50 protein-coding genes and 4 pseudogenes are annotated in these 55,101 nt (G+C 61.4%); 17 read left to right on the top strand and 37 right to left on the bottom strand.

Annotation, left to right across the window (positions count from 1 at the left end; all coding sequences use genetic code 11):
* Nucleotides 1-704 (top strand): IS66 family transposase (gene tnpC / locus NKJ81_RS25800; RefSeq protein ID WP_352542112.1); only part of this gene is annotated, 704 nt, incomplete at its 5' end.
* Between the two features lie 123 nt (nucleotides 705-827).
* On the opposite strand, the gene NKJ81_RS25795 is transcribed toward tnpC, so the two are convergent.
* From NKJ81_RS25795 to NKJ81_RS25645, 31 genes and pseudogenes are all read right to left on the bottom strand, one after another.
* Nucleotides 828-1,670 (bottom strand): 2OG-Fe(II)-dependent halogenase WelO5 family protein, encoded by an 843-nt coding sequence (locus NKJ81_RS25795; RefSeq protein ID WP_352542111.1) that lies wholly within the window; start codon nucleotides 1,668-1,670, stop codon nucleotides 828-830.
* Nucleotides 1,660-2,919: a diaminobutyrate--2-oxoglutarate transaminase gene (gene ectB / locus NKJ81_RS25790; RefSeq protein WP_352542110.1), complete on the bottom strand. Its 1,260-nt coding sequence runs from the start codon at nucleotides 2,917-2,919 to the stop codon at nucleotides 1,660-1,662. Before ectB ends, NKJ81_RS25795 begins: the two co-directional genes overlap by 11 nt.
* An 884-nt stretch (nucleotides 2,920-3,803) precedes the next feature.
* The gene (locus NKJ81_RS25785) at nucleotides 3,804-3,971 is read right to left on the bottom strand and encodes a hypothetical protein (RefSeq protein WP_352542118.1); all 168 of its coding nucleotides are present in this window, start codon (nucleotides 3,969-3,971) and stop codon (nucleotides 3,804-3,806) included.
* Between the two features lie 1,012 nt (nucleotides 3,972-4,983).
* Nucleotides 4,984-5,982, bottom strand: a pseudogene (locus tag NKJ81_RS25780) (1-aminocyclopropane-1-carboxylate deaminase).
* A 316-nt stretch (nucleotides 5,983-6,298) separates the two neighbouring features.
* Entirely contained in the window at nucleotides 6,299-6,607 is a 309-nt protein-coding gene (locus tag NKJ81_RS25775; protein ID WP_352542109.1) for an exopolysaccharide production repressor protein, read from the bottom strand.
* 27 nt (nucleotides 6,608-6,634) lie between these two features.
* Nucleotides 6,635-6,952, bottom strand: coding sequence for a ferredoxin III, nif-specific (gene fdxB / locus NKJ81_RS25770; protein WP_352542108.1), 318 nt, complete (start codon nucleotides 6,950-6,952; stop codon nucleotides 6,635-6,637).
* Nucleotides 6,949-7,152 carry a CCE_0567 family metalloprotein gene (locus NKJ81_RS25765; protein ID WP_352542107.1) on the bottom strand — a complete coding sequence of 68 codons (204 nt, stop codon included), beginning with the start codon at nucleotides 7,150-7,152 and terminating at the stop codon, nucleotides 6,949-6,951. The genes fdxB and NKJ81_RS25765 overlap by 4 nt, the downstream gene beginning before the upstream one ends.
* A gap of 25 nt (nucleotides 7,153-7,177) precedes the next feature.
* Nucleotides 7,178-7,647, bottom strand: a pseudogene (locus tag NKJ81_RS25760) (NifX-associated nitrogen fixation protein).
* A 327-nt stretch (nucleotides 7,648-7,974) separates the two neighbouring features.
* Nucleotides 7,975-9,144: a TlpA disulfide reductase family protein gene (locus tag NKJ81_RS25755; RefSeq protein ID WP_352542106.1), complete on the bottom strand. Its 1,170-nt coding sequence runs from the start codon at nucleotides 9,142-9,144 to the stop codon at nucleotides 7,975-7,977.
* Nucleotides 9,145-10,467: 1,323 nt separating this feature from the next.
* Nucleotides 10,468-11,355 (bottom strand): universal stress protein, encoded by an 888-nt coding sequence (locus NKJ81_RS25750; protein ID WP_352542105.1) that lies wholly within the window; start codon nucleotides 11,353-11,355, stop codon nucleotides 10,468-10,470.
* Between the two features lie 107 nt (nucleotides 11,356-11,462).
* A complete protein-coding gene (locus tag NKJ81_RS25745; protein WP_502904326.1) occupies nucleotides 11,463-12,209 on the bottom strand; it encodes a response regulator transcription factor in 747 nt (248 codons plus the stop codon).
* A 66-nt stretch (nucleotides 12,210-12,275) separates the two neighbouring features.
* Nucleotides 12,276-12,755, bottom strand: coding sequence for a NifX-associated nitrogen fixation protein (locus NKJ81_RS25740; RefSeq protein ID WP_352542103.1), 480 nt, complete (start codon nucleotides 12,753-12,755; stop codon nucleotides 12,276-12,278).
* Between the two features lie 17 nt (nucleotides 12,756-12,772).
* Nucleotides 12,773-13,270, bottom strand: coding sequence for a nitrogen fixation protein NifX (gene nifX / locus NKJ81_RS25735; protein WP_352542102.1), 498 nt, complete (start codon nucleotides 13,268-13,270; stop codon nucleotides 12,773-12,775).
* Nucleotides 13,236-14,618 carry a nitrogenase iron-molybdenum cofactor biosynthesis protein NifN gene (gene nifN, locus NKJ81_RS25730; protein WP_352542101.1) on the bottom strand — a complete coding sequence of 461 codons (1,383 nt, stop codon included), beginning with the start codon at nucleotides 14,616-14,618 and terminating at the stop codon, nucleotides 13,236-13,238. The genes nifX and nifN overlap by 35 nt, the downstream gene beginning before the upstream one ends.
* A 7-nt stretch (nucleotides 14,619-14,625) precedes the next feature.
* On the bottom strand, nucleotides 14,626-16,116 hold the full coding sequence (gene nifE / locus NKJ81_RS25725) for a nitrogenase iron-molybdenum cofactor biosynthesis protein NifE (protein WP_352542100.1): 1,491 nt from the start codon (nucleotides 16,114-16,116) through the stop codon (nucleotides 14,626-14,628).
* Between the two features lie 56 nt (nucleotides 16,117-16,172).
* A complete protein-coding gene (gene nifK, locus NKJ81_RS25720; RefSeq protein WP_352542099.1) occupies nucleotides 16,173-17,714 on the bottom strand; it encodes a nitrogenase molybdenum-iron protein subunit beta in 1,542 nt (513 codons plus the stop codon).
* Nucleotides 17,715-17,842: 128 nt separating this feature from the next.
* A complete protein-coding gene (gene nifD, locus NKJ81_RS25715) occupies nucleotides 17,843-19,345 on the bottom strand; it encodes a nitrogenase molybdenum-iron protein alpha chain (RefSeq protein WP_352542098.1) in 1,503 nt (500 codons plus the stop codon).
* A 98-nt stretch (nucleotides 19,346-19,443) separates the two neighbouring features.
* Nucleotides 19,444-20,337, bottom strand: a complete 894-nt coding sequence (nifH, locus tag NKJ81_RS25710; protein WP_023801970.1) for a nitrogenase iron protein — start codon at nucleotides 20,335-20,337, stop codon at nucleotides 19,444-19,446.
* A gap of 487 nt (nucleotides 20,338-20,824) precedes the next feature.
* The gene (locus tag NKJ81_RS25705; RefSeq protein ID WP_352542097.1) at nucleotides 20,825-22,081 is read right to left on the bottom strand and encodes a type II toxin-antitoxin system HipA family toxin; all 1,257 of its coding nucleotides are present in this window, start codon (nucleotides 22,079-22,081) and stop codon (nucleotides 20,825-20,827) included.
* Nucleotides 22,056-22,385, bottom strand: a complete 330-nt coding sequence (locus tag NKJ81_RS25700; RefSeq protein WP_352542096.1) for a helix-turn-helix domain-containing protein — start codon at nucleotides 22,383-22,385, stop codon at nucleotides 22,056-22,058. The genes NKJ81_RS25705 and NKJ81_RS25700 overlap by 26 nt, the downstream gene beginning before the upstream one ends.
* A gap of 121 nt (nucleotides 22,386-22,506) precedes the next feature.
* Nucleotides 22,507-22,824: a hypothetical protein gene (locus NKJ81_RS32710; RefSeq protein WP_502904324.1), complete on the bottom strand. Its 318-nt coding sequence runs from the start codon at nucleotides 22,822-22,824 to the stop codon at nucleotides 22,507-22,509.
* Nucleotides 22,825-23,232: 408 nt separating this feature from the next.
* Nucleotides 23,233-24,398, bottom strand: a pseudogene (locus NKJ81_RS25690) (NAD(P)/FAD-dependent oxidoreductase).
* Between the two features lie 53 nt (nucleotides 24,399-24,451).
* Nucleotides 24,452-25,498: a type 2 isopentenyl-diphosphate Delta-isomerase gene (fni, locus tag NKJ81_RS25685; protein WP_352542095.1), complete on the bottom strand. Its 1,047-nt coding sequence runs from the start codon at nucleotides 25,496-25,498 to the stop codon at nucleotides 24,452-24,454.
* Nucleotides 25,499-25,583: 85 nt separating this feature from the next.
* The gene (locus NKJ81_RS25680; RefSeq protein WP_352542094.1) at nucleotides 25,584-26,486 is read right to left on the bottom strand and encodes a terpene synthase family protein; all 903 of its coding nucleotides are present in this window, start codon (nucleotides 26,484-26,486) and stop codon (nucleotides 25,584-25,586) included.
* Nucleotides 26,483-28,033 (bottom strand): hypothetical protein, encoded by a 1,551-nt coding sequence (locus NKJ81_RS25675; protein ID WP_352542093.1) that lies wholly within the window; start codon nucleotides 28,031-28,033, stop codon nucleotides 26,483-26,485. The genes NKJ81_RS25680 and NKJ81_RS25675 overlap by 4 nt, the downstream gene beginning before the upstream one ends.
* A gap of 147 nt (nucleotides 28,034-28,180) precedes the next feature.
* Nucleotides 28,181-29,173 carry a polyprenyl synthetase family protein gene (locus NKJ81_RS25670; protein ID WP_352542117.1) on the bottom strand — a complete coding sequence of 331 codons (993 nt, stop codon included), beginning with the start codon at nucleotides 29,171-29,173 and terminating at the stop codon, nucleotides 28,181-28,183.
* Nucleotides 29,174-29,327: 154 nt separating this feature from the next.
* The gene (locus tag NKJ81_RS25665) at nucleotides 29,328-30,671 is read right to left on the bottom strand and encodes a cytochrome P450 (RefSeq protein WP_352542092.1); all 1,344 of its coding nucleotides are present in this window, start codon (nucleotides 30,669-30,671) and stop codon (nucleotides 29,328-29,330) included.
* The gene (locus NKJ81_RS25660; protein ID WP_352542116.1) at nucleotides 30,671-31,513 is read right to left on the bottom strand and encodes an SDR family oxidoreductase; all 843 of its coding nucleotides are present in this window, start codon (nucleotides 31,511-31,513) and stop codon (nucleotides 30,671-30,673) included. Before NKJ81_RS25660 ends, NKJ81_RS25665 begins: the two co-directional genes overlap by 1 nt.
* 168 nt (nucleotides 31,514-31,681) lie before the next feature.
* Nucleotides 31,682-31,807 (bottom strand): annotated as a pseudogene (locus tag NKJ81_RS25655) (ferredoxin); the annotation flags it as partial.
* 1 nt (nucleotide 31,808) lies between these two features.
* Nucleotides 31,809-33,098: a cytochrome P450 gene (locus tag NKJ81_RS25650; protein ID WP_352542091.1), complete on the bottom strand. Its 1,290-nt coding sequence runs from the start codon at nucleotides 33,096-33,098 to the stop codon at nucleotides 31,809-31,811.
* A gap of 90 nt (nucleotides 33,099-33,188) precedes the next feature.
* A complete protein-coding gene (locus NKJ81_RS25645) occupies nucleotides 33,189-34,391 on the bottom strand; it encodes a cytochrome P450 (protein ID WP_352542090.1) in 1,203 nt (400 codons plus the stop codon).
* Nucleotides 34,392-36,038: 1,647 nt separating this feature from the next.
* Between NKJ81_RS25645 and NKJ81_RS25640 the strand changes: the two genes are divergently transcribed.
* The 6 genes from NKJ81_RS25640 to NKJ81_RS25615 all read left to right on the top strand — a co-directional run bounded on the left by NKJ81_RS25640 (nucleotide 36,039) and on the right by NKJ81_RS25615 (nucleotide 41,471).
* Nucleotides 36,039-36,572 (top strand): peroxiredoxin, encoded by a 534-nt coding sequence (locus NKJ81_RS25640; RefSeq protein ID WP_352466644.1) that lies wholly within the window; start codon nucleotides 36,039-36,041, stop codon nucleotides 36,570-36,572.
* A 70-nt stretch (nucleotides 36,573-36,642) separates the two neighbouring features.
* Nucleotides 36,643-38,079 (top strand): RNA polymerase factor sigma-54, encoded by a 1,437-nt coding sequence (gene rpoN, locus NKJ81_RS25635; protein ID WP_352542089.1) that lies wholly within the window; start codon nucleotides 36,643-36,645, stop codon nucleotides 38,077-38,079.
* A 57-nt stretch (nucleotides 38,080-38,136) separates the two neighbouring features.
* Nucleotides 38,137-39,354, top strand: a complete 1,218-nt coding sequence (locus NKJ81_RS25630; protein ID WP_352542088.1) for an MFS transporter — start codon at nucleotides 38,137-38,139, stop codon at nucleotides 39,352-39,354.
* 692 nt (nucleotides 39,355-40,046) lie between these two features.
* Nucleotides 40,047-40,232, top strand: a complete 186-nt coding sequence (locus tag NKJ81_RS25625) for a sunset domain-containing protein (RefSeq protein WP_352542087.1) — start codon at nucleotides 40,047-40,049, stop codon at nucleotides 40,230-40,232.
* Between the two features lie 409 nt (nucleotides 40,233-40,641).
* Nucleotides 40,642-40,953, top strand: coding sequence for a hypothetical protein (locus NKJ81_RS25620; RefSeq protein ID WP_352542086.1), 312 nt, complete (start codon nucleotides 40,642-40,644; stop codon nucleotides 40,951-40,953).
* 371 nt (nucleotides 40,954-41,324) lie between these two features.
* Entirely contained in the window at nucleotides 41,325-41,471 is a 147-nt protein-coding gene (locus NKJ81_RS25615; protein WP_352542085.1) for a hypothetical protein, read from the top strand.
* Nucleotides 41,472-41,674: 203 nt separating this feature from the next.
* Here NKJ81_RS25615 and NKJ81_RS25610 read toward each other — a convergent pair whose 3' ends face one another.
* The 4 genes from NKJ81_RS25610 to NKJ81_RS25595 all read right to left on the bottom strand — a co-directional run bounded on the left by NKJ81_RS25610 (nucleotide 41,675) and on the right by NKJ81_RS25595 (nucleotide 45,062).
* A complete protein-coding gene (locus tag NKJ81_RS25610; protein WP_352542084.1) occupies nucleotides 41,675-42,307 on the bottom strand; it encodes a hypothetical protein in 633 nt (210 codons plus the stop codon).
* A gap of 353 nt (nucleotides 42,308-42,660) precedes the next feature.
* Nucleotides 42,661-43,281 (bottom strand): nitrogen fixation protein NifQ, encoded by a 621-nt coding sequence (locus tag NKJ81_RS25605; RefSeq protein WP_352542115.1) that lies wholly within the window; start codon nucleotides 43,279-43,281, stop codon nucleotides 42,661-42,663.
* A gap of 322 nt (nucleotides 43,282-43,603) precedes the next feature.
* Complete coding sequence (locus NKJ81_RS25600) at nucleotides 43,604-43,804, bottom strand: ferredoxin (RefSeq protein ID WP_352491466.1); 201 nt, start codon at nucleotides 43,802-43,804, stop codon at nucleotides 43,604-43,606.
* Nucleotides 43,805-43,844: 40 nt separating this feature from the next.
* On the bottom strand, nucleotides 43,845-45,062 hold the full coding sequence (locus NKJ81_RS25595; RefSeq protein ID WP_352542083.1) for a cytochrome P450: 1,218 nt from the start codon (nucleotides 45,060-45,062) through the stop codon (nucleotides 43,845-43,847).
* Between the two features lie 369 nt (nucleotides 45,063-45,431).
* Here NKJ81_RS25595 and NKJ81_RS25590 point away from each other — a divergent pair, with 369 nt between their 5' ends.
* Nucleotides 45,432-45,776: a hypothetical protein gene (locus tag NKJ81_RS25590; protein ID WP_352542082.1), complete on the top strand. Its 345-nt coding sequence runs from the start codon at nucleotides 45,432-45,434 to the stop codon at nucleotides 45,774-45,776.
* Nucleotides 45,777-45,903: 127 nt separating this feature from the next.
* Here the strand turns inward: NKJ81_RS25590 and NKJ81_RS25585 are convergent, their stop codons facing one another.
* Both NKJ81_RS25585 and hemP read right to left on the bottom strand, forming a co-directional pair.
* Nucleotides 45,904-46,971 (bottom strand): hemin-degrading factor, encoded by a 1,068-nt coding sequence (locus tag NKJ81_RS25585; RefSeq protein ID WP_352542081.1) that lies wholly within the window; start codon nucleotides 46,969-46,971, stop codon nucleotides 45,904-45,906.
* Nucleotides 46,972-47,003: 32 nt separating this feature from the next.
* Entirely contained in the window at nucleotides 47,004-47,108 is a 105-nt protein-coding gene (hemP, locus tag NKJ81_RS25580) for a hemin uptake protein HemP (protein WP_023678236.1), read from the bottom strand.
* 592 nt (nucleotides 47,109-47,700) lie between these two features.
* Here hemP and NKJ81_RS25575 point away from each other — a divergent pair.
* The 9 genes from NKJ81_RS25575 to NKJ81_RS25535 all read left to right on the top strand — a co-directional run bounded on the left by NKJ81_RS25575 (nucleotide 47,701) and on the right by NKJ81_RS25535 (nucleotide 55,076).
* Nucleotides 47,701-48,021 carry an iron-sulfur cluster assembly accessory protein gene (locus NKJ81_RS25575; RefSeq protein ID WP_352542080.1) on the top strand — a complete coding sequence of 107 codons (321 nt, stop codon included), beginning with the start codon at nucleotides 47,701-47,703 and terminating at the stop codon, nucleotides 48,019-48,021.
* Nucleotides 48,022-48,285: 264 nt separating this feature from the next.
* Complete coding sequence (locus NKJ81_RS25570; protein ID WP_352542079.1) at nucleotides 48,286-48,531, top strand: NifU family protein; 246 nt, start codon at nucleotides 48,286-48,288, stop codon at nucleotides 48,529-48,531.
* Nucleotides 48,482-49,699 (top strand): cysteine desulfurase NifS, encoded by a 1,218-nt coding sequence (gene nifS / locus NKJ81_RS25565; RefSeq protein WP_352542078.1) that lies wholly within the window; start codon nucleotides 48,482-48,484, stop codon nucleotides 49,697-49,699. Before NKJ81_RS25570 ends, nifS begins: the two co-directional genes overlap by 50 nt.
* The gene (nifV, locus tag NKJ81_RS25560; RefSeq protein ID WP_352542077.1) at nucleotides 49,696-50,904 is read left to right on the top strand and encodes a homocitrate synthase; all 1,209 of its coding nucleotides are present in this window, start codon (nucleotides 49,696-49,698) and stop codon (nucleotides 50,902-50,904) included. The genes nifS and nifV overlap by 4 nt, the downstream gene beginning before the upstream one ends.
* A complete protein-coding gene (gene nifW, locus NKJ81_RS25555) occupies nucleotides 50,901-51,281 on the top strand; it encodes a nitrogenase stabilizing/protective protein NifW (protein ID WP_352542076.1) in 381 nt (126 codons plus the stop codon). Before nifV ends, nifW begins: the two co-directional genes overlap by 4 nt.
* A gap of 188 nt (nucleotides 51,282-51,469) precedes the next feature.
* Nucleotides 51,470-52,321, top strand: a complete 852-nt coding sequence (locus NKJ81_RS25550; protein ID WP_352466656.1) for an electron transfer flavoprotein subunit beta/FixA family protein — start codon at nucleotides 51,470-51,472, stop codon at nucleotides 52,319-52,321.
* Between the two features lie 18 nt (nucleotides 52,322-52,339).
* On the top strand, nucleotides 52,340-53,449 hold the full coding sequence (locus NKJ81_RS25545) for an electron transfer flavoprotein subunit alpha/FixB family protein (RefSeq protein ID WP_352542075.1): 1,110 nt from the start codon (nucleotides 52,340-52,342) through the stop codon (nucleotides 53,447-53,449).
* A gap of 8 nt (nucleotides 53,450-53,457) precedes the next feature.
* Nucleotides 53,458-54,765, top strand: a complete 1,308-nt coding sequence (locus NKJ81_RS25540; protein ID WP_352542114.1) for an FAD-binding protein — start codon at nucleotides 53,458-53,460, stop codon at nucleotides 54,763-54,765.
* 11 nt (nucleotides 54,766-54,776) lie between these two features.
* Complete coding sequence (locus NKJ81_RS25535) at nucleotides 54,777-55,076, top strand: ferredoxin family protein (RefSeq protein WP_023678245.1); 300 nt, start codon at nucleotides 54,777-54,779, stop codon at nucleotides 55,074-55,076.
* Nucleotides 55,077-55,101: the final 25 nt, after the last annotated feature.

The raw sequence follows: 55,101 nt of genomic DNA, 5'->3' as shown, positions 1-55,101 counted from the left end.
ATTATCAGCCGGGTCGCGGCCAGATACACCCGCAGACCTTCTTGGGCGATTACCGCGGCATCGTGATGAGTGACGGTTATTCCGCCTGGCGCACGCTGGAAGGAGCAACGCATCTTGGCTGCATGGCCCATTCCAGGCGGCGCTTCGTCGATGCCCTAAAGGCGAGGAAGAAAGGCGGCGGCCCGCCGGAACAGGCACTCCGGTTCTTCGAACAGCTCTATCGGGTTGAAAGGCAGGCGCGGAACGAAATCCCCGATGACGGCGAAACGCGAGATGACTGCATTCGCCGCTTCCGCCAGCAACATAGTGTCCCGATCCTCCAGGCTCTCAAGGCATGGCTCGACGACATCGCCCCAAAAGTCTTGCCGGACAGCAAGCTCGGCGACGCCGTCTCCTACACCCTGAACCAATGGGGATATCTGACTCGTTACACCGAGGACGGCAGCATGCCGATCGACAACAATCTTCTCGAGCGTGACATTAGAATCTTTGCCACTGGCCGGAAAAGTTGGCTGTTCAGCGATACCGTCGACGGAGCCAGGGCCAGCGCCGTCATCTACAGCCTGATGTTGACCTGCCGCGCTTGTGGCGTCGAGCCGTTAGCCTGGCTGCGCCACGTCCTCACCGAATTGCCTCAACGCAACGAGGACGCTGATATCTACGATCTGCTGCCCTTCAACTTCGCCAAAGCAACAGCAGTCTGATCAGACCAGATACCGTTCCCAATTCGAAGGCCATCCGTCGAAAGCGCCCGCGTCAAGGTGCAGCGAAAATAGCGCTTACCCTTCACTGTCAGCGGGGGCCGGTCGGTCGCCTGACATCCAACTTCAAGTCCACCAGAGAACTAGATCCGGCCGCGCAAACCCGAAAAAGCTGTTCAATACCAGGCGACGCTTTCCGCTGCCAGATTGACCTGTGACTCCGTGAACGAAACCGCCATCGATCAGGCCGATATCCCCCGCCCTGAGCTGGAAGTCGCGACAAGGAACGCCCTCGAGATAGGCTGCCGAATAGGGATAGCCCGTAGTCTCTACACCTTGAGACTTTCGGTCGGTGACTGTCGGCTTGTGGCTCCAGAGCCGCAGATTGCCACCTTCCTCGGGCATGCTGGGATAGAAGTTGAGTGCTGCGACGGTGTTGTGCGCCACCGCAGAAAGCTCGTAATCGTTCCCAGCACATAACACTTGAGCGACGTCGTCGTGGGGGTCCAAGGAGAATGTGCCGCTGCCAGACCAACTGAGAGCGCGGCAAACATTAGCCTGACCGTGCTCCGAACGGGCCAGCCGCAATTCAATGCCCTGTTTGCGAAGCTCGCGCTTCAACGCGTCGAACAGTGCTCGGACGGGATCAACCAGATTCTCAAAAAGGGCGTCGACGTACGGTCGCGCAGTTTCCGCCTCTGCGAAATAGGTGGCCGCATCCTTCCTGTAGTGCGATGCGCCGACATATTGTCCGGGGACGCCATCCTTACGCTCCTTGAGACCGGGACTGCCACTGAAGTTCGCGGTAATCTCCTCGGCTATTTCGGTGCTGAAAGCTTGCCTGATGTGCAGAGCGGTGATCTCACCTTTCAGGACTGAGATGATGTCCGCAGTGCTGATCGAGCCGGTTCGTTCTCTGATCGCAACAGGCGAGGTGGCTGGGGCTTGGGATACTTGATTAGTCTCCATTGGCTTGCTCCTTTAGTGCGTGATCAAGGATGGCGATGCCATGATCGAGTTCGTCATCGGTGATGGTTATCGGTGGGAGGACTTTGATGACGTCGCGATTTGGTCCTGAAGATTCGATCAGCAGGCCATTTTCGAATGCGACATCGTGCACACGGCCGGCAACGGCCTGCGAACGGCACTTGAGGCCGGCCATCAGACCGCGGCCGCGCTTTTGTTCGATGCACTTGGGAAATTTGGCAACGAGGCGATCAAGGTGTCTTTGCAGTTTGGCGGCTGTCCGCTCAACGCCTGCAGTGAACTGCGTGTCGGTCCACAGTTTGCACATCGCCCCGGCACTCACGAAGGCGAAATTGTTGCCTCTGAATGTCCCGCTATGTTCTCCGGGATTCCAAATGTCCAGGTCGGGGCGAATCAGAACGATCGAGAACGGACTGCCTGATCCGCTTAGGGACTTCGAAAGGCAGACGATGTCGGGGTCAATATCCGCGAACTCGAATGAGAAGAACTCGCCCGTTCGTCCCGCACCCGCCTGGATGTCGTCGACGATCATAACAACACCGTGCTTGCGGCAAATGCGCTGAATTTCTGTGAGCCAAGCAGCAGATGCAGTGTTCAAGCCGCCTTCTGCCTGAATGGTCTCCAGAATGATTGCGGCCGGCTTTTCTATGCCGCTCCCTGGGTCGCCCAAAACGAAGTCGATGTAGCTAGCGGAATCGAAAGCTTTGCTCGGATATCCATCGTAAGGGACACGGATCACATCGTGGCGAGCAACGCCGCCCAGTTCCCTGGTTGACGCCGACCCCGACACCGCCAGAGAGCCAAGCGACATGCCGTGGAACGCATTCGTGAAGGCCATGACGCTCGAGCGGCCGGTATGTTTTCGCGCCAGCGCCAGCGCTGCTTCGTTAGCGTTTGTGCCGGTCGGCCCAGGAAATTGTATTTTGTAGGAAAGGCCTCTAGGCTTCAGGATCGAATCCACAAACACTTCAATGAATTCACGCTTTGCCACCGTATACATGTCGAGCGATAGAAGAATGTTCTCGCCAACCAGGTATTCGATTGCTGGTGCAATAATATTCGGGTTGTTGTGTCCGTAATTGAGGGCACCGGACCCTACGAGGAAATCGATATACGGGTTGCCGGCCTCGTCCCAGATTGTCGCCCCAAGGGCCTTCGTGAAGACTGTGGGAAATGACCGCCCATAGCGACGAACGTTAGACTCATGAGCCGTGAAAGCCTCGGTGTTCATTTCAGGATCCCTCTGCATGTAGCGTCGCGTTGGAGAGAGTGGTTTATGCGTTTTGTCGGTCGCGGTTGTTCTTCAATTTCACCTAGAAGATCAGCACAGTCCGGACGGGCCTTTGGAGGTCGGTGACTTCCGACGAATTTGTTTGTTACATACTCCTCAAAAGTTCCGCGATAAATGGAGACCGGGACTTGCGCGGCATCTCAACTGCTGCACAGACGCACTTGGAAACCTCACCGTCGTCATGTTGCTCTGCATGCCGATATCTGTCGGTCAATGCGTTGGAACGAATTCAGTTGTAGAGTTTTCGGGCAGGCGTCGATACTACGGCATCTGGTAGTTGACGCACCTGCTTGTACCCGGCGAAACGCCCTGCCGATCCTATCCAGCTCAGCGCTAGCACCGCCTCATGTGTGACAGGCGCTTCTGCCATGCAGCAGCATGCTAAGGTGTTGCAGGCCGCTCCGGCAGCAACACGAACCATCGTGCCCCGGCTGGTGGTGTAGCTCGGCTGTGCGAAGCCGCTCGCGAGCGCGCGCTCAACAGCGCTGTAGCGAGCGAGCGAGCGGCGTAGCGGCGATGATCGGCGTTTTCGATGTCGGAGCCGCTTTCGGACCCCTGCCCTGAACTAGGATTAGGGTCTGGAAAAGCCGACAGTGGAGGATATATGTGAGACCAGACTAAGCCGGTTCTCCCCCTCTTAGGCCAATAAAAGTTTACCGACAGCTTGAGGCTGGGAGATGCGACCACAGGATCTGTCGAATCCGTGTAAAAATAGGGGACTAGACTCCATCGAGCGGATTCACGCGAGGCGGATGGAGGCGGCCCCCCTTATGCATTCTCAAGTTCGCTCCGGCCCCGCTTTCAGGCGGTTCGCCGGCCCCCAATCAGCATGGGGACGCCTTTGCATGGGCGTATTCGCACATCCTGCAAAGCAGAAAACCATCCGTCCCATTCATGCGATCCACGATTTCGCTAAAAACTGGCCCTTCAAAAAGATCTTCGTATTGGTCGCGCAGAAGATTGCCCAATACGTGGCGCCGTTCAAAATCCATGCAGCAGAGCGTAACGTCACCGTTTGGGAGAAGAACATTCCGATACTGCCGTCCGTCAACGCATGTCAGCGCTCCGACGACTGGCTGCCGTGGTTCGACGATCTTCGGATCGACGCTTCCACCCCTGCTGCTCAGAGGCCGCGCGCGAACTAGCGCGTCGGCGGGGATTATGTCGACGATATCGGGATGGACCTCGCCCAGGACTACAAACCGAATTGAGGCAATGTCTGTGTCGACCACTTGACGAATCAAAGCGAGATAATTGTCTCCGACGAGACGGCTATTCATGTATGCGCCATCATCGAGAACATGGACCACGAATACCCTTGAGCGCAGCGCTTGCAAGCGGTGTAGATCTCGCCCCTTCATTCCTACAAGCGTCGTGAAAATCCGGATGCCATGGCCTCTGGCGTAAGCGTGCTCGACCATTTTGGTGCAATCCGGATTGAGCCAAGGCTCGGAGTACCCGGCGAAACTAATGTCGACGGAAGTTGGAACGCGCGCCAGACATCGCTTGAAATCTCCAATATGAAGATGCTTCACATGAGAGACCGCTCTTTGCCGACGGGCGAACTTGTCCTGTGGACAATAAGAACATCCGACGATGCAGCCGGTGGTCGTCGTTATTTCTAAAACCCTGCCACCCGGAATGGCAGAGCCCAGTTCCTGTAAGATCATCGGATATGCCTCCACTTTTCTGGCGCTCTGGTCAATCCTGAACTTTCAAATAACAACTCTAATTTGTTAAATTGATAGAAGTTGTTTCACCCGCCAGCAGACATTGAATTATGTCTCTTTTGATATCGGTCCATCAACTAGGATTCTAATATTCCACGATAACACTCTCCATTTCCTCAGCAATCCATTGATCGAAATTTTCCAAATGAACTCGGTCAGCTTCGCGTTCTGCGGCAATCAACCTCCGGCTCCCTCGGTTTGCTGGGCGGCCCTCGAACCAACTTTGGGCGCATCGCCGGAACGGCAGGACGGCTAAATTGCAATCTGTCGAGCGTCAGCCGCTGCGGAAGGTGTAACCATACCCGTTGATAGCCGGCGCGCCGCCGAGATGCGCATAGAGGATCCTCGACCCTTCCGGAAACAAGCCCTGCTGGACGAGGTCCATCATTCCTTGCATCGATTTGCCCTCGTAGACGGGATCAGTAATGATTCCCTCGAGCCGCGCACACAGGCGGATGGCCTCCTTCGTTTCCTCGGACGGAATGTCATAGTGCGGGTATGCGTAGTCCTCGAGCAACACCACGTCATCTCGACAAGTTCCGTTCCGAGATCGACGAGCTCCGCTGTATGTTGGGCAATCTTTAGCGCCTGCGCCTTTGGTCTTTGGGGGGTGGCAGAGGCATCGATACCGACCACATTACGCTGTCGACCGTGATGGGCGAATTGGACGAGCATGCCGGCATGCGTTGAACCTGTGACCGTGCAAACAACGATATAGTCGAAGGCAAACCCAAGCTGTTTTTCCTGAGCGCGCACCTCCTCCGCGAACCCCACGTAGCCCAGGCCGCCGTTCGGGTGAACAGACGCTCCAGCTGGTATCGCATAAGGCCCCTTGACTTGACTTCATCGAGCGCCTGTTCCCAACTGCGGCGGATGCCGATATCGAAGCCCTCGTCGACGAGGCGTACTTCTGCTCCCATGATCTGGCTCAAGAGAATGTTGCCGACCCGGTCGTAGACGGCATCCTCATGGGGTACCCATCTCTCCTGAACCAAGAGACATTTCATGCCAATCTTGGCGGCGACCGCGGCGACCATGCGCGTGTGGTTGGACTGCACGCCGCCGACGGTGACGAGCGTATCAGCATTTGACGCGATTGCGTCGGGGATGATGTATTCGAGCTTGCGGAGCTTGTTTCCGCCGAACGCGAGACCGGAGTTGCAGTCCTCGCGTTTGGCGTAGGTTTCCACCTTGCCTGCCTGGAGAGGCGGTCGAGCTTCTCGATGGGCGTGGGTCCAAATGTGAGCGGATAGTGTCCGAACTTTTCGAGCATTTTCTCTCCGGCAACACGCGATGGAGCTGAATGAGCCATCCACGATTTATATGGAGGCGTCTTTGATTTGACGTCATCTGCATTTCCGGCGCCACAAGAGTCCCATTTACGATTTCCAGCGCCTCGTTCATCATTGAGAGTTGCAACCGCACGCCGGCCTGCGAGAGAACCAATGCGTATGGGATTCAAGAACTGCATCTCCTGGATTAACTACAATGACCGGATTGCGGTCATCAGTATTCCTTCTAATATCTGCTTTAATGTTTGTGATTGGTCCAAAGTTTGCCAGCTTGAGCACTGACCTTGTCATGGCGCCTCAAGGCAGCAGCAGCGATATGGCCAGCATTTTATCGCGCTGGAGCAAATTTGCGGACTCATTCGTCACCTCATCAAGGTCTGGCTCCTTGCAACTGTCGAAATGCTCGGCCCTTTGGCCAGCTCGGCTAACGCAGCCAGTCCGCCAGATAAGAAAGAGCACGCTTGCGAAATACGCCAGCTGAAGGAGCAGCGAACAAGTCAGCGTCGTGACGACTACTGTGCCGATGGAATGAGAAGCGAAGTAGGCGGTCAGAGCTGTGCTGCAAAGGACCATTCCCAGGACGCGGCAGAAGATTCTGAAGGGCAATGCCGTTCTCCTGGATTGTCCACCAGATCATGCAGCGACATTGTCGGCCGCAACATGGGTCTGGCAGTTCTTCGGGCAGACGCGGGCGCAGGCTCCGCAGCCAATGCAGCGGCCGGGATGGTCGACGACCATGATCATGCGATTGAGCTCGCCATCGAAATCGTCGTCTTCGCCGTCGCAGGCGCCGAGCATTTCACCCACGTCATCGACGCCGTAAAGATGCATGACCTCGCGAGAGCAGACTTTGAAACAGCGGCCGCAGCCAATGCAGGTCGTGCCGTCTATAGCGGTGAGATATTCCGGCACCCATCCGGAGCCGTCGCGGGTGGTGAATGTGCTCGTCATCGTAACTTCTTCATTGCAGCAAGCTCTCTCTTGGCACCATCCAACTCGGCAAAAACAGCCGACGTTTCCTCGGCAACTTCCTCTATCTCCCTCCATTTTCCCGGGAGATTCTCTGCAAGGTCGCGCAATTTCATCTTGGCAACTGCCGCGCGCAGCTGAAGCTTTCGGACTTTCTTCCCTATCTCATCTAGGTTTGACATAAATCCTTCCTCAAAATCGGTTTCATCAGGCCGGCGCCACGTCGGGATAGGCTTCTATGGCTGCAGTCGCATCGTCGACCAGTTTCGTACCGGCCTCCGCGAGCTTCCTGAACGTCTCGAAGCCGAACCGGTGGATGTCTCGACAGAGCGACCAACCGCCCGCCAGTGAAGAGCAATCGTCCGAAGCCCCATGGGTCTCATCTCCATCGTTGGCGATGTCATCGGCCGGAGCGCTCCTCGATCCTAAGCCCGACGGCCGTGTAGAACATATCGAGCCTCCACAGCACGTCCGGATCGGGATCGCCGATGATCGGGGATCGCAGGGCGCTGTTTTCTGATGATGATGAAGTCGCCCAGCAGTTCGGCGTCCGATTTGCCTTCCCGTGACCCGGAGGCATCCTGAGCACGGATCAGCCGCACGAGACATTTGACGAACCGTGTGGCAAGCGCCGCCTCGTCCTCGTTGACCGCAGGGCTGACTGTGGCATAAGACATTTCGCCTTCTCCTCAATTCAGTCCTTCCTCGAAGCACGATGTCTGTTTTCTGGGACGCCTACTTCGGGCACACTTGCGCAGCCGACGCCCGGCTCGGCGCGGCTGATTCCACGCAATTGATGTGCCTCTGGCCGACCTTGAACACGTCCTCGACTGCGAAGTCTTCCATCGAATTCGCGTCGAACATCGCTTCCGCCGCAATGCGGGAGGCCATGAAGATTCGAGCCTCGATCCTGCTGGAAACGATCGACCAAGTGCTGCATGGACCTCCTTGCTGCGGTCACGCCAGGGAAATGGACGAATTGGCCAGTAAGCCATTTCGACCAATTACCCTTTTTTATCTTTCTTCCTCGGCCGACCGCGCTTTGGCACCTTCGGGAAACTGTTTTGCGCAGCGGCAAAGAGAGCGCCGCAACAAGCCTTCGCACCCCTGTACTTGGCGAGGGCCTGCAGCAAATCCGGCAGATGCTGCTCTTTCAATTCGGCCGGGATAGGCTCCGGACCGTCCAGCGACGTCAGTGCCAGTTCGACCAACTCGATCGCGCGATCATTGTTGCCGTTCTCGTGATAGTACCGGGCGACCGCGGGATAGGACCGGAACTTAGGACTGTCGCCTTGCGGGGGATTCAGCGCCAGGATGTGTTCGGACAGCTCCTTGCCCATCGCGAAGCGCTCAGCAGGGGGAAGGCGCGAATGGTCATTGGCCGGATGGAAAAGTTGGTCTAGCGCCGAAACCATCCAATCCTCGGAATGTTTGTCGATCGCGTCGCGAACCAATTGGCGCATCATGGGCAAGCCGGTCCACATGTCTTGTATTTTGTGAACCAACAGATGTGCATGAGCCAGGCGGAAATTGAGGTCGTCCGGCATCAAGGCGATGCCCTCTTCGATCGCCCAGAGCGCCGTCTTCCAATCTTCCAACTTCACCGCCGCCCAGAACCTGTCATCGATCGGCTTCTTCAGCGCTTGTTCGCGCGCCAGGGGTTCGCTTGTGGCGATCCGCTGATGATCGGCGGCTTTCGCTTTGTTGCTGGTACGCCAGCTGCCGTTGAACACTTTCGGCAAAACCTCACCGAGTTGGCTCGGATGACCGATAAAGGCGATGCAGCCGTCTCGGTCGACTACGAACGAGGTCGGAATCCCGACGCAAAAGCTGGGTTCCCTCCAAAGCTTCTTCATTTCGCCTGTGTAGTCGAACGCAATCCGATGATTCAGATCCGGGCACTTTTCGGCCAACCACGCGTCCAACTTGGTCCGGGCCTCGACGGCCGTTGGAGCGTCTTCATCAGCCGCGATCCCGACGACCTCAAGTCCGCTGTCCTTGTATTTCTCCTGTAGCTGCATCAGCTCGAGCATCTCCGCCGCACATAGTTCGCACCAAGTTGCCCAAAATTCGACGATATAGACTTTGCCGGGCTGGAAGTCCGCAAGGGGCTCGCCACGCAGCCAGTCCTCCACTTTGATCGAAGGAGCCGGTGACCCCATCCGCAACATCATCTTGCCCTCCAAAGCTATTGCCAAAGGTTGCGTGACCTTATGCGCAAGCTTGTTCCGCTTTGAGACGGGGCACGAGGGTTCAACGAAGGGAGAGCATCGCTCGTCTTGCGCATCTGCGTGCAGTCAGCCTTCACTCAGTGTTGCTGAATCTCAATTCGCAAAGGCCGTGCCAACGCGCTCAGCGTGCAGTAAACGCTTGATTATACTTAAAAAAGCTTCCGGGGCGCCAGATAGCCGGTTGTATTAGTCGCGACATGTTTTCTGCCATTGTCAGGTCTTGGACACGCATCACCCGCTTCGCGTCGGCACAGAAGCGTAGCCACGGACGTCTCGACATATAGGGACGAACAGATGGACATCATGACTGCGTTGGCTAGCGCCAGCCACGTCATCATCGTCCGCCTCAAGCCTTGCTTGAGCTTCTTGCTGTTCCGGTCGCTCAGCGGAACGCCATTGCGATTGCAGGGGCCGCTCCCTCCGAGCATCGCCTCTGCCCTACCTCTTCCGCTTTGCGCTTGAATTCCTGGCTCGCAACGCCAGAGTTTCACGACGAAGCCGGTCATGTCCGGCTGCGGGTCGCGAATAACGCCAGATTGACGATGATGATCGTGGCGAAGAGAGCCGGGATGTGTGCCGGCATGTGCCGGGCCGGTGAACTCTCCCGGATTCCTGCTTTTGTTGTTCTGTATCCCTGTGCACAGGTCCTACAGGGACCGCCTGGTGCGAATGTGAGCGTTGTGGGAATTGACCGGCCTCAAGGCCGCTCGGTCGCCACGCGGTGGGCCGGGCAGACTGAAAACGCCGAAGATGCGGCCGCCCTCGCCGCTGACCCGGCTACCATCCCAGGCGATGACACGTGATTGATGCCACCGTTCGCGCCGAGGGCCGGCAAGAGCCCGACCGTCGGACTCGAAGGTCGGTGCCTTGGCCGCTGCACGGTCGTTGCCGTGTTCCGTTCCCGGCCAGTGGTGAAGGAAATCGTGATAACGCCAATACGATGAGGCTACGGTCCGAACGCGGCCTGCCGCGCTGAAACGACTCTCTTTCTCGACCTGACGCCGGCTCGAGTATCGGTGTTTTGAGCGCATTGAGGACGCCTGGGCTTCTGCCCGGCCGTTTGTCTGCGCGTTACGGGTTGTCTCGGCGAGCAGACACCGAGCGCGTTAGAGGCGTTCGGGGAATGTTCTTCGCGACGGCGCTTGCAAGTTGCTCGTGAGCTTCGCGAAACCTGCTCGTTTGCGGCGACCTTTCGCCGACTTCGCATCAGGGTAGGTGACCAGGGGAGTAGAGCTTGGAACAGCATCGGTGCTACTTCAGAACCCGTCAGCGGGCCAAAAACAGCGGCAATGGCGGCTTGCCAACTATCCATCTTGTCACGCCACCGAAGAGCCGCTCGCGCAGCCGGCGGCTGCCATAAGCGCCCATGACGATCAGGTCGGCAGACGTGTCGATTGCTTGCTGCGCTAGCACCGTGGCCACCGGTTTGCCGCGGCTCGCCAGCCGGTCGACCGACACCCGAGCACCGTGCCGAGTGAGATAGGCAGCGATGTCGGCTCCCGGCTCGGCGCCGTTTCCGGTGCAGGTCGCCTCCGGATCGACGAGTGCGACACGAACTTCCTCAGCACCGGATAGCAGATCCAGCGCTTCCCGAACCGAACGGGACGCCTCGACGCGCGAATCCCAGCCGACCAGAACGCGCCGTGGAGACAGAGTCGCCTCAGCGCCCTCTGGCACGACAAGAACCGGCTTTCCGGTGTCGAATAGGCTGCCGTTGATAACAAGGGGACCGACGTTAATGTCGTTCAGAAGTGCGGGGCCGACGATTGTCAGGTCATTGCAGATCGCCCGCTGTCGCACCGCGTCACCGATGCTGGCCTGATCGCAGTCGGCAATATCGACATCATAGCACCGCCACGTGGCTCTCAGCAGTTTGTGAATTTCCCTGGATGTTTTTTCCCAACTGGCCGTGTCCTGTGAAAATCTCTCGATTTGCCTAAACCGTTTGTCCAGTCTGGCGATGGCCTGTGCGCGTTGTCCAGGCCACTCGGGGATGCCATCGCCGAGCAGCGGAGACGGCATAATGAGCGGCGGAGGCGACATCACCAGTACGGAAAGATACGCGCCGACTTCGGCACACAAGCTGGCAGCTGTCCTGACATCCTGATCGGAGTGGTCAGCTCCCGTCACACTGAGTACGCTTCTGAAAGCCATTTGACTGCTTCTTTCTGAATATGTCGTATCTGCCGGCGCGTTTCGAAGCCGCAAGACTTGCCCTCAGCACGGCGGAAATGCGGAGTGGCACCACATCGGTTATCTATTCAGCCGTCTGGCCACTCGAGCGAGTAGCCGGCCGACCTGACGGTACGAATGACGCTGGAGGGGGAGGCCGCCTTCAGCGCTCTTCTGAGCCGGCTGATATGGACATCCACGGTGCGTACACCGACATGGATATTGGCCGGCCAGGCCGCGCTGATCAGCTCGTCTCTGGTGAAGACCTTGCCGGGAGTCTCAAGCAAAAGCCGCAGCAGGTTGAACTCGATCGGCCCAAGGTGGACTTCGTGGCCGTTACCCCGAACGCGGTGGGCATCGAGCCTTATCTCAAGGTCGCCACAGGAGATCCAGCCGCCGTTTTCAATCCCGTTCGAACCGGGCTTTGGCAGCGCCAGTTTCATCCGTAGACAGTCAAGCAGCTTGGCCGGCGCGAAGGGCCGCACAAAGCTCTCGTCAATACCAGCCTTCAAGAGATCGAGGTGCTGGTCCTCGGCGCCGGGCGCGATCAGCGCAATTACGGGCAGGCCGCCGGTCCGGGGCTCCCCCTTGAACCGGGCGCAGATTGTGGAGCCTGTCGCGCTTGCCGGCCCGCAGTCCAGCACTACCGCCTGGAGCTCCCGTTCATCGGCCAATGCAAGTGCTTCCTTCACGCCGCCTGCCGGCTCACTCGTGAAGCCGTCCACTCCCAGAATGTGGCTGAGGAACAGATACAACTCCGCATCTTGCGAACAGATCAGGACCAGTGGCTTCATCAGCGCTACCCCAAGAACCACATCGGCCTCGACCGCCTCCATTGAGAGGGCTGGCCATCGCATGTCCTCAAGGCCTGACATGATCCCCTTGATCGAAAATTGGTTCCATCACGCCCGCGCCACCTCGGGATGAGCCTCAATGGCTGCGGTGGCATCGCCGGCCAGTTTGGTACCGGCCGCGGCGAGTTTCCAGAACGTCTCGAAGCCGAACCGGTGGACGTCGCGCAGGGTCTTCGACAGAACGACCAACCGCCCGGCCGTGAGAAGAACGCGCCCGAAGCCCTCATGGCTCATCTCCATCATCGGCGATGCCATCAGGCCGGAGCGCTCCTCGATCGCAAGCCCGACGGCAGTGTAAAACATCTCAAGCCTCCACAGCACGTCCGGATCGGGATCGCCGATGATCGGGATCGCACGGCGCTGTTTTCTGGTGATGATGAAGTCGCCCAGCAGCTCGGCGTCCGATTTGCCTTCCCAAGACCCGTGGGAATCATGAGCCCGGACCAGCCGCACGAGACATTTGACGAACGGGGTGGCAAGGGCCGCCTCGTCCTCGGCGACAGCAGGGCTAACCACGGCGTCAGACATTTCGCCTACTCCTCATTTCAGTCCTTGTCCTCGAAGGACGGTTTCTGTTCGGCGACACCTGCCTGCGCCAGCACCTTGCGCAGCCAAGGGGGAGGACACGTCCTGAGCATCATCTGCGTGCGCAACAGCACCTCTTGGATCGTTTGGGGGTGCGGCACTTTGATCGGATGAATTTTTGCCGAAACAACCTTGGCTGCCGAAGGTCCGCCGATCGCCAGACAAAACAGGAGATGACAGCCCTTCAGCGCCTCCACCTTCGGGGTGATGCGGTCATCGCCCTCAGTTCGGTGCTCCCCGCTCTCATCGGAAACGTCATCGAAGGCCACGGCCTCGACGAGATTCCACTCCTCGCGCGTCACGTCGTAGACAGCAAAGCGCCTGGCCGAACCGAAATGGGCGTTGAGGTTCTTCATGTCCTGCGTGGCGATCGCCACGCGCAATGCGCCGGCTTGGCGTTCCGGCGTCGGTGCGTGAACCTCGTCAGTGACGAGCGAGAGGCGACGAACGGAGCTCATCTGGCATTTCTCGCTTACGGAGTGGATCGAGCGCCTCAGGTGTCGGCGCGTGCCGGTTGGCTTCAAAAATGTTGGCAACCTCGAAGATCAGGTCGCGGGTCCCTTGGTAGAGGATTGTGAGCTTGTGCTGGCTGCCGAGCCGGTCGAAGATCGGGAAGCCGACCCGCATGAGCGGAATGCCGAGGCGCTGCGCCGCCTGGCGGCCATGGGAATGGGTGACGAGAAGATCAGCGCCGGCGCCAAGAGCTTCCAAATCGCCGAGATCGCCGATCTGACCCGACTGCGCCGGTACTTCCTCCAAAATTTTCGACATGTCGGTCGTGGTGACCGCCGCCGCGATTTCGGAGCCCATGCTGGTGAAGAAGCTCGCGAGTTGGTAGAGTTGGTCTGGTTCAGCAGCGATCGCAATTTTCTTGCCTCCAAAGTGGAAATGTCCGTCGAGCAACGCGTCCTGCAACTGCGCCCGGCGACGGCGCACCCCGGCCGGCGCCGCCGCGCCCGAAACTGCGGACATGAGCGAGACGAACCGGTCGGCGTCCTTCAATCCAGTCAGCGACCGGAACAGCACGTAAGGCACGCCGGTCAACCTCTGCAGCAGCTCGGCCGGGCGGCGCATATGCTCACCGATGACGACGCATTGCTCGGCCGTGCCAAGCTCACGGATTTCCTCGACGCTGGTGCCGCCATAGGTGGTCGTGACCCAGCGGTCGGGCACCGTACCGTCGAGCGAGCCGGAGACGTCCGGCAGAATCACCGGCTTGAGTCCAAAGCTTTCAACCATCTCACGCAAATGCTCGATATCAGCCACAGTGAGGTTCCAGCCAGGCAGGATCACGATCTTCTTCGACTGCCGCGCCTGCTCGCCGGGACGCGTAATCCTTTCGATCATTGCGGTGACAGCCTTGGCCCAGCCCTCTTGGATCGCGCCGTCGAAATCCGGTGTGTTGGCTAGCACCACCTCCGTACCCGCGAGTTCTTCCGTGCGCTTCAGCCTGATACTGGCGATATCTCCTGCGCAGTCTTCGCCCCGGGTTTCCACCAGCGCCGTCGTGCAGACCCCGATCAGCGTTGGCTTTGTGCGGGCCTTGAGGTTGAGGATCGCGTCTTCCAGATGCTCTGCCCCGCCGAGGATCGTCGCCACCTCGTCCATCGCCGTTGTCTGCAAGGGGATGGCTTCCTTGAAATGCCGCACGAAGAGCACGAGCGCGAAGCTGGTGCACCCCTGGCTGCCGTGGAACAACGGCATCGCGCCGTCGACCCCAAGGAAGGCCAGGGCGGCACCCAACGGCTGCGATGACTTCAGCGGATTGACTGCCGCCGCTTTGGTCTGGGGAAGGATGCGGACCATCGCTTCCTCAACACTCGCTGAGATCGCCGGCCGTCGTGCCGGCGAATTCCTGGACAGCATGCAAGGTCGCGGTCTCGCTTTTCGTGCGCGGCAGTCCCTCCCTCACCGCAGGCTGGCAATCCCATGGTGCCGGCTCCCGCACCTGGCACCAGATCGGGTTATAAATGGCGAGGTCAATCTGGCGTACGAGTTCCACCATGCCGTCATAGCCGGCGTAAGGGTGTTGGCGCTCCTGGTTGATATCGAGCCAGGGTGTCTTGGCCTTCAGCGCGATGAATTGCGTGCGCCCGCCCGACAGCATGATATCGGCCTTGTGTTCTGAGAGCATGGCGTAAAGCTCGCGCGGTGCCATCTGCTCGAACATGTGGTTGTCGTCCTTGAGTAACTGTTTGACGCGCTCCTTGTCCTCGACTGTGGATTTCTTGACCGAGGTGCCGACGATCTCGATGCCGATCTCCATCAGAGCATGGACGACTGACCAGGACTTCACACCGCCGGTGTTGAGCAGGACGCGCTTGCCTTCGAGCCTCGGCCGGTAGGCCGTGAGCTTCTTCCACGCAATCGCCTCCTCCTCTTCAATCAATGCCTCGGTGCGGCCGAGGATCTCCGGATCGGCACCCTTTTTCACGAGCAGCTGAGAGATCTGCCGGAGTGCTTCGGAGGTGTCGGTGATGCCGTAGAAGGAGCCCTCGAAGAATGGGATCTCCCAGCGCTGCTCCATCTTGCGGGCGAGATTGATGAGCGCGGTCGAGCACACCATCATAGCCGCCCGGGCGCGGTGCGCGGAGGCAATGTCGAGGTAGCGCGCGTCGCCCGGAATGCAGGCGCGCACCCGGATGCCCAGCCGATCCAGGAGCGGCTTCACCAGCCAGAATTCGCCCGAGAGGTTGAATTCGCCAAGAATGTTGATGTCGTAAAGGCCGGCATCGTCGGGCTCCACCGTGCCGATGACATGCTCGAGCAACGCCTCGCCGGCAAGCTTGTTGCCGAGATTCTTGGAGCCGACGAAGCCCGGCGCATTGACCGGCACCACCGGCAGGCCGAACTTTTCCGCCGCGCGCTTGCAGACGGCCTCGATGTCGTCGCCGATCAGCGCCGTCACGCAGGTCGGATAGACGAAGATAGCCGGCGGCCCATACGCTTCCTTGATCTCCCGGATCGCTTTGAAGAGCTTCCGCTCGCCCTGCCCCAGCACAACGTCGAGTTCGGTGAGGTCGGTCGTGAAGCTTGTGCGCCACAGCGTTGGCCCGGACGAAGCCGCACCGCGGTTGTCCCAGGAATTGCCCTCGCAGGCGAGCGGCGCATGGATCAAATGCGCAACGTCGGTGATCGGCTGCAGCACGATCTTGGCGCCATCGAAGGCACAGCCGCCGGCCGCCGCCCCGGGGGTCAGTGGCTTCGAACAGCCCTCCTTGCGCGCCTTGGCATCCTTGCGGCGGTTCTGCTCGCAGGCGGGCTCGTTGAAGACATCCTGGATTTTGGCTCTGAGCGAGGACATTGCGTCGGTCTCCAAAGTCCCTTGGGAAGACGACCGGCCAAAGCCGACCGTCACGCTTAGCGGGTGAGGTCATACGAATAGTCCGTCACGCCCGTCTCGCTTGTCTCGCGATCGAGCTTGTCGAAGATCTTGTCGAGGATCGTCGTCAGGACGCGCAACCCGCCTTGGTAGCCCATAAGGGCAAACCGATGGTGATGGTGGCGGTCGAAGATCGGAAACGTCAGCCGGATCAGCGGCGTGCCGGTGTCGCGCTCCAGATACTTGCCATAGGAGTTGCCGATCAGCAGGTCCACCGGCTCGGTGAAGAGCAGCGAGCGCATCGCCCAGAGGTCCTTGCCCGCCCAGACTTGAGCATCCTTGCCGAAGGGCGATGATGCAAGCAGTTCCTTCAACTCCGCTTCCCATGCCGAGGTGCCGTTGGTGGCGAGGCAATGGGTCGGCTCGCCGCCCGTCTCCATGATGAAGCGGGCCATGGCGTAGACAAAGTCCGGATCGCCGTAGATGGCGTATTTCTTACCGTGCAGCCAGGATTGGCTGTCCGCCATGGCGTCAACAAGTCGGCCGCGCTCCAGGCGGATTGCCTCGGGGATTTGCTTGCCGGAAATTGCGGAGACCTCCATCAGGAAGTCGTCGGTCGCCTGGACTCCGAGCGGGTAATGGAACGAGGCAGTCGCCTGCCCTACCCCCTCGCAATACTCCAGTGTTTTTCGGGTGTTGTAATGCTGTAGCGAAAGTGTCGCCTCGGCGTTGAGTGCCTTCCTCACGTCTTCGATCTTCGTGCCGCCGTCGTACATGCGGTATTCGCCGTCCGACGGCGTGTCGAACTGGTCAGAGGCGTCTTGGATGAAGGTATAGGACACGCCTATCAGATCGAGCAGGCGCTTGAGCTCCCGGTTGTTGCCAACGCAAAAGCCGTCGAAACCCGGAATGATGTTGATGGTTCCCTCGGCTTCCGTTCGCTCCTCGCCTTTCCAGAAGTGCTCCAAAATGCCCTTGACCGTTACGTCATAGCCGTCGACATGACTACCGACGAAGGCCGGCGTGTGGGCGAAGGGCACGTCGAAGTCGCGAGGGACCGAGCCTTCGTCCTTGGCGTTCTCGATGAAGCTGTGCAGGTCGTCGCCAATGACCTCCGCCATACAAGTGGTCGAGACGGCGATCATCTTCGGGTCGTAGAGTTGGTACGTGTTGGCGAGCCCGTCAACCATGTTCTTCAGGCCGCCGAACACCGCCGCATCCTCGGTCATCGAGGAGGAAACCGCCGAAGCAGGCTCCTTGAAATGGCGCGACAGGTGCGAGCGGTAATAGGCCACGCAGCCCTGGCTGCCGTGGACGAAGGACATGGTTCGCTCGAAGCCCGCGGCCGCGAAGACCGCGCCGAGCGGCTGGCAGGCCTTGGCGGGGTTCACGACAAGCGCTTCGCGAGCAAGGTTCTTTTCGCGGTATTCCCACGTCTTGGTGAATTCGCGTTGGTCGGTAACGACCTGGTCCGGGTGAGGACATTCGAAATTCAGCCTCTTCTCGGCGAGCATCTGCCTGTATTCCGGCTCGCGGAACAGGGGCGCGTGGTCGAGAACTTTTTCAGCCGACTGCGGCATGGATAGTTACCTCTTCTCCATCTGGCCGCGCCATACGGCGGCACAGGGACGTCGAAACGTTTCAGGTCTCCCGCGGACAAAGGGCCGCAAGTGTTCATCGGCCTTCCCGGCTTTCGGGAGGCCAGGTTTCATTCGGCCGCGATCGCCGCCGACGGCTCGGCTTTTTTCTTCCAGGGTGCGTCGTAGAGGCCCCAGACCGGGTTGTTGATGGCCAGATCCATGTCGCGGGCGAAAATGGCGAAGCCGTCGTAGCCGTGATACGGGCCTGAATAATCCCAGGAATGCATTTGACGGAACGGTATGCCCATCTTCTGGACCGGGTACTTTTCTTTGATGCCGGAGCCAACGAGATCAGGACGGATCCCCTCGATGAACTTCTCCAGCTCGTAACCAGTCACGTCGTCATAGATCAGCGTGCCCTTCTTCACGTAATGGCCGGTACGCTGATAGTCGTCGTTATGGCCAAATTCATAGCCAGTGCCGACGATCACCATGCCTAGATCCTCATAGGCGGTGACGACGTGACGGGGGCGCAGCCCGCCGACATAGAGCATCACCGTCCTGCCTTCGAGGCGCGGCCGGTACTTGGCGATGAGGGCATCGACCAGGGGCCGGTATTTGGCGATGACCGCCTCGGCCTTGGCCTCGATTTCCGGCCCGAAATGCTTGGCTATCTTGCGCAGAGAGGCTTCAGTCTGGGAGGGGCCGAAGAAATTATACTCCATCCAGTCGATGCCATACTTTTCCTCCATGTGCCGGCAGATGTAGTTCATCGACCTGTAGCAATGGATGAGATTGAGCTTGGCGCTCGGCGCGCGCTCTATTTCGGCCAGCGTAGCGTCGCCCGACCAGTTGCCGACCACGCGCAGGCCCATCTCCTCGAGCAGGATGCGCGAAGCCCAGGCGTCGCCGCCGATATTATAGTCGCCGATCACATTGACATCGTAAGGGCCGGCCTCGAACTCGATGTCCTTCTTTTCGAAGACCCAGTCGCGGATCGCATCGTTGGCGATGTGGTGGCCGAGGGATTGCGAGACGCCGCGGAAGCCCTCGCAGCGCACCGGCACGATCGTTTTTTCGTGCTCCTTGGCCTTGTTGCGGGACACAGCTTCGGTGTCGTCGCCAATCAGGCCGATCGGGCATTCGGATTGCACAGTCATGCCCTTGTTCAGCGGAAACATTTCCTCGATCTCGTCGATGATCCGTTCCAGCTTCTTGTCGCCACCAAAAACAATGTCCTTCTCCTGGAAATCGGAGGTGAACTGCATCGTCACGAACGTGTCGATGCCGGTCGTGCCGACGTAGTAGTTGCGGCGTTGCGACCAGGAATATTGCCCGCAGCCGACCGGGCCGTGCGAGATATGGACCATATCCTTGACTGGCCCCCACACCACGCCTTTCGAGCCGGCATAGGCGCAGCCGCGAATCGTCATCACGCCGGGGATGGACTTGATGTTCGATTTTACCTCGCATTCGGAAAGGACCTCGTTTTCCTCGCCAGCCTCGTCGCCGCTCTTTGCGACGCTGAGGTGCTTCTTGCGGCGCTTCGCCGACTTGTCAGGATATTGCGACAGCACCTCCTCGATAAGCTTCGCATGGAGGGCGCCGTCATTCTCGTATTCCAGGCTCATGGGACCCCTTTCAAGGTTCAGGGTGACGCCTCACCAACGAGGCGCCGTTTTTTGAAAGGCGCGCCGGGTCAGGCCGCGCCCCTAGTCAGTAGCGGTCGTTACTGTGCGGCCGCCTTCGCCGCTTCCTTGACCTGAAGCTCGGCAAGCATCTGCTCGTCGGTCTTCATGATGCCGAAGTCGAGCAGCATGTCCTCGAGCTCCTCCATGGTGATCGGGGTGGGGATGGTGCCCTGGCCCGAATTGGCATGGATCTTCTCGGCCAGCGCCCGGTATTCCCCGGCCTGCTTGGAGTCCGGCGCATACTGGATCACAGACATCTTCCTGAGCTCGGCGTGCTGGACGATATTGTCGCGCGGCACGAAGTGGATGAGCTTGGAATTGAGCCTGGAAGCCAGCGCTTCGGCGAGGTCGAGCTCGCGGTCGGTTTGGCGCTCGTTGCAGATCAGGCCGCCGAGCCGCACGCCACCCGAATGGGCGTATTTCAGGATGCCCTTGGCGATGTTGTTGGCGGCATAGAGCGCCATCATCTCGCCGGACATGACGATATAGATTTCCTGGGCCTTGTTCTCGCGGATCGGCATCGCGAAACCGCCGCACACCACATCCCCGAGCACGTCGTAGGAGACATAGTCGACATCGTCGTAGGCACCGTTCTCCTCGAGGAAGTTGATCGAGGTGATCACGCCGCGGCCGGCGCAGCCGACACCCGGCTCAGGGCCGCCCGACTCCACGCATTTGATCCCTTTGTAGCCGACCTTGAGCACGTCCGCGAGTTCCAGGTCTTCCACCGAACCTTCCTCTGCCGCGAGGTGCAGGACCGTATCTTGCGCCTTCGCGTTCAGGATCAGGCGGGTAGAGTCGGCTTTGGGGTCGCAGCCGACGATGAGGATTCTCTGCCCGAGGTCGACCAGGGCGGCGAGCGTATTTTGGGAGGTGGTGGACTTGCCGATGCCGCCCTTGCCGTAAAAGGCGATCTGACGCAAACCTGACATGTAGCTTTCCTTCCTTCGTTCCATTCATCGCGGCTGCCGCGACATGAATGCCGGTCGGGCAGCTGTCGCCGCCTCGCACCCAAGGATCTCAAGACTCGTGCCAATTTGGCTGATCGAACCGAAGAATAATTTCATGGTTGCTTTTCAGGGATTTAGCTTGAGGCCAAAGAAAGGATCGTCGGAACAAGCCGTGTAGCGGACCCGACAATGGCGACACAAAGCGTCGGATCGCGATCCTCAGTCACCGCATTCGTTCGAACCGCATCGTTGTGTTGAGGTGGGCGAACAGCATCTCGACCCTCTAGCGTTAATTGCGGGATGCTGCGAACTCTTTTGTTCCGGCGAGCTGACGTGCTTGGTCTCGCGTGTCCTCATCGACACTGCGCGGAATCTTGCGCGCCACGCTGGCATACCATCGATCCACGGCCATCCATCCGGGGCCACGGGCGGATAATTCCGCCATATCACCAACCCAAGGGAACTCGGCTCACTTAGCGGCGCAGGAGTTCAGTATCGGCGTCATCGCCTTCACATGTTCGTCGATCCGCTCGAGCACTTTCGCTGCGACAACGTCGCGCTCAGGCAGATGCCACCAGTGCTCGTTGACGAGTTCGACGGTCTCGACCACTGCCTTCAGGACTGCCGGCTCCGGAAGCCTTGCACGATTCGCAAATGCTTTCCATCGCGGTGCTGCTAGCGCCTTGAACGAGCGCTCCCCTCCAAGCGAAAGCGCCATGGCGTCGGCAGGAATATATGGCACGGTCGACAGAACGTCGTAGATTGGTGCAAGCGCCGGCTTGTCGCCGTTTCCGGGATAGATCAACGACCAGTTCTTCAGGTGCATGTCGCCATTGCCGGTGATGACGGTCAGTGCCAGGCGGCGGACGAATTCGAGAGCCGCCGTAGGCGAGACGGCCGCGCCAAGGGCCGAGGCTATGTCGTGATAAGCGGCCCCCTCATATTTGCGCGAGGGATAGACACCAAAGACCTGAGCGAAATCCTCGATGTGAATCCTCTCCCCCTCAGCGCCGCGATCGAAGCGTTTGACGAGAAGGACCTTGCCCTCTGACAGCGTGTTGAATTCCTCGGGAATATCCTCGAAATCGGACTTCTCGACAAGTTCGCGTTCAGGCACCTCCATGCCTATCGCTGCAGCCAACGCCAGGTTGGCGAATTCATTTTCGGAAACGCCCGGAAACGCCGTCGAAGGGAACTTGGCGATGTATCGGCCCTGCTCGTCGTCCATCGGCAAGGTCAGGCCGCCGCCTTTTCCAGTGTTCTTCATGACCGACAGCTTCATCTGCACGCCGGCAAGTGAGAACCGTGCCTTGGGCTTATCCTTTGAAGCATCCTGCGAAACCGCTATCGCGCCGTCACTGGGCAACGCCCGTACGGCTCCCGGCAGATCGGCGCCCAGCGCCGCTAAAAGATCGAAATCATTGCCTGGCCGCACATTGCCTTCGTGGTGCTTTTCCATCGCCTCGCGCAATTTCTCCTCCGGTAGGAGGTTCGCGAAGAAAGCGGGCAAGGTGCCCGCCAGAGGCTTCGGATCTTTCCGCAATCCTCCCGTCGCTGCCCGGAACGACAGGCTGAAAACCGGAAAGCCGCCCGTCGCGCGGTAGGCCTCATCGAAGTTGAATGCATTGAAATCGCCCGGCGTCCTAACGATTGTGCCGATCTTCAGTGCGTTCAAGAGCACGTCCAGCGACGGGATCGTCTTAGGTGCGCGAAAGACTGGAGCCATGATCGTCATCGTCAGGTTGAGAAACAAAGGCGGGTCGATCGTCATCATCATGCGGACGCAATAGAGCCTGGACAGCCGGCACCATGACTTGCGGAACCAGCATCATTTCCAGACCGAGCGCGCGAGCGATATTCATGAGCGTCGTCGCACGCGCCGCTGCGGCTCCCTTTTCGATGTCGCGATAGCGGGGACGGGATATACCCGCCAAATCAGCGACCTGCTCCTGCGTCATGGCAGCGGCCAGCCTCGCCTGCCTGAAAAGCCCACCGATTTCGCGCAGAATTTCCGACTCAGAGTCGATCATGATACGTATACGATCCTTTCCAATGCGCGATGATACGCAAGGGTATCTCATCCAGCGAGCAAGTCAAAACTTTTATGATCTGTTCGCGTATCATACATGAAGATAATGATACGCAAAGAGATCAATCCTTCTTCGAGGATCTCTCAGGCTTTAGCGCCGCACAGCGAACGGCGTTCCTCCGAGACCAGCTGCTATGGCCACCGGGCTCCTCTGATGGCGCTGCCGCCGGTTTGCCCGGCTTCTTGCGGCCTGCGGCCTGGCGCTGCTCTTCTTTTTCGGCCTCGGTCCGGCGCTCTTCTTGCGCCGCCAGCTTGGCCTCGGCTTCCAGCGACGCCATCGCCTGCTGGATCTTGGCCAGCCAGTTCTGCTTGTCGCCGGCCCAATCCGGCATCTCGTCGCCGCGCTTGTCCTTGCCGAAAGTCACGTCCCTCCTGGCCATCCGCGGCCTCGGCCGCCGTCAGCATGCGAGCGACCTCGGCTTTCAATTCCAGCTCGCGCTTCTTCATGCGCTCATAGCTCATCGCCTTGTGTTTCGACGCGTTCGCCTTGATCTTCTTGCCATCCAGCGCGACATGGCCGAGTTTGACCAATCCTGCCGTCTCACACAGCTTCAGAACCTGCACGAACAGCGCCTCGAGCGCCTTCAAATGCCGCTTGCGGAAGTCGCTGATCGTCCGGAAATACGGCGGATCGAGCGCCACGATCATCACAAAATCATTCCGTTCGCGGCAGGCCCTGGCCGGCTGTTTTCGCCAGCTTTGGGCCATCGACCGCCTGTTGCGTTCCTTCGCCCCCCTCTGTCCCTCCAGCATCAAAAGGACCGTCGCGGCGCACCCGCCCTTCCTGCTCAAATCACATTCAATTCCCTGAAAGCCCGTCCCTCAGCGACACGGCTGTACCCGAACGCCGAGCAATCCACCGTGCGATAGCCGCCATGCACGATCAGTTCGGCCAGCGCCTTGCCGACCGCCGGAGCCTGCTGCAAGCCGTGGCCGGAAAAACCGTTGGCGAAGAGGAAATTGCCGACCTCCGGGTGCGGGCCGATCACCGCGTTCTGGTCGAGCGTATTGTAGTCGTAATGGCCGACCCAGGCGCGCGTCGGCTTGATCGCCTCGAAGGCCGGAATGCGGGTCGCCAGCACCGGCCAGATCACCTCTTCGAACAGCGACCAGTCGGGGTCGAAGTCGGCGGGGTCGGCCGGTCCTTCGCCCTCTTCCGGCTCGGCGCCGCCGGTGATGTAGACCGAGCCCTCCGGCCGGACATAGATGCCGCTCGGGTCGACCAGCAGCGGCATGTCCTCATATTTTTCGCGCGCCTCGAAGACGAAGACGTTGCGCTTGCGCGGCTCCCCGGCAGCGCCAGCCCGGCCATTGCCGCCACCTTGCCGGCATTCGGCCCGGCGGCGTTGACGACGGTGCCGGCCTCGAGCCGCTCGCCATTGTCCAGAAATACACCAGTGACGCGGCCGCCTAGCCGCTCGATACCCGTCACCGACGCCGTGATAAAGTCGACGTTCTTCGTCCGCAGTGCCTTGCGGAACAGCATCAGCATCGCATGCGCGTCGAACCAGCCTTCGCCGCTGCGGCCATAGGCGCCGGCGGAAATGCCCTCGACCGACAGCCACGGAAAGCGGCGGACGAGCGCCTCCGCATCCTCGAGCAGGATGTCGGCGCCCTCGGCCATCTGCGCTTCGTGGTTGGCCCGCAGGATAGGCAGCCCGTTTTCGCCGGCAAGGATGAGATAACCGCCTTCGCGAAAGCCGATATCGGCGTCCGCGCCAAACTCTTCCCCGAGCCGCCGGAACAGTTTCAGCGTGAATTGCGACAGACGGATGTTTTCCGGGATCGAAAACTGCTGGCGGATGGAGGCGCAGGACAGCGTTGTCGCCGCATGGGAAAATTGCGGGTCGCGCTCGACAACTGCAATCGAGCCCGAAAACCCTTCCTCGCGCAGATAATACGTAACCGAGGAGCCGACGATGGCTCCACCGATGATGACGATGTCGTAATGCACCTGTTCGCTTCTCCAGTTCTAGGCACCGCCGCCACGTGCGGGCGATGCCGGCATCAACCGGCGGGCAGATGTGCCGAGGGCAACAAGCGCGCCTGACGCAACGCCGCCAGATCAGCCGAGCCGGTGCAGAAGCAGGCGACGGCCAACTGGCGGATGACGATCTCGAAATGCGCGACAACCGCCTCGGTGGATACCGTAGCCGCGCGCAGCACGCCGGCCGCCTGCCCGGCGATGTCCGCGCCCAGGCGGATGGCCTTGGCCACGTCGACGCCGTCGCGGATCCCGCCCGACGCGATCAGCTTCACCGTTGGCAGCGCCCGACGTACCGCCTGCACGCTGGCCGGGGTCGGAATCCCCCAATCGGCGAACGCCATCGCCACTGCACGGTCGGCGGCATCGCGGGCGCGCTCGCCCTCCACCGCGGCCCAACTGGTGCCGCCGGCGCCGGCGACATCGATCACCGCCACGCCCGCCTCGACGAGCGCACAGGCCACCGAGGCGGACAGGCCAGACCCCACTTCCTTGGCCAAGATCGGCACGCCCACGCTGCGCGCGGCGCGAGCGATCTGCGTCAGGACGCCGCGCCAGTCGCGGTCGCCCTGCGGCTGTACCGCTTCCTGCAGCGGATTGAGATGGACGATGAGGCCATCGGCCTCAAGCGCATCCACCGCCCGGCGCGCCAGGTCCAGGCCATCGGCCTCGCGCAGTTGCGCGGCGCCGATATTGGCCAGCAAGGGAATGTCTGGGGCCAGGCGGCGCAGCGCGCGCGTCAGCCCCTGGGAGTTGCGGGATTGCAGGCTCACGCGCTGCGAACCGACGCACATGGCGATCCCCAAGGCTTGCGCTGCCTCGCTCAGATGCCGGTTGATGGCCTCGGCGCGTGGCATGCCGCCGGTCATGGAGCTGATCAGCAGCGGCGCGCGCATGGTCTTGCCCAGCAGCGAGGCGTGCAGGTCGATCTGCGTCAGGTCCAACTCGGGCAATGCGCAGTGTTCGAAACGGATGTACTCCCAGCCGGCGGCCTTGGCCGGCGCCGTTCGCCTATCCAGCACGATGTCCAGGTGGTCGTCCTTGCGCCGGCTCAGGTTGGTGTCGCTCATGCTCGCTCCATCCGTCGCAACGGGCGACGGCGTTGCGTCGGATCTCACCGACGGCAGCGCGCGCACGCCGCCGCCTCCCGCGCGTTCAGGCCGGCGCACGCGGGCCTCCCCCCGCAGCGTCGCTGCGGTAGCGGCTGGTCGAGGTCTGGTAGTACTGCGCGCGGATGGCCGCCATGGCCTTGATCAACGGCCCCCACGGCGCGGGAAAGCGCTCTTCCGCCATCACCCGGTGCAGCATGCGCGTATGGCCGGCCAGTTCGTCGTTGAGGAACTCCACCACAGGCATAGCCGGATAGCGCTGCAGCAGCAGGATCGCCGCGTTGTCGGCCTCGCCGGCCGACCTATCCTTTTCGCGTCCATGCAGATCGTTCTGCAAGCGCCCTATGGCGGAGATGAGCCGCAGGACATGGCGAAACCCCGGACGCGCGCGCAAGGTCGCCATGTCCAGCCCCCACAGCAACGACAGGCAACAGAACACGTTCGTGTAGGCGATCGAATCGATGCCGTTGTGCAGGTACTCGGCGTAGGACCAGCGTTCCGCCCCTGCCGCCTGCGCGTGTCCGGCGCGCAGCGCCGCGCAGTAGCACCGGTCATCGTCGAGAAGCTGAGCATAGTCGCGACGGTCGTAGGCGAGCGCGGCCAGCGAAGCGCGCAGCACAGCGCAGCCCTCGAATCCGGGGAGCGCGCACGGCACGCCCTGCCCCAGCGCCTGCTCCACCGCGGCGAGCTGCTCCGGCGCGATCAGGCCAAGGTCGTTGCAATCGTCGAGCCAGAACAGCAACGCCAGTTCGCGATAGAACGCCACGATCAGCGTTTCGTCCTGCGGATCGCGGCCGGTGCGGGCGCTGGTGTCGCGCAGGCTCGGGTGAATGCGCTGCAGGATGTACTGGCCGCCCCTGACCGCTTCCACGGCATGCTCGTTGGCGAACCCGGTCAGGGAACGCCCCCACTCCAGCACCTGCTGGAGCGCGCGTTCGGTCTGGATCATGGCGCCGCTCCTGCTCCCTCGGCCAGGACGCGCCGCCCCCAACGAAGCGCCAGCCACAACCCGGCGAGTTCCGCCACGCGCACCACCCGGGTGGGGCAATACAGTTCCTTGCCGATCCACAGCGGCGTCTGCGGCCATGCATGCGCGGCATGGCGGGCGAGCATCCACTCCAGCGCACGCGCCACCGCCTGCGCGATGCGCCGGCGCCCTGTCGGCTCTTCGCTCCCGTCCATCACGTGCAACGCGAACAGCGCATAGGCGGTTTCCTCGAATGTGGACGCGCGACCGGCGCCCCAGCCGCCGTCGTCGCGCTGCGCCTGCATGAGCGCCGCCAGCGCGCGCTCGTCGCGCCACTGGGGCTTGCCTTGCGCCAGCGCAGCGACCGCATGGGCGGTGGGATACAGCCACGAAACGTGCCATTTCTCGTTGTCCCATATACCGTGCGGGTTGCGATTGGCCTCGACGTAGGCGCTGGTGCCGGCGGCCGGCTTTCCCAACATCCGCAACGCATGCAGGGCATGGATGTTGGTCGACACCGAGGCATTGCGCTCGCCGGGGAAGGTGACGAACAGCTCGCCGATTTCGAAATGGCGCAACGCATCGACCGCCGGGTCGCGGCCTGCAAGGCGCAGGACGCACATCGCAACGGCGGTATCGTCCGCATCGGCCGCGAAGTGCAAGGCCGGGCCCAGACCGCGCACGCCGAGGCGGGCATCGAGCTGCGCGACGATCACTTGCACCTCCTCGGCGAGCGCGGGATGCGCGAACAGACCGGCCAGATGCAGGGTGTACAGCGACCAGCATGGCTCGAATACATTGATCGGCCAGACGTTGGGAAAGACACCTTCGATGCCGCTGCGCGTCGCCCGCGATGCCGCCTCCAAATACGCGTTGGCGCGCCCGACCTGCGGCGTGCTCCCCTGTGTCACGGCGTGCGCACGCCACGCGGCGGTGGCCGCCGGACTGATGCCGATGCTGCCGTCGTCATCCGGGCATGCGGTGGTCGGCGACGTCCCCCAGGCTTCCCAGGAGTGCAGCAACGGATGGCCGCTCGGCAACGTCGCCACCGCCCCCAGCTTGACCAGGCACGCTTGCCGCAACGGCAACAGCGCCGGGTGGCGCGGAAACGCCACGCCGCCCAGCAAGGATGCGGCCTCGCCGCACAACTGCGGCAGGATCAGCTCCGCGCCGATCGGCGCGTCTTCCGGCACCGCATGCGCGTAGGGATCGGGCTGGCGCTCGAGGAACCGGGTTGCAGCCTGGACTGCGTCGGCAGCGCCGGGAAGAGGATCGGCACGCTGCAATGCCAGCAACGCCGCCCACGTGGGCGCATGGCGGAACAGCGGGAAGTCCGCACTTCCCCATCCGCCATCGGCCTGTTGCTGCGCGATGAGCCACGCGTATGCGTCCTGCCGACCGGTGACGTTGCCGTGGAACTGCAGAGCTCGCGCCGTGTCGTAGACGGACGGACCGACGCTGCCGCCGTCGCTCATCTCGCTCAGCAGGTGGCGCAATTCGGAAAGGATCTGTTCGGACAGCGCGTTCACGCGGGATGTTCCTTCTGCAGAGGGCTAACGAGAACCAGGATCGAGCAGACGCCGCGCACGTCGCCGCCGGTTCGGACACAGTGCAGCATGCACCGCCCGCCGGCCGATCGCAGCAGCACAGGGGCGAGTCCATGCGGACGGGCGCGCTCATGCGTATGGCGCGGACAGATACACGTTGGCCCGCTGCAGCATCTGCGCCAACCGTTCCGCATGCGGCCCCAGCGGGACGATGGCCTCCCCGGCGTCGCGCAACAAATCCAGCGCGAACTGGCGCGCTGCCTGCAGCCCCATGATCGACGCGCAGGTCGGCTTCTGCGCCGCCGCGTCCTTACCGGGGGTCTTGCCCAGCGTCGCGGTATCCGCTGTCGCGTCGAGAATGTCGTCGATTACCTGCAACGCCAGGCCGAAACAGGCGGTGTAGCGATCGAGCGCACAGTACAGCGCATCGTGCGCGGCATCCTCCGCGATGGAGTATAGCGCGCCCATGCGAACGGACGCGCGCACTAGCGCTCCGCTCTTCTTCCGGTGCATCGCCACGATCCTGTCCAGCTCGGCGTGCTTTCCGATCAGCGACAGATCCATGGCCTGCCCGCCTGCGGCACCCTCGGCGGACACCGCCTGCGCCAGTTCGCGCACGAGCGCGATTCGGTTGTCGCCCGGCGCATCCAGGCTCGCCAGGGTCAGGAAGGCGTGCGCCTGCAGCGCATCGCCGACCAGGATCGCAGTGGCTTCGCCGAATTTGACGTGCACCGTCGGAAGGCCGCGGCGAAGCACGTCGTCGTCCATCGCGGGCAGGTCGTCGTGGACCAGGGTACAGGCGTGCATCATCTCGATGGCGGCGCCAACGTCGTCGAGCATGTGCGCCGGCGTGTCGGCCAGTGCGCCGGCAGCCAGACAGAGCAAGGCGCGGGTGCGCTTCCCGCCATGCAAGGTGGCGTAGCGCATCGCCGCCATCAGCTCTGTCTCACCGTCGTCTTCGGCGCAGAGAAGACGCGCCAGCGCCTGTTCGACCCGCTTTGCGCCGTCCTGCATCCAGATCTCCGGCAGCAGCCTGCCGGATGCGCCGCGCGCCTGCGCACCCAATCCGCCGAGGGCGGAAACGCCAGTTCGGTCGTCGTGTAGCGTGGAACCGGTCTGCATGTTCTTCATGTCCTTGTACCTGACACGAGATGGCCACGGCGAGCGCCAAGCCGCCGCGGTGTTGCCGGCGTCGCACCGAGCGCGTGCGCCGAGTGCAGCAATGCCGCGCCTCGCCGGCGCCGCTGCCTCGCCACACGGGGCATGCGATGCCAGCTCATGAGAAGCCTATGCGGATTGTCACGGACGGATGTGCGGTCGGGTAATAGCGCCGGCCTTTATCGACGCCGCTCAGCAACCGCGGCCGCACCCCGGCCTTGTGCATGGTCAGCGCCAAGGCGATGCAGAACTGCACCATTTCCAGCCATACCAGGTGGTAGCCGATGCAGACGTGTGGGCCGGTACCGAACTGCAGCATGTCCACCGGCCGGATCGGCTCCGTGCGTTGCAGCCACCGCGCCAGGCGGAACTGATCAGGCGCCTCGTGCAGCAGCGCCGAGGTCGAGAAATGCAGCAGCGGGATGCACAGATGGGTGCCCGCGGGAATGCGCCGTTGGCCGAGTTGCAATTCCTGCAGGACGCGACGCGGCAGGAGCGTGGTCGCCGGATGCAGGCGCAGCGTCTCGCGGAACAGCGCCTCGGCGACCGGACACTGCGCCAGGTCCGCGTGCCGGGTCGGCACCGCGCCCACGCGTTGCGCCTCCTCGACCAGGGCGTCCCACAGCACAGGCTGCCGCGCCAGCTCGATCACTATCCAGGCCATCGTCGAGGCAGTGGTGTCGTGACCGGCAAGCAGCAGCAAGCGGATATTGGCGACCAGGACGTCATCGGAAAGCGCATCGTCGCTGCGGTCGAAGGCGCTCACCATGTCGTTGATCAACCCGGTGCGCGCGGCATGCGCGCGCGCGTCGCGGACGAACTGGCGCAACTGCGCGTCGATCCAGTCGCGGGCGGCGCGGCCTCGCCGCAAGGGCAGTCCGGGCAGGTCGACCGGGGGCGCGACGATCAACTGCAGCAGTTGCCGGTATTTGCGATGCCATCCCGGCAGGTCCTGCGCGGGGATTCCCATGAGGCTGAAGATGAGCTTGAGCATCAGGTCGCCGGTTTCGCGCAGGATGGTTATGTCGCCGCGGTCGCGCCACGCCTGCACCCGCGCCCAGATGACGGGCGCGAACAGGTCGCCGATGCCGGCCTGGGTCAGCCCCTTGGGCAGGAACGCCGCCTTAATCGCATCGCGCGCCTGCCGGTGCGCGCCGCCGTCCTGGGCAACCAACGTTCCGCCAAGCAATTCGGGCGCGATCTCTTCGATCAGCGCCGAGGACACGTCCTTGTGCCGGAGCAGTGCGAACGTATCCGGATGCACGCAGGTCATCAGGTGTCCGGCAGGGCCGAAATCCAGCCAGAAGTGGCTGCCCAGCGTCCGTTCTGCGCGCTGCAGCAGGCGCGGCAGGTCGCAGACAATGGCGGGAAGATGCCCGACCAGGGGGAAAGCGCCAGGCATGACCGGGATGTCGCATCGCAGCCGGTGCCGACGGTTGAGCGGGTTGAGCAGCATGTCCATCAGCAGCGCGCCGCCGCCGCCGATTCGGTGTGGCCGGCAGGGCGCGCGGCGCAGCTGTTGCCACCGTCGGCGTATGTCGGCACATGCGCCAGCATGCCGCCATCGATGCACACGACCTGACCGGTGATGAACGCAGCATCGTCGGAGAGCAGGAACGCCACCAGCGCGGCCACGTCCTCGGGGCGGCCGACGCGCTGCAGGAGCTGGTGACGGCGCAGATGCCGTTGCATGCGCTCATCCAGCTTGGCGAGGAGACGCTCGGTCATGACGAGACCCGGCGCAACGGCGTTGCAGCGGATCTGCGCATGACCGTATTGGGTGGCGAGCGAAGCCGAGAGCATGTTCATCGCCGCCTTCGACGCGGCGTAGGACGTCTGCGCCGTGTCACCGCTGAGCCCCTGGCACGACGACATGTTGACGATCGCGCCACCGCCGCGGGCGATCATCCGTGGGATGGCCTGCCGGCAGCAGAGCAGCGTGCCGCGCAGATTGGTCGCCATGGTCTGGTCCCAGACTGCCAGGTCCAGGTCGAGGATCGCGCGGTCGCGCGGGGTCAGATGCATGGCGCTCGCATTGTTCACCAGCAGGTCGACCCCCCCGAAGTGTCGCTCCGCCGTCTCGAACAGCGCTGCCACCGCCTGCTCATCGGCGATATCCATGGCTAAGGGCAGCGCGTGGCCTGCTTCGGCCGCGATCTGCGCGGTGCAGGCGATGGCCGCCGAGCCATCAATGTCGGCCACCACCACTCTGCCGCCCCCGCGCGCGATGGCGAGAGCGCATGCCTTGCCGATGCCGGCGCCGGCGCCGGTCACCACGGCCACCTTGCCTTCAAACCGTCCCATCGTGTCTCCTGAATTGCATTGGTCTTTCGCGGCATGCCGCTCGGCATCCGCCGGAGAGGGCGCAGGGTCGGCGCCGGCGCGCTCGTCATGGCCAGCGTCGCTTTCGATGACCCGAATGGCGCCGACCGGGCACTGGTTGGCCGCAAGCCGCACGGCGGCGTGCAGCGCCTGCGGGACCGTCGCCACGCACACTTCGGCCACGCCGTCCGGTTCGCGCTGGCGAAAGGTGCCCGGCAGCGTCAGCACGCACTGCCCGGTAGTTCCGCACAGATCCTGATCGACCAGGACGCGCATCTCAGCCCTCCTGCCCATGCAGCCGCACCGGCAGCGCGCGGAACGTCCTAAGGAACGCGGAGGGCTCCCGGGTCGGCTGCTCGGCCAATGCCAGCGTGGGGAAGCGCGCCTGGATCCGCGGCAGGCTTTCGGCCAACTGCACCCGGGCCAGTTGCGCACCAAGGCAGAAGTGGATGCCGTGGCCGAAGGTCAGCATGATCTTCCCGTCGGTCGACATGCCAGGACTGGTGCCGTAGAACCGCACGGGATCGAAGCGATCGGGATCGGCGAAGGCGTCCGGGTCGCGATTGCCGGCCGCGATCAGCACGCGCACGTCCGCGTTCTTCGGGATCACCACGCCGCCCAGTTCGATGTCGCGCTGGGCGATACGCGGAATGGAGCTGAACATGGCGGGCGCGTCGTAGCGCAGGGCTTCTTCGACGAAAGCCTTCACCCCCACGGCATCTCCCTTCAGCCAGTGCCGCTGTTCGGGATACGCCAGCATCGCCAGGACCGCATGGCCGATGGCCGCGGCAGTGGTGGCGAAGCCGCCCAGCAGCATGCCCCAGAGCATGCTGATCAATTCCGCATCCGACAGCATCTCGGCACCGTCGTCGTGTGCGCCGACCAGCATTGACACGATGTCGTGGCGGGAATCGGTGCGCTTGCGCTGTATGAGGTCGCCGAAGTAGGCCTGCACCCTGGCGCTGGCAGCGTCCCCCGCAGCGAGTTGGGGATCGCTGGCGTGCGGGCTCAGGCCTTCCAGAATGGCGTTGATGCCGGTGACGAGCCCGAGAATGTCGTCCGGGGGCATGCCGAACAGTTCGCCGAAAACAAGCATGGGCAAGGCCAGCGCGAATTCCTGATGCAGGTCCACTGCCTCCCCGCGCTCCAGTGCGGGCGCCATGCCGTCCAGGCGCGCTGCGACAATGCGAGCGATGGTCGGCCTTAGCTTGTCGATCTGGCCGATGGTGAAATCGCGCGAGATCAGCCGGCGCAGACGCGTATGCGTTGGAGGTTCCTTCATCGCTAAAGTGGACGCCAGCAAACTTAGCGACAGGCTGGTCGCCGCACGCGGGAAATAGCGCGCCAGTTCGCCTGGCGCCGGCCCCCGAAAAGCATCGCCCGTGGCCTTGAGCACCCAGTAGATGTCAGCGTGGCGGCTCAACAGAAAGAGGCCCGACGCCGCGCGATGTACCGGATTGTGCTCGCGCAACCACCGCATGAATGGGTACGGGTCCTGAATGCACGCTGGCGACGCCAGTTCGGCGAAGGCGTCCCGGCATGCTGCCGTGGTTTCTTGCACGTCCATCTTGGTCACCTGTTGGCTGGCTGATCTGATCGGCGCGCGGCAGGCGCGCCGGCAATTCGAGAACATCGCGTTCCTGGTGGCGTCCGCGCATCACCAGAGCACCGGGAACTCCTCGAACCCGCCAGTGATGATCTCCTTGCGCAACTTCAATTCTTCGGGCGCCACGGCCAGGCGCAGCGCGGGAAAGCGCTGGAAGATCGAACCGAACACCGCCTTGAGTTCCAGCCTGGCCAGCGCCAAGCCGATGCAGTTGTGCGGCCCGTAGGAGAACGCCAGGTGCGGGTTTTCGTCGCGTCCGATGTCGAAGATTTCCGGGTCGTCGAAATGGCGCGGATCGAACGACGTCGCCGGCAGGCCGACCAGCACCTTGCTCTCCGCGGGAACATGCACGCCCGCGATGGTCACGTCGGTCCTCGGATAGCGCATGATGCCGTCCCAGCCGGCGCCCGGCGGGTACATGCGCAGGATTTCCTCCACCGCCTTGTCCACCAGGGATGGATCGCCGACCAGGCGTTCGCGCTGTTGCGGATGGCGGAACATGGCCAGCAGGCCGAATTCGATCTGCGCGACGGTGCTCTCGTGCCCCGCCACCAGCATGCCCGTCGCCAGGCCGATCGCCTCTTCCTCGGTCGCCTTGCCCTGGTCGACCGCCGCGAGCAGATCCGTCAGCAGGTTGTCGCCAAGATCCTGGCGCTTGTCCCGCATCTTGCCGCGAATGTAGGCGCGCAGTTCTTCCCAGGCCAAGCGCGACGCGCTGCGCGGGCCGCTTTCATGCTGGTGCGTCATCACCTCGTCGGACAGCCCGGCGAAAAAGGCGTGATCCTCGTAGAGCACGCCCATCAGCGCGCTGATGACCATGGCCGGAAGTGGAAAGGAGAGGTGGCGCCGCAGGTCGGCGGGCTGGGGCTGGGCCGCCAGTGTCTCGAACAACTGCGCGGCGATCACCTCGACTTGCTGCGCGAGCAGCTTCACCCTGCGGTTGCTGAAGGCCGGCGCCACGATCGTGCGTAACCGGGCATGCTCGCCCCCCTCGTGCGAGACCAACCACCCCGGCGATCCGAGAATCACCGAATCCGGGGTGAATGTCGCCGGCGGCATTCCCGAGGGCCGGAACGCCGCGTCGGACAGCACCGCCTTGGCTTCATCGTAGCCTGTCACCCACCAGCCTTCGTGCCCGGACGGGAAGCGCACGCGGTGGATCGGACCGTTGGCGCGTTGCGCCAACATCTCGGGCGAGGGCTCGATGTGATCGACGCGCCACATCGGCAGCGTCGGCAAAGGTTGTTCGGGCATGCTGGCACTTCACTCTATAGCGATGGAGGGCGGAAGGTGACCGGCGGGCGCTGCGGCAGCGAATGACCTGAGGCATACAGATGACGTCCTCCGAAGGCCGGCCTGATTATCAAGATCGGCCAACGTGTACTGTCTAGGCACACCGCGCGGCGAGATGCAGAACTTTATCCTGCACCATCGATTTCAGGATAAGGTCGGTGTGGTGGGCCTTTGAGCCGCCGCTGGCCGAGATTTCCTGCGCAAGGGTCGACAAGGGCGGCGCGCTGTTGGGTAAGGGCGGTTTCGCCGAGGACCCCCCTGCCCATAGACGCTATCCGAGGCGGATTTGACATTTTGCTTTTCTTTCTTCGTTCCATTCGTGTCATCCACGAAATGAAAGTCGGTCGGCGGCTCCCGGCCCGCAACGAAGGTGCTTCAAATCTCGTGCCAATTTGGCCGCAGCAGAAAAAAATTGTGGCAGCTTCTCAGCGGCTTGGCCTGAGGCCAGAGAAGAGCCAGGCGAAATAAGCCGGTGTCGCGGGCCAACAAAGGCGACGGAACAGTGTCGGACAGAACGCCTCGGGCGACCTTTAGGTCGGGCTTGCGACATTCTGGTCCAGTTTCGAACATAAGAGGGCGGCAAACAGACACGATTGGGGAATTCGATCCTCACGGCGCCGGGCGCTTGCCCAAGAGCGCGCGCTCATGTTGCTGCGACAGGCTCGTGTTCGCGATAGCCGTGCCTGCGCACCCATGAACGCTAGCGGCACACGCTACGCAATGACTGGAGTGCCCGCCAGCCTCAGGTAGTGCACCGGCTCGGCTTCCGGTTCTTCTTTGCCCAGCCGGGGCTGAAGCACCGAATATCCGCACCATACAGCATCGTTGTTGCCTCTGTGACGAGGCGGTATAGCGCGCGCCCGATCTTCTAAGACACGGCCTCCGAGAAGAAGGGGGCGGTCCAACAGCACCTCTATTTGAAATGGCACGCCGCTTGCTGCTCCTGGTCAGAGCCCATCAAAACACGATGAAAGCGACTTGCGCCATGCCCGACACGCGAAGCTCTAGACCGTGGCCTGAGGAGACGGTGCCTGTTCCCGCTGAACATCGGTACATCATCTCCTTCGGAGGTCCCTCCTCGGCAGCCGCTTTGCGCACGGCTGGTCCGATGGCGGCACGCCAACACATGGCGCTCGCGCAATTGCCGTCTACCGGTTCTGATCAGCATGTGAGTGCCCAACAGCCCCATCAAAGAGCCAGCGAAGCCAAGGTCGTGTCACTGGCAAACTTCGACAATACGCCGAACCAGCTCAGTAACGCGGGTCTCTTGCGTGAAGTCACATTTGAGGCCTCCACACGCGTTCGATATTGGCTACTTCGGGCCCGCTATCACTTTGTCCCGGGCACGAGCGCGAGCGATGGATGCCGCTTCCGGCGCCATAGCCGTGGAAAGATTGCCCCAGCGGCTCGACAGCCTCCACTTGCTCAGTTCGATGGCGTTCGGGTGACGAAGACCAGCAGCCAAGACGTTCCCCTACATCGGGATGGAAAAAGGAGGGTGCGAGCCGCGAGGGCCTCATTTCATGCCCGGCATACGAGCCTTTGCTCGGTATTGCGCCAGCCTCTGCCAGAATCCGGCGCGCCAGTTTTTTCCTGAGGAGCAAGTTGATGACCGTTCAAAAGAAGGTTCCCTTCGTCACCTTTCTCACGCGTGTTCGCGATGAGTCAGTCCAGGGCCCAAATCCATATCGCTGGGAAGAAAAGACATCTGACGACTACTTTGCCGGCAAGCGCGTCATCCTGTTCTCGCTGCCTGGCGCCTTCACTCCGACCTGCTCGACCTACCAACTGCCCAATTTCGAAGAGCTCTATGATGAGTTTGAGAAGGAGGGAATTGACGCGATTTACTGCGTCTCCGTCAACGATGCCTTCGTCATGAATGCGTGGGGGAAGTCCTTGGGCCTGCAGAAGGTCGAGCTCATCCCCGATGGCTCAGGCGAGTTCACACGCAAGATGGGCATGCTGGTCGCAAAGGACAATCTCGGCTTCGGGATGCGCTCCTGGCGCTACGCCGCCCTGATCAACAATGGCGTGGTGGAGCAGTGGTTCGAGGAGGAAGGTTTCTCCGACAACTGCGAGGCCGACCCCTATGGCGTCTCATCTCCGCAAAACGTTCTCGAAACGCTGAAAGCCGCCGCATGACCTAGAAAACGTCTCACTGGTGCCATTGCCCGCCCCAAGAGGCTCCCTCGACAGGATTATCGCGCTCACCATGCAATCCTCAGCAAGCCTGCTTCAGCGCCAGAAGCAATCCATGGTCGCATCGCCTCAACTCATTGAGTCGATTCGCTTGCTGCAACTGGCGCATACTGAACTGCATCAGTTCGTGGAGCGGGAAATCGAGAAGAACCCGCTCTTGGAATCTGCGTCAAACGATGGCGGGCCTTTTGGCGATGTTTCGATTTCGGGAGCGGATCAGCGTGTCGGCCCACGCGCAAACGCCGTTGACGGACCGACCGGGGCCGGCTCGCCTGAACGGCTCGGGCAATGGAAATCACTTCGCAACACGACCAACAACCCGCCGGGTAATGGCCCTTCCCTCGACGAGTTTGCCAGCCTCGCCGAGACATTGCACGACCATGTCGCTCGTCAGATCGCCCTCACTGCGTTCACACCACAGGAGCGGCTGATCGCTGGCCAGCTTGCCGCCGATCTGGAAGACACTGGCTATCTTCGGGCAAACCTTTTGGAGCTGGCCGAGAGCCTGAATGTCCGGGAGGCTGATGTGGAACGGGTTCTCGGAACCTTGCAGCACTTTGATCCACCGGGAATTTTTGCCCGAACTCTCGGAGAATGCCTTGAAATCCAGTTGCGCCAGCGAGACCGGTTCGACCCGGCAATGGCAGCTTTGGTTGCCAATCTTGAAATGCTTGCGCGACGCGATTTTCAGGCACTGAAGCAGCATTGCGGCGTCGATGAAGACGACCTTCTCGACATGATGCATGAGATTCGGGCGCTCGATCCCAAGCCTGGAAACCGATTCCAATCCGGTGCGTCTGAATCAATCATACCCGACGTCTGGGTCACGCCCTCGCCGGAAGGCGGGTGGCAGATCGAACTTGATCCGGCCACACTCCCCAAGCTGCTGATCAACCAAACCTACTATGCCGAAGTGTCGCGTCAAACTGTCCAAAATTCGAAAGATCAAGCATTTCTCAACGAATGCTTGCAAAACGCGAACTGGCTAATCCGCAGCCTCGATCAGCGCGCCAAGACGATTGTTAAGGTTGCGGCTGAAATCGTGCGCCAGCAGGATGCCTTTTTGGAACATGGCGTCGCCCACCTGCGACCTCTCAATCTCAGAACCGTCGCTGACGCGATCGGCGTGCACGAGTCGACGGTAAGCCGGGTGACCTCGAACAAGTACATGCTTACTCCGCGCGGAGTCTTCGAACTCAAGTATTTTTTCACCGTCGCGATCGCGTCCTGCCAAGGCGGCGATGCGCACTCCGCCGAAGCTGTCCGCCATCGGATCAAAGCGATAATTGCCGCAGAATCTCCCGGCGACGTGCTTTCCGACGATGACATCGCTGTCCGGCTGAAGGAAACCGGCATCGATGTTGCGCGCCGCACCGTCACAAAATATCGCGAAGCAATGAACATCCCCTCCTCCGTGCAACGCCGCCGCGAAATGCGCTTGTGTCTTTAATGTGGGTCAAGGCAGCCAACCTCATGTTGCAGTGCATCCAAAGTGGAGACTTCGTTCATGACCCGATCCGCGGCAGGCGTCATGGACGCTGTTCTGCACGACCCAGAAAAGCCCGACCAACCGTCTGGTCCCGCATGGGGTGCGGTCATTTCGCTTTCCTTGGGCACCTTCGGGTTGGTGACGGCAGAGTTTCTGCCTGTCAGCCTGCTCACGCCCCTCGCGCATGATCTCGGTGTCACCGAGGGTGCGGCTGGACAGGCGATGACGGCGACCGCTATCGTCGGGGCGATCTCGGCGCCGACGGTGGCCATCATCACAAAGCGCCTGGACCGCAGGATCGTCATGTGGGCGATGACGCTGCTGCTGATCCTGTCGGACGTTCTGGCGGCCGGCGCGTGGTCGCTGGCGGTTCTCCTGACTGCACGCGTCGTGCTCGGCATAGCGCTCGGAGGCTTTTGGTCGATGTCGGCATCACTGGCGATGCGGCTCGTTCCAAGCCACCTCCTGCCGCGCGCGATGTCGATCATCCTCACCGGCGTTTCCGTCGCTACCGTTTGCGCAGCTCCAATCGGCGCTTATGTCGGCGATATTTGGGGATGGCGAAGCGCCTTCATGCTCGCCGCAGCCTTCGGCGCCGCTACACTGCTGGTGCAACTCATAACCATTCCGAGGCTGCCTCCGGTCGGAGTGGCTAGCTTGCGCAGCCTGCTGGATGTGGCCAAGATTCCGATGGTCAAGGTCGCGCTTTTGGTCGTCCTGCTGGTCGCTTCCGGCCACTTCGCCGGAATCACCTATATCCGCGCCTTCCTCGAGAAGGTTCCCGCGCTGGATGTCGACACGATCTCGCTTGTGTTGCTTGCTTTTGGCATCGGCGGATTCTTCGGCAATTTGGCCGGCGGGCTTCTGGCCGAGTACAGTCTCAAGGCAGTCGCGGCCCTTGCCCCGCTGCTCATAGCGATAGCCGCTGTTTCGCTGCTGACGGCGGGAGCATCGGCCTCGGGCTCGGCGATTGCGGTTGCCGCGTGGGGCTTTGCCTTCGGCGCGGTGCCAGTGGGATTGCAGACGTGGATGGTGCGGCGCGCCGTTCCCGAGCAGGCCGAAAGCGCCGGTGTGCTGATGGTCGTAGCGTTCCAAGTGGCAATCGCAGCCGGCGCGATTTTCGGCGGACTATTGGTGGACAATGCCGGGATTACCAGTGCCATTGCCTACAGTGCTGTTGCCACGTTCCTCGCCGCCCTGACAGTGTTCCTGCTCGGCCCGAAGCGCGAGACCTAGACCGCCTGACAGAGAGGCCTCAGCAGCGCAGCGGGACGAGAGATGCAATCGCATGCACGGCGCGGCGCGATCCTCCGCATGATTACGCATGGACCAGCGCAAGCGCCTCGCCGGCTTCACCTCCGAGCCACGGCGACCTTCGCCGCCAGACACGCGAACCTCGCCGGCACCGGTTTCCATTTGGCGACGATGAGCGCTGCCAGCGCTATGGAACCCTTGCTGGCGGCTGCCGGTTCTGCCAAAAATGCAATCTTAATTACGACGCGTGCGTAAGCACACGAGATGTCCGGGATAGAAAACTTCCACTGCGACTGGGACAACACTGATAACTGCCGTGTTTTTACGCAAGTGCCCAGATCTCAAGCGCAGCAAAGAAACGACGCAAGTAGTAGGGGCCCGGCGGATGGTCAGGAGCTCCCCGACTTCCGCGGGACACTTCTGCACTTAGCAACTTGCAAAGGCCATTAGAACGAGGGGCGTGGGCAAAGTCCAGCATCATATAGGGGCCGACCAGGCTGACCGTTGGCGCAAGAACGCAAGGAAGCGGCGGCGACGCTGGCGACCTGAATACATCTTCGCGATGGTGGTGGTGCTCTTGGCGGCTTTCCTCGCCTTCAACTCAGACGAGCTTGGAGTTGGTGCCAGTCTCGCGCCTGCGGGTAGGATAGATGGCGCCTCGACCTAAGGCGCCCATGAGCGGAAGAACCGGCAGTTGCGACATCAAGGGCAATGTCAGCATCGACACGGGCGAGCATATCTATCACGTGCCCGGCCAGAAATATTATTCACAGACGATCATCCGGGCCGGAATTCGGGGAAGTTGGTTCTGTAGCGAGGCCGAAGCGCGTGCGGCCGGTTGGAGGAAGGCCGGAAGCTGAACCTTATGCGCCCTTCATAATGTAAGCCCGTATGATACTTTCGAGTATGTTGACAGGGGTCTTAGCTATGGAGCTTGGGATCTTCTTTCTGATCATTTGTCTCGGATTGAGCAATGCGGCTTTTGCCGATGGCACCGCAGCGGTCCGTGCAAGTCCCGGCAGCGGTGGAGGCGGCGGCAGCGAACGGCCGAAGCCTCAGGACAACCCTAACTGCAATAAAGCAAAATTGTCCGCCTGCAGGACAGAGCGCCAACAGGGATTGGACAACTGCAAATTCAATCTTGTTGTCGATTGCAACGGGCTTGTCTCCCTCGATTATTCAGACTGTAAGGCGGACGCGGGATGTTGAGGTGCTGCACGATTGTCGTCGCATCGACGATCTGGGCGGCGCCTGCGGATTGCCAGTGCCTTGGACCGCCAGTCCGATTACAGCAGGGCTATGGCCCTTCAAAACCTCGCGAGCAATTACAACTTCAATGCTATGACCGGCAACGATGCTATCGAGCAATGCGATGATATGAATTCACCCGTCGATGCTCTTAAGGAAGCCTATGGTATTTTCAATGCCTGCAGTCAATCCTTCGGCGTTTCGACGATGGGCCTCATTAGAGTTTATAACCTCTCCCGCAGTGATTACTGCGCCGAAGCCAAAAAACAGACAGCGACGACGAGGAAAACACAGAAGACGATGAATAGGCGGCCGATCACGGCCCGAAGCTGATCTCACCCCCGGGTGTGCTTGGGATGCAGAGGCAAGCTTGTGCTTCGCGCGGCGTTCGGCCGCGTCAAAGTTGGTCGTTGTGTTTCCTAATGAAAAGGCCGCCGTGGGACGGCGCACAAAAAATACGGCAGCAGTGCTGACTTATTTGCTTCACGACTTTGTTGTGAAGAAACAGAGACTATCTGTTTACTTGCTAATCAAGTTCTGCATAAAAAAGAGGCAGGCACCCATTCGGTGCCTGCCTCTGTCTCAAGCGTACTCGCGGTATTGTGGCGCCGAGTGGACGAACAAGACCGCGAGTCCGCTCCGTAGCAGGTCGGTAGCTAGCGCCCCGAGGCTTCATTGGCAAGCCACCAGAAGGACATCCTCCCATGTCTGGACGTAAGACCTTTGATGTCGGCCGCGACTCTGAGTCTGGCCGCTTTATCACCGTGGAAGAAGCGAAGCAGAATCCTCGCGAAACCACGGTAGAACGCGTACCCAAGCCTGGTTACGGTGACACGAAGAAAGACAAGTGAAATCACCACAGCGGCGGGCTTCGGCCCGCCGTATTCCTTTAAAATTAGGAACAGATCATGACCAGCAAGAAAAGTGGCGGCGGCGGCAATCTCCAGAAGAGTTCCACGCCGACAGTTTCGCCCAAGAGCGGTAACAATCAAAGCTCTGCTAGGCCAGCTACCACCGGGTCCGGCGGTGGTGGCCAATCCGGCAAGCCTAGAACTTAGCCTGAGGCTTTCCACGATATATCCATCTGCGTGATCTGATCACGAGGAATATAAGTTAGCGCCGCAAAGCCACCGTCGTTTTGCGGCGCAAACTTATCTTGTGAGCCATCGGGACGATAGATGGCCGTAACATACATGGCTAAGCCATCCTCATTCAAAGTAATGCCGCGCATTGGTATGGCTTCATCAACCTGTGAGAAATGGCTTTCGATTATCTTGCCACTTGCAAGGTGGACCTGAACATAGTCCCAGATAGATCGGCAATTAACAATAGAAGACCATACTGAGGCTTCATGGTCGTCCTGATAGATGGTGAGCTTTTTCATCGCCCAAGAGAACCAGCCTGAGAATGCGCGCCGCCAAAGTGATGCAGCCATGACTGAAAACACGACCGTTGCGGCTCCGGTCTGTAGTAAAATTGCTTCCGGCTGCGCCTTATTTACAAGCAAGGAGGAATCTATAACCCTGTGGGCAATTAATTTGCCGATCAGCCCGTAGGTTAGGACTTTAAAGACAAAGTCCTCTGTTCGATCTACAATGCCGCGGCCAATTATCGAGACACGATAGCCAAGGTATCCGGCTACAAGTACGATTTGCAGATCGATGGACAGACCCAGAAGTTCATTCATCGACAGCTCCTCGCGCCTACACACCGCATTCTTATCCCTTTAGCACGATAGACCCCCATATTTTCAATTGGAAAAATGTGCGCTTTGGGGCACGCGCGGTGCGCCTAAACGCATGCGGCAAGTATCGAGTCCGCCCCTCCCGTCATGGTTGCGCTATGCGATGCGCGGCCTCTGCCTTGCGGGCAGCCTCGGTTATACGACGTGTCGCAGCCGGGGCATTGGCGGAGGCGCGGGACATCGATGCAGATGTCGTGTCGCCATAGGGCGCCCCCTCGAAGGCGTCCGTCGACATTCGACAAGAGACATATGGCGCGGCGCGAGCGCTGGGGCTCTACGACTGACGAAAGCGGCTCTCAATCCGAGGCGATGCCGTTCTTGATCCGTGTGAGGCGGCTTTCGCCTTCCTCCGGGCCGAAGCAGTTTTCGAAGTCATTGCATTCCCGGCAACTGGGCGCGCTGCACAGCGAAAAACCTTCGGCCTCGCAGAGCTTGCGGTAAAAGTATTTCTTCCATTTCATGTTTTGGGTGTTGCCGGCCGCCAGCGTCGGAAAATGCGAGGCGAGCAGGCGGCCGAGCTCGGTCCGATTAAAAAGGCCAAGGTCCTGCCAGAGATGGTCATTGCGCATGGCACGCCGGGCGATGATCTTGGCGAAGCGGGCGCTCGCCGGGTCGCCCGGCCGGGCGTGCGCCAGCAGCAGTCCGCGCAGAAATTCTTCCTCCAGGTCGGGCTCGGGCTCGCTCACCTCTTTCAAGGCAAACGCGTTGATAGGAAAAGCAGGGAAACAGCGGACCAGGACATCGCGCAGCTCGGCGCGCGAAAGTCCGGTTGCCTCCGTCGCCGTCACCTCGCCGGCCTCGATCTCCTCGAGCGCACGTGAAAGCACACAGGCAAGCACATGCTGGTCGAACCTCCTCTCCAGCTCGATGTGCGGCCATTGGCCGGTGCTGAGCCGGGCATAATGTTGGGCAAATATGGTGCGTTCTCCTGGTTTGTCCTATCAAATCATGCAGAGACCCGGCCTGCCGCAACATGGGTCGGGCAGTTCTTCGGTATGGCACTCCGGGTCGCCTCGCGTCGAGTAGTTCGGCAATTCTCGTCTGGTCCATCGGCTCTGACGCAAATTCTGTGATTGGAAGAGGTGTTCGCGAACCCCTGCCCTGCCGTTTGCGCCTCACGGGAAACACTGGCGCCGGAAATGCCCCTGCAGAGTTGGACGTGAACCGTGCGGGACAGAGGTCGCGTGCTGAGTGCGGCCACATGGTTCAAGCCCGCCAGACTCTCGGTTGAATGAGTCCTCAAAGCGCGCAGCGGGTGAGTTCCAGCGCACGTTCAGGACAGGATCGCGCGCCCCGCGATGCAGGCAGTTCCTCCCCTTCCGCAACTTCAATGTCACCAGGCAGGATGTAGCCCTCGTCATCAAGCTTGAAGATGTCCGGCGCTTGCGCCGCGCATCGCGCGTGACCCTGGCATTTGGCCTTTTGGACGATGATGCGCATGGCGCTGCCTCCATTGTCTGTGCCCCGGCTCGGGGCGGGCCTAAGACCAGTCCAGGATCAAATTTTCGATCCCGAACACATGGCCGCCAGAGGTTATCGGTGCCGTACCCTGCTTGATCATGAAAGCCGGGATGCGCGCCAGCCACTCCTCCAGCCCAATGACAATCTCCCGCCGGGCAAGGTGTGAGCCAAGGCAACGGTGGGGACCATAGCCAAACGCGGCGTGGCGGTTGTCCTCCCGCTCCAAATCGATCGTGTTGGGGCATTCGAATTCCGCCGGGTCACGATTGGCAATCATCGTGGCGCAGGAAACATAGTCCCCCTTCCGGATCGGCGCGCCTTCGAAGTCGATATCTTTCGTAGCCACGCGGATCAACTGAATGGGCGGATAGGCCCGCAGCAATTCTTCGGTTGCGAGCGGGATGCGGTCCGGTTCGCTCCGCAGCAATTGCTGATCTTTGAGGTTGCGCGCGAGGTACGCCAAGTCAAAGCCTATAGCTGCTGCGACCGTGTCGAGCCCAGCGACGAAGACAAGCACGCCGATGCCGCGGACTTGGGTGTCCGTCAGCCGGCGGCCCTCGACCTGTGCCTGCACGATAAAGGTCATGAAATCGTCAACCGCCTCCTGGCGGCGCATGGCTGCAAGTTCGTCGATGAATGCCACGATCGTCCGGGCAGCCACAGGTCGTTCCTTATCGTCGCCGTGGAGCAGATCTTTCCCCCAGCCGACGAATGTATCGAGTCGGTCATCGGGCAACCCCAGAAAGCGAAGAAAGGTGCTCACCGCGAAAGGAAAGGCAAAATCCTTCATCACGTCGCAGCTTGTGCCCGACGCGGCGATCCTTTCGATCAGCTCGACCGCCCGTTCGCGGACAGCCGGTTCCAGAGCCAACACCCGCTTTGGCGAAAGCAGCGGATTGAGCAGTGAGCGAAAGACGCCATGGGCCGGTGGATCGAGCTCAAGCGGGATCGTCGGCCAGTTTTCACCCAGTATGGAGGAGAAGATGCTGCGATGGCTGGAAAAAGTCTCTGCGTCCTGCAGCACCTTCCGCTGGTCCGCGGCACGGGTGATGACCCAGGTACCCCGGCCATCTTGCGTGTTGTAGCGGGAGTAAAAGATCGGAGGCCCGTCATGTACGCAAGCGACAGCTGCGTGTGGATCCCCGTTGGGTGTTGGTGGCATCCCTGGCGATGTAAACAGGCTGAAGTCCCTCACCATTTCGGGCGGGACATGATCTGGAACGGGGTTGGTCGCCATTTTGTTTTCTCTACATTGGCGTTCATGGCTCGATTGAGATTGCACCGCTGTTCATAAAGTCGATTCCAGCATGGGCACGTCTCTTGTCGGGCGCCTTCTAGATTCTGTCGCCTGATACAGCCCACCTGCACCAGCGCGGATGAGATCGGTTGCGAAGTCGATCAGAAGGGGCATCTCCGCCGCGCTGCGGTCATGAAGCAAAGCCGCCGCTTATCCCCGTTAGGGTTGAGAGGCTGGTTAATCACCTCTGAGCACCGTGACGCACTGCTGATGCCCTGCTGATCAAATTGTCGAAGCAAGTCCCGTGCCGGATAGGCGTACCCATGGCGCTGCACCAATCAATGCCAGCCTGCACTGGGCCCGCCGCTGATGATCACCTGTCCATCATTCTTAGGACAACGTCCGACAACCGACATCCGTGGTCGGTTTTGTCGTGTCCGCGACATCGGGCTGTTCGGCTTGGCTGCTGCTGCACAGCCTTCCGGGCTCGCACGGCCCGGATTGAGCAACGACGCGATCCAGCGCAAGGATCGGGTGCGGTCCGACAAGACCCGTCGGCGCTTGCGCGCGATGATCGGAAATATCAACAAGGTCGAGCCGCGCTTCGGTTCGGCCCTGATGGCGTATGCGTTTTATCGCTCGCAGGCGCTGCAAGGATTTTCGGTCAGACGGCGATGCACTCGTGCGCAGCAGTCCGGCCGGCGACGAGCTTGACTGTATCGATGCGGTCAATTCCGGCGTGCACACCTAACCGTCCGTATGCGCTACGACTCGCAGCCGCTGTCGCAACGTGGTGCCGAGTCCTATGGCGGCCGGTTCAATCCGAGGGCCTGTCGGCACTCTACACCTCCCTGTAGGTCGGACCGGGAACACGTGGCAGACTCTCGGCCAGAAACCGCCAGTCGCTGCGCTCGCGTTCTCCTTCCTTGCGCGCGCCGAAGAACTGGATGATCATCTTGCCGTCGGCGCCATAGGCTTCAATGGACGTGACGTGACCGTCCCTCGTCGGCTTGCGCACGGCCCAGACCTCGCGGATGTGATGGGTCCTAAGATGCAGATGGAAGGTCTCGTCGAGCACATTGATCCGCGGCCCTATCTGCTTGACCGACTTGATCGGGCCGGAATGGATCTGGATGCAACCACGATTGCCGACAAAGCACATGATCGGCATCTCGTCTTCGGCCGCCTGTTGGAACAGGGCGCCAACGGCATCATTGTCGAGCTGCCAGGCGTAATCCTCGCCGGCCATACGCATCGCCTGGCAGCGGCTGAGCTTCAGTGTCTTCAACATATCGTAGAACTGATGCACGTCGCTCAGGCGGCTCCAGTGCTCGCGTAGGTCGTCGACCGTGGCGGCTTGGTCCGGACTCACTGCGTTATCGCCCGCCCCGCTCGCCTTGAACGATATGATCGGCTCCTGGTCGGAGGATGCGAGCTTTGCCGCCAGATTCTGATAGGCGTGCAGGTTCGAGGCGGGCCTGAGATGTACTTTGTGCATCGCCTCGCCGGTGGCATCAAAGAATTGCAGGCTGCGGCGGATCTCGGCTCCCTCGCGCTTCTCGACGGCGAAGCCATACGCCCACGCTTTCGGGAAGATGCGCAGGTCGATTTCGTCGCCGAGCACCATGGCATGCTGGTTGCCGGTGACCACTTTGTCGTAGACGCCGATCTTTTCGTGCACGGCACTTTCATTGCGGGTGAGCGCCATCACCTCGCCGACCGCTTCGAGGCCGATCAGCAGGTCATCGACGCGCGGCTCGATGCGCACCGCGCCGTGACCACAATGCGCCGCGACCAATTCGGCTTCCGAAATGCCCAATCGAGCGGCGAGATCATGCTCCCGGATTTTCGGATTGTCTTCGCACGCCCGCCGGATTTCGTCCGGCGACGGTTTCTCGCGCTGGTCCATGTCTTACCCCTGCTTCCACCTACGTGTGAGGATCAGCTGCCCTGCCGGTGAATCTTCAGCCGATAGGGCGCGCCGTAATGCTCGACCCTGATCTGCTGCTGGCCCGTGAACAAAGTGTCGCTGGACAGCGTGCGCACGTCGTCGCACCCGCGCGAAAACCGGGGGTGCTATCGGAGCGGCGAGACCCGAGTGACACGAGCAGGCACATGCCGATGGAATCACATCGAGCCGGTCGGTGGCCACCGGGCGGTGGTGAGCGATTGTGGGTGTTGTCGCAATCGGCCAATCGGTCATTCGGATGCCACGGGCGGCGCTGCTTCGCCAAACAAAGCGTGTCTGACCCAGTCCTGACATGTTGCTCCCTTGCTTCGCCCCATCGATCGCGAGGGCACCCACGACACGATTGTGGATCGGCAGTCTCTTGCCGCCTCGCCAGTGGAGCTTCAAAAACCGTGCCAATTGGGCCGAAGCAAGCTCAGAAGAAGTCTTCTGTAATGGTCATTGGTTGGTTTAATGTGAGTTCAGCCAACAACTCAGGCCCAACATCCCGCGTGGCGGACCCGACAAACCCGACAGTACGTGTCGGTTGGCCGACACCTTCGCAGCAATGGACTCACAAGAACCACAGCAGTGTCAGAGATGCCGCGCTGTGTTGAAACGTTTTTTCGCTTTGGCACGGTGCATGCAACGTGATGCGCAAGCAGGTCCCGGACTGAGGAGAATGGAGCCATGATTACGCTCACCGACAACGCTGTTGCCGCCATCAAGACTGCTCTTTCCCGCGCCAGCGAGCCGGCGGAAGGCTTTCGCATCATGGTCCAGGCCGGCGGCTGCGCCGGCTTCAAATACTTAATGGGCCTGGAGAGCGTGTCGCTCGAGGGCGACGCGATCACCGAGACAGATGGGATCAAGCTGTTCGTGGACGCGGGCTCCCAACCGCATGTCGCCGGCATGACCGTCGACTTCCTCACCGGGCTCGAATCTTGCGGCTTTGTCTTCGATAACCCCAACGCGCGCGAGAAGTGCGGCTGCGGCAAGTCCTTCAGTTGATCGCCCGAAGCGCCTGTGCGGGTCCATGAAGCGATTGCCGCCGACGGACTCATTTGCGGCAGAGGAGGCTTATATGGCCGGCACAACAGATGTCCCTGTCCTCAAGAACAAGGCAAGGTCGAAGCCGATGTTGGGACCGGCAATCGCTTCAGGTAGGACGCAAAGAACGTCGCCTCCCGAAACAGTTCGGTTCCTGGTGGCACCCAAGCTGCTGGCCGCCAAATCGCGCCGCTGCGCCAAATTCGGCTTATCGATAACGTTGTCGTGTTCGGGCGTCCTTACCTGCGGGCTGACGGCGGCGACTGCGGACTTGTCCATGTCGACGCCGATCCGGTCTACGTCAAACTCTCGGGCGTCTGCGCCGGCTGCCAGTTCGGGCCCATCATCATCAACGGCATACGCCAGAGGCTCAATGAGGCGGTCGCGCGCTCGCGTCATTCCGCTCAACTGAGGATCGCACATGAAACCTGTCTACCTCGACAACAACGCAACCACACGGGTCGATCCTGAGGTCGTGCAAGCGATGTTGCCGTTCTTTAGGGATCAATTCGGCAACCCTTCGTCGGCGCACGCTCTTGGCGCCTCAGTCAGTGCGGCGGTGAGAAAGGCGCGGAGGCAGTTGCAAGCTCTGATTGGCGCGGAGTTCGACGATGAGATCACCTTCACCTCGGGTGGGACAGAAAGCGACAATGCAGCGCTTCTTTCGGCGCTCGAGGCGGCGCCCAACCGAACCGAGATCGTGACGTCCGCGGTCGAGCATCCCGCCGTGCTGACGCTCTGCGCGCATCTTGAGAAGACCCGCCGCGTCAAGGTGCACAGGATCCCGGTGGATTGCCGTGGCCGGCTCGACCTCGACGCCTATATGGCCGCCCTCACCCCACAGGTCGCAATCGTCTCGATAATGTGGGCGAACAATGAGACTGGTGTGATCTTCCCCGTGGCCAGGCTTGCCGAGTTGGCCAAGGAAGTGGGCGCCCTTTTCCATACCGATGCTGTGCAGGCGGTCGGCAAGCTTCCGATGGACCTGAAGTCGACCGCAATCGACATGCTGTCGCTCTCCGGCCACAAGCTGCACGGGCCGAAAGGGATCGGCGCGCTTTTCGTAAAACGTGGCGTCAATTTCCACTCGCTGATCAAGGGGGGCCACCAAGAACACAACCGGCGTGCTGGCACCGAGAATACGCCCGGCATAGTCGGGCTCGGCATGGCGGCCGAACTCGCCTTGAAATTCATGGACGACGAGACCACACGGGTAAAGTCGCTCCGCGACCGTTTAGAGGACGGGATTCTCCAGCGCATCCCAAGCACCTGTGTCACTGGTGATCCCCTGGAACGGTTGCCCAACACCGCAAACATCTCCTTCGAACATGTCGAAAGTGATGGAATTCCACTTCTCCTCAGCCGCGTGGGCATCGCGTGTTCCTCCGGCTCCGCCTGCACCTCCGGCTCGCTGGAACCGAGCCATGTCCTGAGCGCGATGAAAACGCCACACGCGGCAGTCCGCTTCTCCTTGGCGCGGGACAACGGCGAAGCGGACGTCGACCGGGTGCTCGAGGTCATGCCGGCAATCGTGGAGAAGCTGCGTGGCTTTCCCAGTCCCGGGGCCGGTAGGCGAGGCGCCGAAGACGTTCAATCCGGTCTATGCCTGAGCGGCAGCAGAACAGGCTACCGTTCATGACCCGCCATGTCTTTCTCAACGATACGACCTTGCGCGATGGCGAGCAGGCGCCCGGCGTCGCCTTTACCATGACGGAAAAGCTGGAGATCGCCGAGTCTCTTGCGGCGGCCGGCGTCACAGAGATCGAGATCGGCACGCCGGTCATGGGCGCCGACGAGATCGAAACAATTCGCGCCGCGGTCGCGCGGCGTCTCCCGGTTCGGCTCATGGTCTGGTGCCGGATGACGTCGCTGGATCTCGATGCAGCGATCGAGAGCGGTGTCCACGCCGTCAATCTATCGCTGCCTGCGTCGGACATACAACTTGCCGCCAAGCTCGGCCTCGATAAGGCGGGAGCGCTCCAGGTCATCGAGCATATGGTCAGGCGCGCAGCCGCCGCCGGCTTCTTCGTCGCGGTGGGCTGCGAGGATGCCTCGCGGGCCAATCGGGATCATCTCGCCCGCGTCATCGAGACGGCTGCACGCGCCGGCGCAAGCCGCCTCAGGCTAGCCGACACAGTCGGCGTTCTCGACCCGTTTTCGACCTTCGAACTTGTCGCCGAGCTTGTGGCGCAGTCTCCAATCGACCTTGAATTTCATGCGCACAACGATCTCGGACTTGCTGCCGCCAACACGCTTGCCGCGATCCGCGCAGGCGCGCGCCATGCGTCCGTCACCGTCCTGGGGCTCGGCGAGCGTGCGGGCAATGCCGCGCTGGAAGAGGTGGCCGCCGCGATGGCGGTCCTCGACGGCGCGGATACCGGCATCGAGCTGACCGCATTGCCCGACCTCGCCGCCCAGGTGGCTTGGGCCGCCCGCCGGCAAACCGCGGCCATTAAACCGGTCGTCGGCGCCGATGTTTTCACGCACGAATCCGGCATTCACGTCGCAGGGTTGCTGAAGGACTCGCGTACTTATCAGGGGCTCGATCCAGCTCTCGTGGGCCGCTGCCGGCGTATCGTCATCGGCAAGCATTCCGGCGCTACTGCGATTGCCCATGTGCTGAGCGAAAGCGGTCGCGATCTCGACCCGGATCTGGCAGCCGCGATGGTGGCCCGCGTCCGGCGCGAGGCGGCCGAGACCAAATCGACCATCACTGCAACTCAACTGGTCGAGCTCTACGATGGAATGTGCAGCGAGGCATCCCTCGCGGAGCTGTGCGGGTCCAGCTCAGCCGTTCGCGAGCGCACCGACGCCACAGTTTTGCGACCAGGGAGAATGCAATGAATTGTTCCGCTGACAGCCGCCCCATCGATGTCACCGACATCCTCGCACGACTGAAGCGCCTGTCGGCTGCGGAGGAGTTCTTTGCAGTCCTTGGCGTCTCCTATGACCCGAAGGTGCTCAATGTCTCGCGGCTCCATATCATGAAGCGCGTGGGCCAATACCTTGCCGAAGAAGATTTCTCCGGTCTGCCCGACCAGGTGATTGCCGCGCGGGTGCGCGCGACGCTCGAACGCGCTTACGAGGACTTCGCGGTTTCCTCGCCGCTCACCCATCGGGTCTTCAAGGTGCTCAAAGACCACGATCCGAACAAACCTGCCACGCCGGGCCGCACCTTTGTCCCGTTCGACACCGTACTGAAGCGGTTCGGACAGGAATGACCGCGACACGGGTTGCGACGCGACAATGTCGAGAAGCCGACAAATCCGGTCATCACCACGGCGCCCTCAGAAGCAACCAAGCGAAGTTCTAGGAATAGGGGGCAGCGCAAAACAGTTGGCACGAATGATGCGCACCAAAGAGATAACCGCCAAGCCCGCATCCGGACAGGAGCCTGGAGAAACCGCCAATGCACATCGTAATCTGCATCAAGCAGGTGCCGGACTCGGCACAGATAAGGGTCCATCCGGTGACGAACACGATCATGCGCCAGGGTGTTCCGACCATCATCAACCCTTACGACCTGTTCGCCCTCGAAGAAGCCCTCAGACTGCGCGACGCCTATGGTGGCGAAGTCACCGTGCTCACTATGGGTCCGCCCATGGCAGAGGACGCGCTGCGCAAGGCGCTCGGTTACGGCGCCGACCGAGCGGTGCTCTTGACCGACCGCTATTTTGCCGGCTCCGACACGCTGGCGACCTCGTTCGCCCTTTCCCAGGCAATCGCGAAGGTTGGCGAGACGTTCGGCACGCCAGACCTCGTCTTCACCGGCAAGCAGACGATCGATGGCGACACCGCCCAGGTCGGGCCCGGCATCGCCAAGCGCCTCGGACTCCTGCAACTGACCTATGTCGCGAAGATCGCCTCTATTGACCTTGCTGCGCGCGAGATCAAGGTCGAGCGCCGCTCCGAAGGCGGCACACAGATGCTGAAGAGCAGGCTCCCTTGCCTGATCACCATGCTGGAAGGCACAAACGAGATCCGCCGGGGCTCGATCCAGGACGCCCTGTGCGCCGCGCGCAGCCAGGTCTTGAAATGGAGTGCGGCCGACGCCGGCATTGAGGATCTCACCAAATGCGGCCTGCGCGGTTCACCGACGGTGGTCAAGCGCGTTTTCGCGCCTCCTGCGCGAGCGGAAAAGGCGGCAAAAATCGACACCGCCGAGATGGCCTTGCGCGATGTCGCTGACGAACTCATCACGGCAATTTTCACCCGCCAGCCGGCATTGGAACATGAGCTCGCCTTCAACGGCGGCGCGTGAGAGGGCAAGGATCAGACGATGTCGAACGCGAACCGAGAAACCCCTCGCCCTGCCGCCGGCCGTGCCGGCATAAAGAAGGAGCTGCCCGCGCATTTCAAGGACTACCGGCACGTTTGGGTTTTCATCGAGCTCGAACGCGGCCAGGTCCATCCCGTATCATTCGAACTGCTCGGCGAAGGCCGCAAGTTAGCAGACAAGCTTCAGGTCCAGCTTGCAGGCGTCGTGCTTGGACCGCCGGGAGAGGCCATCGGGAACGCCGTTGCCGAAGCGTTCGCTTATGGCGCCGACCTTGTCTACATCGTCGAGGCGCCGTTGCTCGCCGACTATCGGAACGAGCCATTCACCAAGGCGATGACGGATCTGGTCAATACCCACAAACCCGAGATCCTTCTTCTCGGTGCCACCACACTCGGCAGGGATCTTGCCGGCTCCGTGGCGACGACCTTGCAGACAGGGCTCACGGCCGACTGCACCGAACTTGATGTGGATACCGACGGTTCGCTCGCCGCCACCCGTCCGACTTTCGGCGGTTCCTTGCTGTGCACGATCTATACGCTCAATTTCCGCCCCCAGATGGCGACAGTGCGACCGAGGGTCATGCCAATGCCGCCGCGGGCGGATAAACCGGTCGGGCGTGTCATCCGGCACAAGCTCTCGGTAGCCGAGGACGAGATCGTTACCAAAGTCCTGGGCTTCCTGCCGGATAGTCAGTCGGCAAAGGCAAATCTTGCCTATGCCGACGTCGTGGTTGCGGGAGGCCTCGGTCTAGGCGCGGCGGAGAACCTGCAGCTTGTGAAGAATCTCGCGCGGGCAATCGGCGCCGAGCATGGCTGTTCGCGCCCGTTGGTCCAGAAGAGCTGGATGCCGGCTGATCGGCAGATCGGCCAAACTGGCAAGACCATCCGGCCGAAGCTTTACATAGCGGCCGGGATTTCCGGCGCCATCCAGCACCGGGTTGGCGTAGAGGGGGCGGATCTCATCGTGGCCATCAACACCGACCCGAACGCGCCGATTTTCGATTTCGCTCACCTCGGGATCGTCACCGACGCGATCCGCTTCCTGCCCGCACTGACGGAAGCCTTCACCCGGCGGCTGTCGCCCCACAGTCGCGATAAGCTTGCGAGCTAAGGATGGACATGATTGAGGAACAATTCGACGCCATTGTTATTGGGGCCGGCATGTCCGGAAACGCAGCTGCTTACACCATGGCCAGCCACGGCCTGAAGGTGCTGCAGTTGGAGCGGGGTGAATATCCGGGGTCCAAGAATGTCCAGGGTGCCATCATGTACGCGAACATGCTGGAGAAGATCATCCCGGATTTCCGGGACGATGCGCCTCTCGAGCGGCATTTGGTTGAACAGCGGCTTTGGGTGATGGACGACACGTCCCACACCGGGATTCACTATCGGTCGGACGACTTCAATGAGGCGAAGCCCAACCGCTACACGATCATCCGTGCCCAGTTCGATAAATGGTTTTCGCGTAAGGTGCGCGAGGCCGGCGCGACGGTTCTGTGCGAGACGACCGTGACGGAACTCATCCGTGACGCCAAGGACAGGGTGATCGGCGTCCGCACAGACCGGGCCGGCGGAGCCATCTACGCGGACGTGGTCGTCCTCGCAGAAGGTGTCTGCGGACTGCTTGGCACGCGGGCCGGCCTGCGCGAGATGCCGAAGCCGCAAACCGTGGCGCTCGCCGTCAAGGAAATGCATTTCCTCCCCGAAGAGGTCATTGAGCAGCGGTTCGGCCTCAAAGGCGATGAAGGCTGCGTGATCGAGGCGGTGGGCACGACCTCCCGCAGCATGGCCGGGCTCGGCTTCCTCTACACCAACAAGGAGTCGATCTCACTGGGCATTGGCTGCCTCGTCTCCGACTTCGCCGCGATGGTCGAGAGCCCTTACGTCCTCCTCGACGCATTAAAAACCCATCCTTCGATCCGGCCGCTGATTGCCGGCTCGGAAGTGAAAGAATATTCCGCGCATCTCATTCCCGAAGGCGGCTACAAGGCTATTCCGCAGCTCTTTGGCGACGGTTGGGTCGTGGTCGGCGATGCCGCGCAACTGAACAACGCCATTCACCGCGAGGGTTCGAACCTCGCCATGACCTCCGGCCGCATCGCGGCTGAGGCAATCATCGAGGTCAAGAGCCGCAACGGTCCTATGACCAAACGGAATCTCGCCCTTTACAAAGCCATGCTGGACAAGTCCTTCGTGGTCAAGGACCTAAGGAAATACAAAGACATGCCGGCCTTGCTCCACACCAATTCCTGGAATTACTTCACGACTTATCCGCGGTTGATGTCGCAAGCCGCGCAGAACTTCATGCGTGTCGACGGCACGCCGAAGACCGAGAAGGAAAAGGCGACCACGGCGGCCTTCATCAAGGCGCGCTCGCGCTGGGGGCTGGTCAGCGACGCGGTCCGCCTTGCATTGGCGTGGCGCTGAGGGGAGACGAAATGACGATCGCAGTGACGAAGTCACGTGTCGAGGACAAGCTTTACCAGAACCGCTACTTGGTGGATTCCGGCCGTCCGCATATCAAAGTGCGACCGCACGAGAGGCCAAGCGCGAACTTGCTCGCGCTGACCCACGTCTGCCCGGCGAAATGTTATGAGTTGAACGACAAAGGTCAAGTGGAGATCACCGCCGACGGCTGCATGGAGTGCGGCACCTGCCGGATTTTGTGCGAGACCAGTGGCGAGATCGAGTGGAACTATCCACGCGGCGGCTTCGGAGTCCTCTTCAAATTCGGATGACCGAGGCACGCACCGTATCAACAGG

Source organism: Mesorhizobium sp. M0018, from assembly GCF_040323955.1.
GTDB lineage: Bacteria > Pseudomonadota > Alphaproteobacteria > Rhizobiales > Rhizobiaceae > Mesorhizobium.
Note: the sequence above shows the minus strand (reverse complement) of the source record. Positions and strands in the feature narration are given on the sequence as shown.

What these genes read in the sequence shown, in the direction of transcription:
- NKJ81_RS25795 (WP_352542111.1), bottom strand. Translation starts at nt 1,670, where the DNA reads ATGGAGACTAATCAAGTATCCCAAGCCCCAGCCACCTCGCCTGTTGCG.
- ectB (WP_352542110.1), bottom strand. Translation starts at nt 2,919, where the DNA reads ATGAACACCGAGGCTTTCACGGCTCATGAGTCTAACGTTCGTCGCTAT.
- NKJ81_RS25785 (WP_352542118.1), bottom strand. Translation starts at nt 3,971, where the DNA reads ATGGATTTTGAACGGCGCCACGTATTGGGCAATCTTCTGCGCGACCAA.
- fdxB (WP_352542108.1), bottom strand. Translation starts at nt 6,952, where the DNA reads ATGACGAGCACATTCACCACCCGCGACGGCTCCGGATGGGTGCCGGAA.
- NKJ81_RS25765 (WP_352542107.1), bottom strand. Translation starts at nt 7,152, where the DNA reads ATGTCAAACCTAGATGAGATAGGGAAGAAAGTCCGAAAGCTTCAGCTG.
- NKJ81_RS25755 (WP_352542106.1), bottom strand. Translation starts at nt 9,144, where the DNA reads ATGATGTTGCGGATGGGGTCACCGGCTCCTTCGATCAAAGTGGAGGAC.
- NKJ81_RS25750 (WP_352542105.1), bottom strand. Translation starts at nt 11,355, where the DNA reads ATGGCTTTCAGAAGCGTACTCAGTGTGACGGGAGCTGACCACTCCGAT.
- NKJ81_RS25745 (WP_502904326.1), bottom strand. Translation starts at nt 12,209, where the DNA reads ATGGAGGCGGTCGAGGCCGATGTGGTTCTTGGGGTAGCGCTGATGAAG.
- NKJ81_RS25740 (WP_352542103.1), bottom strand. Translation starts at nt 12,755, where the DNA reads ATGTCTGACGCCGTGGTTAGCCCTGCTGTCGCCGAGGACGAGGCGGCC.
- nifX (WP_352542102.1), bottom strand. Translation starts at nt 13,270, where the DNA reads ATGAGCTCCGTTCGTCGCCTCTCGCTCGTCACTGACGAGGTTCACGCA.
- nifN (WP_352542101.1), bottom strand. Translation starts at nt 14,618, where the DNA reads ATGGTCCGCATCCTTCCCCAGACCAAAGCGGCGGCAGTCAATCCGCTG.
- nifE (WP_352542100.1), bottom strand. Translation starts at nt 16,116, where the DNA reads ATGTCCTCGCTCAGAGCCAAAATCCAGGATGTCTTCAACGAGCCCGCC.
- nifK (WP_352542099.1), bottom strand. Translation starts at nt 17,714, where the DNA reads ATGCCGCAGTCGGCTGAAAAAGTTCTCGACCACGCGCCCCTGTTCCGC.
- nifD (WP_352542098.1), bottom strand. Translation starts at nt 19,345, where the DNA reads ATGAGCCTGGAATACGAGAATGACGGCGCCCTCCATGCGAAGCTTATC.
- nifH (WP_023801970.1), bottom strand. Translation starts at nt 20,337, where the DNA reads ATGTCAGGTTTGCGTCAGATCGCCTTTTACGGCAAGGGCGGCATCGGC.
- NKJ81_RS25705 (WP_352542097.1), bottom strand. Translation starts at nt 22,081, where the DNA reads ATGGCTCCAGTCTTTCGCGCACCTAAGACGATCCCGTCGCTGGACGTG.
- NKJ81_RS25700 (WP_352542096.1), bottom strand. Translation starts at nt 22,385, where the DNA reads ATGATCGACTCTGAGTCGGAAATTCTGCGCGAAATCGGTGGGCTTTTC.
- NKJ81_RS32710 (WP_502904324.1), bottom strand. Translation starts at nt 22,824, where the DNA reads ATGGCCAGGAGGGACGTGACTTTCGGCAAGGACAAGCGCGGCGACGAG.
- fni (WP_352542095.1), bottom strand. Translation starts at nt 25,498, where the DNA reads ATGAGCGACACCAACCTGAGCCGGCGCAAGGACGACCACCTGGACATC.
- NKJ81_RS25680 (WP_352542094.1), bottom strand. Translation starts at nt 26,486, where the DNA reads ATGATCCAGACCGAACGCGCGCTCCAGCAGGTGCTGGAGTGGGGGCGT.
- NKJ81_RS25670 (WP_352542117.1), bottom strand. Translation starts at nt 29,173, where the DNA reads ATGCAGACCGGTTCCACGCTACACGACGACCGAACTGGCGTTTCCGCC.
- NKJ81_RS25665 (WP_352542092.1), bottom strand. Translation starts at nt 30,671, where the DNA reads ATGGACATGCTGCTCAACCCGCTCAACCGTCGGCACCGGCTGCGATGC.
- NKJ81_RS25660 (WP_352542116.1), bottom strand. Translation starts at nt 31,513, where the DNA reads ATGGGACGGTTTGAAGGCAAGGTGGCCGTGGTGACCGGCGCCGGCGCC.
- NKJ81_RS25650 (WP_352542091.1), bottom strand. Translation starts at nt 33,098, where the DNA reads ATGGACGTGCAAGAAACCACGGCAGCATGCCGGGACGCCTTCGCCGAA.
- NKJ81_RS25645 (WP_352542090.1), bottom strand. Translation starts at nt 34,391, where the DNA reads ATGCCCGAACAACCTTTGCCGACGCTGCCGATGTGGCGCGTCGATCAC.
- NKJ81_RS25640 (WP_352466644.1), top strand. Translation starts at nt 36,039, where the DNA reads ATGACCGTTCAAAAGAAGGTTCCCTTCGTCACCTTTCTCACGCGTGTT.
- rpoN (WP_352542089.1), top strand. Translation starts at nt 36,643, where the DNA reads ATGCAATCCTCAGCAAGCCTGCTTCAGCGCCAGAAGCAATCCATGGTC.
- NKJ81_RS25630 (WP_352542088.1), top strand. Translation starts at nt 38,137, where the DNA reads ATGACCCGATCCGCGGCAGGCGTCATGGACGCTGTTCTGCACGACCCA.
- NKJ81_RS25625 (WP_352542087.1), top strand. Translation starts at nt 40,047, where the DNA reads ATGAGCGGAAGAACCGGCAGTTGCGACATCAAGGGCAATGTCAGCATC.
- NKJ81_RS25615 (WP_352542085.1), top strand. Translation starts at nt 41,325, where the DNA reads ATGTCTGGACGTAAGACCTTTGATGTCGGCCGCGACTCTGAGTCTGGC.
- NKJ81_RS25610 (WP_352542084.1), bottom strand. Translation starts at nt 42,307, where the DNA reads ATGAATGAACTTCTGGGTCTGTCCATCGATCTGCAAATCGTACTTGTA.
- NKJ81_RS25600 (WP_352491466.1), bottom strand. Translation starts at nt 43,804, where the DNA reads ATGCGCATCATCGTCCAAAAGGCCAAATGCCAGGGTCACGCGCGATGC.
- NKJ81_RS25595 (WP_352542083.1), bottom strand. Translation starts at nt 45,062, where the DNA reads ATGGCGACCAACCCCGTTCCAGATCATGTCCCGCCCGAAATGGTGAGG.
- NKJ81_RS25590 (WP_352542082.1), top strand. Translation starts at nt 45,432, where the DNA reads ATGATCACCTGTCCATCATTCTTAGGACAACGTCCGACAACCGACATC.
- NKJ81_RS25585 (WP_352542081.1), bottom strand. Translation starts at nt 46,971, where the DNA reads ATGGACCAGCGCGAGAAACCGTCGCCGGACGAAATCCGGCGGGCGTGC.
- NKJ81_RS25575 (WP_352542080.1), top strand. Translation starts at nt 47,701, where the DNA reads ATGATTACGCTCACCGACAACGCTGTTGCCGCCATCAAGACTGCTCTT.
- nifS (WP_352542078.1), top strand. Translation starts at nt 48,482, where the DNA reads ATGAAACCTGTCTACCTCGACAACAACGCAACCACACGGGTCGATCCT.
- nifV (WP_352542077.1), top strand. Translation starts at nt 49,696, where the DNA reads ATGACCCGCCATGTCTTTCTCAACGATACGACCTTGCGCGATGGCGAG.
- nifW (WP_352542076.1), top strand. Translation starts at nt 50,901, where the DNA reads ATGAATTGTTCCGCTGACAGCCGCCCCATCGATGTCACCGACATCCTC.
- NKJ81_RS25550 (WP_352466656.1), top strand. Translation starts at nt 51,470, where the DNA reads ATGCACATCGTAATCTGCATCAAGCAGGTGCCGGACTCGGCACAGATA.
- NKJ81_RS25545 (WP_352542075.1), top strand. Translation starts at nt 52,340, where the DNA reads ATGTCGAACGCGAACCGAGAAACCCCTCGCCCTGCCGCCGGCCGTGCC.
- NKJ81_RS25540 (WP_352542114.1), top strand. Translation starts at nt 53,458, where the DNA reads ATGATTGAGGAACAATTCGACGCCATTGTTATTGGGGCCGGCATGTCC.
- NKJ81_RS25535 (WP_023678245.1), top strand. Translation starts at nt 54,777, where the DNA reads ATGACGATCGCAGTGACGAAGTCACGTGTCGAGGACAAGCTTTACCAG.